The organism is Mycobacterium parascrofulaceum ATCC BAA-614, assembly GCF_000164135.1.
Taxonomy (GTDB): domain Bacteria; phylum Actinomycetota; class Actinomycetes; order Mycobacteriales; family Mycobacteriaceae; genus Mycobacterium; species Mycobacterium parascrofulaceum.
Genome location: NZ_GG770555.1, coordinates 1 through 57,671, shown reverse-complemented (window position 1 = coordinate 57,671; position 57,671 = coordinate 1). Strand labels below are relative to the sequence as shown.

Annotated in this window: 15 protein-coding genes and 1 riboswitch (1 of these 16 running past the window's edge); of the genes, 7 read left to right on the top strand and 8 right to left on the bottom strand. The window is 69.8% G+C overall.

Annotated elements, in window-relative coordinates:
- The 8 genes from ileS to HMPREF0591_RS15865 form a co-directional block, all read right to left on the bottom strand.
- A protein-coding gene (gene ileS / locus HMPREF0591_RS15900) for an isoleucine--tRNA ligase (RefSeq protein WP_040623202.1) crosses the window boundary here: on the bottom strand, positions 1 to 350 show its beginning. 2,836 nt of this gene lie to the left of the window's left edge; only the first 350 of its 3,186 coding nucleotides appear in the window; it begins with the start codon at positions 348 to 350; the stop codon falls past the left edge of the window.
- Between the two features lie 298 nt (positions 351 to 648).
- Complete coding sequence (locus HMPREF0591_RS15895; protein WP_007169622.1) at positions 649 to 888, bottom strand: Rv1535 family protein; 240 nt, start codon at positions 886 to 888, stop codon at positions 649 to 651.
- 290 nt (positions 889 to 1,178) lie between these two features.
- A riboswitch (M-box (ykoK) riboswitch) is annotated at positions 1,179 to 1,363 on the bottom strand.
- A 188-nt stretch (positions 1,364 to 1,551) separates the two neighbouring features.
- A complete protein-coding gene (locus tag HMPREF0591_RS15890; protein WP_007169621.1) occupies positions 1,552 to 2,673 on the bottom strand; it encodes an NAD(P)H-dependent flavin oxidoreductase in 1,122 nt (373 codons plus the stop codon).
- 32 nt (positions 2,674 to 2,705) lie between these two features.
- Positions 2,706 to 3,287 carry a carboxymuconolactone decarboxylase family protein gene (locus tag HMPREF0591_RS15885; protein ID WP_007169620.1) on the bottom strand — a complete coding sequence of 194 codons (582 nt, stop codon included), beginning with the start codon at positions 3,285 to 3,287 and terminating at the stop codon, positions 2,706 to 2,708.
- 117 nt (positions 3,288 to 3,404) lie between these two features.
- A complete protein-coding gene (locus tag HMPREF0591_RS15880) occupies positions 3,405 to 28,097 on the bottom strand; it encodes a non-ribosomal peptide synthase/polyketide synthase (protein ID WP_007169619.1) in 24,693 nt (8,230 codons plus the stop codon).
- A 422-nt stretch (positions 28,098 to 28,519) separates the two neighbouring features.
- Entirely contained in the window at positions 28,520 to 36,166 is a 7,647-nt protein-coding gene (locus HMPREF0591_RS15875) for an amino acid adenylation domain-containing protein (protein ID WP_007169618.1), read from the bottom strand.
- Complete coding sequence (locus HMPREF0591_RS15870) at positions 36,163 to 46,407, bottom strand: non-ribosomal peptide synthetase (RefSeq protein ID WP_040623200.1); 10,245 nt, start codon at positions 46,405 to 46,407, stop codon at positions 36,163 to 36,165. The genes HMPREF0591_RS15875 and HMPREF0591_RS15870 overlap by 4 nt, the downstream gene beginning before the upstream one ends.
- Before the next feature lie 40 nt (positions 46,408 to 46,447).
- Positions 46,448 to 46,678 (bottom strand): MbtH family protein, encoded by a 231-nt coding sequence (locus tag HMPREF0591_RS15865; protein ID WP_007169616.1) that lies wholly within the window; start codon positions 46,676 to 46,678, stop codon positions 46,448 to 46,450.
- Positions 46,679 to 47,628: 950 nt separating this feature from the next.
- On the opposite strand from HMPREF0591_RS15865, the gene HMPREF0591_RS15860 reads away from it, so the two are divergent.
- The 7 genes from HMPREF0591_RS15860 to HMPREF0591_RS15830 form a co-directional block, all read left to right on the top strand.
- Positions 47,629 to 48,033: an MmpS family transport accessory protein gene (locus tag HMPREF0591_RS15860; protein WP_050790074.1), complete on the top strand. Its 405-nt coding sequence runs from the start codon at positions 47,629 to 47,631 to the stop codon at positions 48,031 to 48,033.
- On the top strand, positions 48,030 to 50,930 hold the full coding sequence (locus HMPREF0591_RS15855) for an MMPL/RND family transporter (protein WP_007169614.1): 2,901 nt from the start codon (positions 48,030 to 48,032) through the stop codon (positions 50,928 to 50,930). The genes HMPREF0591_RS15860 and HMPREF0591_RS15855 overlap by 4 nt, the downstream gene beginning before the upstream one ends.
- A gap of 166 nt (positions 50,931 to 51,096) precedes the next feature.
- A complete protein-coding gene (locus tag HMPREF0591_RS15850) occupies positions 51,097 to 54,009 on the top strand; it encodes an MMPL/RND family transporter (RefSeq protein WP_007169613.1) in 2,913 nt (970 codons plus the stop codon).
- 204 nt (positions 54,010 to 54,213) lie between these two features.
- Positions 54,214 to 55,161, top strand: coding sequence for a daunorubicin resistance protein DrrA family ABC transporter ATP-binding protein (locus HMPREF0591_RS15845; RefSeq protein ID WP_007169612.1), 948 nt, complete (start codon positions 54,214 to 54,216; stop codon positions 55,159 to 55,161).
- Complete coding sequence (locus tag HMPREF0591_RS15840) at positions 55,158 to 55,898, top strand: ABC transporter permease (protein WP_007169611.1); 741 nt, start codon at positions 55,158 to 55,160, stop codon at positions 55,896 to 55,898. Before HMPREF0591_RS15845 ends, HMPREF0591_RS15840 begins: the two co-directional genes overlap by 4 nt.
- The gene (locus HMPREF0591_RS15835) at positions 55,898 to 56,689 is read left to right on the top strand and encodes an ABC transporter permease (protein WP_007169610.1); all 792 of its coding nucleotides are present in this window, start codon (positions 55,898 to 55,900) and stop codon (positions 56,687 to 56,689) included. The genes HMPREF0591_RS15840 and HMPREF0591_RS15835 overlap by 1 nt, the downstream gene beginning before the upstream one ends.
- Before the next feature lie 74 nt (positions 56,690 to 56,763).
- Positions 56,764 to 57,671: glycosyltransferase family 2 protein (locus HMPREF0591_RS15830; protein WP_007169609.1), on the top strand; the 908-nt coding region annotated here is incomplete at its 3' end.

The following is a 57,671-nucleotide window of genomic DNA, read 5'->3' as shown; positions in this document are numbered from 1 at the left end:
CCCAGCTGGCGTTCGACCTCGAGTTCGGCGGGCAATCCGTGGGTGTCCCAGCCGAATCGGCGCTCCACCTTGTAGCCGCGCATGGTGCGGTACCGCGGCACGATGTCCTTCACGTAGCCGGTGAGCAGGTGCCCGTAGTGCGGCAGCCCGTTGGCGAACGGCGGCCCGTCGTAGAAGACGTACTCTTTTGCGCCGTCGCGGCGGGCGATGCTGGCCCGGAAGGTGTCGTCGCGGGCCCAGTAGTCGAGGACCTCGAGTTCGAGGGCCGGGAAGTCGGGTGCTCCGCTCGCCTGCTTGGGATAGGCTCTGGCGTCAGCGTTTTCGGTCACGGTGTGCGTCGTCTCCTGCATGCCCATGGTCAGGCCGGGGACGACGACGCGCTGTCTGCGCGAGCGCCGCGGTACCACCCCGCTTGCCACGCTGCTGCGTGGCCGCTCGTCGGAGGCTGTGACGGGCCCACCCGTTCGGTTCTACTGGGCCGGTTTCGCTGCCGAAGCCGGCTGTTCTTCCGAAGGCTCCCCGGTGATGCCGGATCGATGCCAGTGGGTCGATTCTACTCAGGCGAAGCACCCCAAGGGGCTACCTGGTCACAGGTCACGCCTGCGGCCGGGTAGCCCCTTGGAGCCTGGATGGTCGCCGCCCATCGGATCAGGCCTGAATTTCGAGCACACCGACGCGCCACAGGGCCGCGTAGGCGTGCCGCAGCGGGATGCTCAGCAGGCGTGTCGCGCCGTCCACCAGCGGGTCACCGCCGAGCAGCAACTGGGTGGCGATGCGGCGGGGAACCTTCTTGGGAGCGGCGGCGGGAACGGTGTCGGTGTCACGCACCACCTTGAGCGTGCGGGTGGGCGCCACGGTCGTCACGTCGTCGTGCAGGGCTACGGTCATGGTCGTCTCCTCAACGGAATTCCAAATGGGGACTACTAGGGACTGACGTGTCGAAGTCCCGTCGCGGTTCCGATCCCAGAACGCTTGGCCGATAAGCCAGTGAACGTTTCGGCGCTCAGCCGAGGACGTCGTACCGGAGACCGGATCGGGACGAGACACGGCTCGGACTTCGGTCCGGACTGTCACTGGAACTCATGCGTCCCTCACCTCCTCGCGGTCACGACGTGTGCGGCCGTCCGCACACGATCTGCGCGCAGCATGAGGAGCAGAAACCCGACGACCGTCGGAGATCCGCACCCCTCTCGTCAGAGCTTCGGCACCACACGACGTGTCCTGGCCTGGAAAACAATCCGAGCCGGAAGCCACCTGGGCTCAACCCTTAAGCCGGGAGGAGCTGTCCTGACCCGGGGCGTCTTTCGACGTTCGGGGTCAGTGGCCTGTATTCGTGTAGACGCCTCACCTAACGAGGTGCATACCCGACCGATCATGCACGACGGGTCCGACCGGGTCAAACGCCTCGGGGCCACGTGTTGCGATCTTTACGGGTTTCCGGGGCGAGCCCACAGGATCTCCGCAGGCTTTGGCGCCGTGACCAGCGCGTACGACTCGGCCGGTCGGCACCGATTGTTCACCTCTTGTTCGCCGGCACCGGCCGGCCGGTCACTACTCGACGAGGCCCTCGAGCCGCCCGACCGTGTCGATGAACTCCTCGACCATGTCGAGCACCACCGTTCGGGTGGGGCGAACCCGGTCGAGCGAGCCCACCACCTGGCCGACGAAGTAGGTGGCCAGTTCGCGCGCCTTGGCGCCGGGGTGCGCGGCCGCGGAGTTGATGCGCACCTGGGGCTCGGTGACCAGCGCGGTCTGCAGCGGCATGCCCAGCGGGTCGGGCTTTTCCGGCCGCTCCCATTCGTCGGTCCAGGCCGTGCGCAGCATCCGCGCCGGTTTACCGGTCATCGACCGCGAGCGCACGGTGTCCGAGGAGGAGGCGGCCAGGAACTTGTCCTTGACCACCGGCGGCGTCTCGGCCTCCTCGGTGGTCAGCCACACCGAGCCACACCACACGCCTTCGGCGCCGAGGGCCAGGGCCGCCGCGATCTGGCGGCCGCGGGCGATGCCGCCCGCCGCGAGCACGGGGACCGGGGAGACGGCATCGACGACCTCGGGAACCAGGACCATGGTGGCGACCTCGCCGGTGTGCCCGCCGGCCTCGGTCCCCTGCGCGACGATCAGGTCGACGCCGGCGGCCGCGTGCCGCTGCGCGTGGCGCGTGGTGCCGGCCAGCGCGGCCACCAGCACGTCGCGGTCGTGGGCGCGTTCGACGAGGTCGGCCGGCGGCGGCCCGAGGGCGCTGGCGATCAGCTTGATGTCGTGGTCGAAGGCCACGTCCAGCAGCGGCCCGTAGCCCTTGGGCGAGATGTTCAGGCCGCCGGCGGAGGCCCGCGCCTCCTGCGCCGGCGCCGTGATCCCGTAGCGGGCGAGGATGTCGTCGACGAACGCGCGGTGCTCCTCGGGCAGCAGCGACCGCGCCTGCTTGGCGTCGATGCCCCCCTCGTCCGCGCCGACGTACTTGGGCGGCAGCAGCAGGTCCACCCCGAACGGCTTGCCGCCGGTCTGCTCGGAGATCCAGGTCAGTTCGCTGTCCAGCCGCTGGGGGCTGTGCGCCACCGCGCCGAGGACGCCGAACCCGCCCGCATTGGTCACCGCGGCCACCACGTCGCGGCAGTGGCTGAACGCGCAGATGGGAAACTCGACGCCGAGCATCTCGGCGACTCTGGTACGCATTGCCCGACGCTAGAGAGCCACCGATCGATATGTCAATCGATCACGGCCCCGGCGGGCGACCGGCCGTCCGGCGGCCAGCTGGACACGCCCTCTTCGAGCGGAACCCGCAGGCTGTGCAGGATCGACGCGACCATCCGCCACGCGCCGATCGCGGTGACGAGCTCGATGAGAACCGTTGTGTCGCAACCTAATTCACGCTCGCAGGCGGCCCAGCTGGCATCGCTCACGGCGCGGTCGCGCACCACGTCGTCGGTGGCGGCCAGCACGGCGCGCTCGCGCGCGCCGAACCCGTCGTGCGCCTGCCAGTCGCGCACCCCGAGCAGGTCGTCGGAGGCCACGCCCAGCCTCGAGGCGACCCGCCAGTGCTGCGTCCATTCGTAGTCGCATGCGGTGAGCCAGCCGATCCGCATGATCACCAGCTCGCGCAACCGGGGGTCGAGCGCGCCGTGCCAGAGCATGGTGGCGAGCAGATCGTTGATGGCGCGCGCCAGCGGCGGGTGGTTCAGCAGCACCTGGAAGATGCTCAGTTCCGCCATGTAGTTGGGGACGGCCGCTTCGTCGGCCGCGGCGGTGGCTTCGTCGAGCGGCAATGTGGGCACGCGGGCTGTTGTCATGTGAGCACTCCGTGTACTGGCGGGACACCGTCACGATCTCCGGCCATGGTAGCCACGAATCGCCGCGCCATTGCCCGAATGCCGCCCCCTCGCCGGAACTACCTGCGGGGCAACGGCTTACGCGTCGAGCAGGCCGAGCAACTGCAGGTCGGTGACGTACTTGACGATCACCGGCGGCGACACGCGCGGGATGTCGGGATCGTCGCCGTCCGGGCCGATCTTGGCCTCCCGCACCGCGGCCCGGAACCGGTCGGTCGACGCGAGCGCACCCCGTGCCGGCGCCCCGGGTTCGACCTGCCGGGTGCTCGGCAGCTGCAGCAGCGGGAGCACCGAGTGTTGCCGCTGGCGCTCCGGGAGTTCGCGCAGCGCGGCCTCGAACCGGCGCAGCCACTCCCCGAAGTCGTCGATCCGCTCGATCGGGTAGCCGGCCTCGATCAGCCAGTCGACGTACTCGTCGATGCCGATGCCGTCGTCGTGCGGGTTCATCACGTGATACGTCCCGAAGCCGGCGACCGCTTTGGCGCCCAGCGCGGTGACCGCCTCGGCGACGAATTCGACGGGCAGCGCGTCGAAATGCGAACGCTGCCGGTTGCCCTCGGCGTCGAGTCGGTAGAACGAGCGCGGCGCGACCCCGGTGGCCGCGATGCTCAGCACCATCCGGGTGAACATGTCCGACAGGTTGAGCTGGCCCGCGTAGCTGGTGTCGGCCAGGATCATGTCGCAGCGGAACACCGTCACCGGCAGCCCGCACAGGTCGTGCGCCTCGCGCAGCAGCACCTCGCCGGCCCACTTGCTGTTGCCGTAGCCGTTGGAGTAGCCGCCGTCGATGATGCGGGTGGGGCTGATCGCGCGGATGTCGGCGTCCTCGGTGAAGGCCGCCCGGTCGACGCCGTCCCCGACGTTTGCGGTCGAGACGAACGTGTAGGGCTTGAGTCTGGTGGTCAGCGCCAGCCGGATCAGCTCGGCGGTGCCCGCCACGTTGGGGCCGAACAGCTCGCGGTAGGGCAGGACGCCGTTGACGACGGCCGCGCAGTCGACGATCAGGTCGACGGTGTCGGCCAGCCGTTGCCACGTCCGCTCGTCGAGCCCGAGGTTCGTCGCGCCCTTGTCGCCGGCCAGGACCTCCAGGTGGTGGGCGGCCAGCCCCGCGAAGTGAGCCAGCAGGCGGGGGTCGCCGCTGTCGAAGGTCGTCTCCAGCCGCCGCCGCGCCTCCTCGTCGGAGCCGGCCCGCACCAGGCAGATCAGCGTCCCGTCGACCAGCTCCAGCTGCTCGAGCCACTGCAGCGCCAGGTAGCGCCCCAGGAAGCCCGTAGCACCGGTCAACAGGACCGTGCGCACCTGCGCGCCCGGGCCGGGCAGCGCCGGCGCGTTGCCCAGCGTCGCGGCGTCGACGAACTTGTCCAGCGTCAGGTCGCTGGCGTAGACCTCGGTGGCGTCGCGGCCGTGCACGGACGCGAAGGTGGCCCGCCCCGGCTGCGCGGCCTCCTCGGCGTGCCGGTCCAGCTGCTGAGCCAGGTTCCGCACCGACGGCGCGTCGAAGACGGCGCGCACCGGCAGGTGGACGCCCAGGGTCGACTGGATCGCGGCGACCAGGCGCATCGCCGACAGCGAATCCCCGCCCAGGTCGAAGAACGACTCCTGGACCCCGACCCGCTCCATCCCGAGCACCTGGGCGTAGATGTCGGCCAGGGTCTCCTCGACGGGCGTGGCCGGCGGGCGGTAGCCGTCGCCGTCGGTGTACGCCGGTGCCGGCAGGGCGCGGGTGTCGAGTTTGCCGTTGACGGTCAGCGGCAGGGCGTCCAGCACGACCACCGCCGCCGGCACCATGTAGGCGGGCAGCCGGTCGGCCAGCGCCACGCGCAACGCGGCCGCGTCGGCGGTCCCGGTGACGTACCCCACCAGCCGCTTGTCGCCGGGGCGGTCCTCGCGGGCGACCACCGCCGCCTGCTCGACCCCGCCCAAACCGGTTAGGGCCGTGCGGATTTCGCCGAGCTCGATGCGGTGGCCGCGAATCTTGACCTGGTCGTCCGCGCGGCCCAGGTACTGCAGTTGCCCGTCCGGGCCCCAACACGCCAGGTCCCCGGTGCGATACATCCGGGCCCCGGGCGCACCGAACGGGCAGGCCACGAACCGCGACGCGGTCAGCCCGGACCGGCGCACGTACCCGTAGGTCACCCCCGCGCCGGCCACGTACAGCTCCCCGACGACTCCGGTGGCCGCCGGGCGCAGCCAGCCGTCGAGCACGAACAGCGCGGCCCCCGGAACCGGCGCACCGATCGGCGGTGTTCTCGACTCGGGCGCCAGCGGCGCGCTGACCGCCACGCACATCGTCGTCTCGGTGGGTCCGTAGACGTTGAGCATCGTCCGCCCCGGCGCCCAGCGGTCCACCACCTCTTCCGGGCAGGCCTCACCCGCCACCACCAGGGCGGCCGAATCCAGGCCCTCGACCGGGAGCATGCCCGCCTCGGACGGCGTCTGGGTGAGCACGCTGACCCGTTCGGCGCTCAGCAGGGCGTGCAGTTCCCTCGGCGAGCGGGCCGTCGCGTCGGGCACCACCAGCACCCGCCCGCCGTGCAACAGCGCACCGAAGATCTCCCACACCGACACGTCGAAGACCAGCGAATGGCTGTGCGACCACGCTCCCGCCACGGGCAGGGGCGCGTCGAGGGGGGCGAACAGTTGCGTGACGTTGCGGTGGGTGACCGCAACGCCTTTGGGGGTTCCGGTGGTACCGGACGTGTAGATCAGGTAGGCGACGTCGTCGGCCGTCGGCGCCGCGGCGGGCGCGCCGTCGGGCCGGGTGTCCAGGGCCGGATCGTCGACGTCGACGACGGCGAGGTCGTACCCGTCCAGCCGTGATCGGAGGCCGGCCGTCGTCACCGCGGCGATCGGCGCGGCGTCGGTGAGGAGAAACTCGATGCGCGCGGGGGGCAGCCCCGGATCGATCGGCAGGTACGCCGCCCCCGTCTTGAGCACCGCGAGGATCGCCACGACCGCCTCCGCCGAGCGTTCAGCGAGCAGGCCCACACACTCGCCCGGCCCGGCGCCCTGGTCAATCAGCAAGTGCGCCAATCGGTTCGCGGCGCGGTCCAATTCCCGGTAGGTCATCGTGCGGTCACCGCAGCACAGCGCCGGGGCCTTCGGGGCCAGGTCCACCTGCGCGGTGAACGCCGCCACGATCGACGGACAGGTCACCGGCCGGCTGCACGCCGCACGGTTGCCCCATTCGTCGAGGCGGGCGCGCTCGCCGTCGTCGAGGAGGTCGATCGACGACAACGGCCGGTCGGCGTCCGCGGTGATGGCCACCAGCACCCGGTGCAGGCGTTTGACCAGCGTTTCGATGGTGCCGGCGTCGAACACGTCGGTGCGGAACTCGACCTGCCCGCCGATTCCCGCGGGTTCGCCGCCGGCGCCCCAGTGCTCGGCCAGCGAAAAGGTCAGGTCCATCCGGGCGGTGTGGGTGTCCACCGGCAGCGGGGTGACGTCCAGGTCGCCGAGGCGCAGGTCGGTGGCGTCGTTGCCCTGCCAGGCCAGCATCACCTGCACCAGCGGGTGGTGGCCGAGGCTGCGGGCGGGGTGCAGCCGTTCCACCAGCACCTCGAAGGGGACGTCCTGGTGTTCGTAGGCGGCCAGGCTGCGCCCGCGCACCTGCGCCAGCACCTGCGCGACCGTCGGGTCGCCGCCGAGATCCGTCCGCAGCACCAGGGTGTTGACGAAGAAGCCCACCACGTCGTCGAGCACCGGGTCGCGCCGCCCGGCGATCGGGAAGCCGACGGCCACCTCGCTGCTTCCGCTCAGCGTCGACAGCAGCACCGCCAGGGCGGCCTGCACCACCATGAAGCTGGTCGCGTTGTGCGCCCGCGCGACCTCGCGCACCCGTTGCTGCAACTCGGCCGGCCACTGCACGCTCACGGTGGCCCCGCGGTGGTCGGCCACCAGCGGGTAGGGCCGATCGGTGGGCAACACCAGCCGCTCGGGCATCCCGGCCAGGTTGTGTTCCCAGAACCGCAACTGCCCGGCGATCGGGCTGTCCGGGTCGTCCAGGTCGCCGAACTGGTCGCGTTGCCACAGCGTGTAGTCGGCGTACTGCACCGCCAGCGGCGCCCAGCCCGGGGGCTCGCCCGCGCACCGGCGGGCGTAGGCCACGCCGAGGTCGCGCACCAGCGGGGTGAGCGACAGGCCGTCGGCGGCGATGTGGTGCAGCACCGACACCAGCACGTGCTCGTCGCCGGCCGTTCGGAACAGCCAGGCGCGCAACGGGATTTCGGTTCCCAGGTCGAACGCGTAGTGGGCCACCGCCTCGACGGCCTCGGCCAGCCGGCCGGGCGGCCAGGCGGTGGCGTCGACCACGTCGTAGGCCACGTCGGCCTCTGCGGGCGGCACCACGATCTGTTGGGGTGTCCCCTCCGCCGCGACGAATACCGTGCGCAGGCTTTCGTGGCGGGCCACCACGTCGCCGAGCGCGGCGCCCAGCGCGCCAACGTCGAGGCTCCCCCGCAGGCGCAGCGCCGCCGCCATGTTGTACACCGCCGACGGGCCCTGCAACTGGTCCAGGAACCACAACCGGGACTGGGCGAAGGACAGCGGGATCACGGCGGGCCGCTCGATCGCCACCAGGGGTGTGCGCCCCGCCCCGTCCGCACCGAGGCGCGGCGCCAACAGGTGAATCGTGGGCGCCTCGAACAGGGAGCGCACCCCGAGGTGCGCGTTCAGGCCGGCGTTGACCGCCGCGATCAAGCGCATCGCCGCGAGCGAATCCCCGCCCAGGTCGAAGAACGAGTCGTCGACGCCGACGCGGTCGATGCCGAGGACCCGGGCGTAGATGCCGGCCAGGATTTCTTCCGTCGCGGTGGCCGGGGCGCGGTACGGCGCGGCGCCGCGGTAGTCGGGCGCCGGCAGGGCCCGGGTGTCGAGTTTGCCGTTGACCGTCAACGGGATCGCGTCGACGACGACGACCGCGGAGGGCACCATGTAGGCGGGCAACCGTTCCGCGAGCGCCGCGCGGATGGCGGCCGGATCGGCGCTGCCGGTCACGTAGCCCACCAGCCGCTTGTCGCCGGGGCGGTCCTCGCGGGCGATCACCGCCGCCCGCTTCACCCCGGCCAAACCTGTTAGGACCGTGTGAATTTCGCCGAGCTCGATGCGGTGGCCGCGGATCTTGACCTGGTCGTCGGCGCGGCCGAGGTAGCGCAGCTGCCCGTCGGCGCCCCAGCGCACCAGATCGCCGGTGCGATACATCCGCTGTCCGGGCGGCCCCGACGGGCACGCCACGAACCGCGACCCGGTCAGACCCGACCGGCCCACGTACCCGCACGCCAGGCCGCGGCCGGCCACGAACAGCTCGCCCACCACCCCGGCCGGCACCGGCCGCAACCAGCGGTCCAGCACGAAGAAGGCGAGGTGCGCCAGGGGCCCCCCGATGGGGCTGGCATCGCCGCCGACGTCCCCGGCGCCGAGCTCGCGGAACGAGGCGTGCACCGTGGTCTCGGTGGTGCCGTACATGTTGATCAGCCGCGGCAGTCCCGGGTGGTTGTCCAGCCACCTGCCCAGCCGCCGGGCTTCGAGCGCTTCGCCCCCGAACACCAGCGTCTGCAGCTTGAGCTGTTGGGCGAGGTCGGGTGCGAGCGCATCGGCGGTCTGCAGCGCGTCGAACGCCGACGGCGTCTGGCTCAGCACGCTGACCTGTTCGCGAACCAGCAAGGCGTACAGCTCTTCTGGTGAGCGGACCACCGCGTCGGACACCACCACCAGCCGCCCGCCCCGCAACAGCGCGCCGAAGATCTCCCACACGGAGAAGTCGAAGGCCAGCGAGTGGCACTGCGTCCACACCTGGCCCAGCTCGAGTTCGTCGTCCAGCGAGTCGAGCAATTGGGCGACGTTGCGGTGGGTGACCGCCACCCCCTTGGGGATTCCGGTCGTCCCGGACGTGTAGATGATGTAGGCGACGTCCTCCGGGCGCGGGGGCGGCAGCGCCGTGCCGGGCAACGTATCCACCACCGGGTCGTCGATCTCGAGGACCGGCAGGCCGCAGCCGTCCAGCCGTGACCGCAGCCCGCTCGTGGTGAGCACGGCCACCGGCGCGGAATCGCTCAGCATGAAGGCGATCCGCGCGGCCGGCAGCCCCGGGTCGATCGGCACATAGGCCGCACCGGATTTCAGGACGGCCAGCATCGCCGCGACGGCCCCGGCCGACCGGGGAATCAGCAGGGCGACCCGCTCCCCCGGGCCCGCGCCATGCTCGATGAGCAGGTGCGCCAACCGGTTTGCTGCGACGTCGAACTGCCCATAGGTCCAGGAACGATCTCCGCAGTTGATCGCCACCGCGTCCGGGCTGCGGTTCACGCTGGCGGTGAACAGCTGGGGAATGGACAGTCCGGCGGGCGTGGGCCGGCTCAGCGCGGCGTGGTTGCCGACGACCTCGAGGCGGGCATGCTCCGCCTCGTCGAGCACGTCGATCGACGACAGCCGGCGGCCGGGCTCTTCGGCCATGGCCGCCACCACCCGGCGCAGCCGCGCGACAAGCGTTGCGACGGTGGCGGTGTCGAACACGTCGGTGCGGAACTCCACCGCCCCGCCGATGCCGGCGGACCGGCCGTCGCCGGTCCAGCGTTCCGCCAGGGAGAACAACAGATCGGTGCGGGCGGTGCGGGTGTCCACCGGCAACGCGGTCACCTGCAGGTCGCCCAGGCTCAGATCGACGGGTTCGTTGTTCTGCCAGGCGAGCATCACCTGAACCAGCGGGTGGTGGCCCAGGCTGCGGGTGGGGTTTAGCCGTTCGACGAGCACCTCGAACGGCACGTCCTGGTGCTCGTAGGCGGCCAGGCTGCGCCGGCGCACCTGGGCGAGCACATCGGCGACCGTGGGGTTCCCGCCCAGGTCGACGCGCAACACCAGGGTGTTGACGAAGAAACCCACCACGTCGTCGAGCGCGGGATCGCGGCGCCCGGCGATCGGAAATCCCACGGCCACATCGGAACTCGCGCTCAGCTTGGCGAGCAGCACCGCCAGGACGGCCTGCACCACCATGAAGCTGGTCGCGTTGTGCGCCCGGGCGAGCTCGCGCACCCCGTCCTGCAGCTCGGCCGGCCACTCGACGGCCAGGGTGGCCCCGCGGTGGTCGGCCACCGCCGGGTAGGGGCGATCGGTGGGCAGCTCCAGGCGTTCGGGCATCCCGTCGAGCGCGTCCCGCCAGTAGCGCAGCTGCCCGGCGATCGGGCTGTCCGGGTCGTCGAGATCACCGAGCTGCTCGCGCTGCCACAGCGTGTAGTCGGCGTACTGCACCGCCAGCGGCGCCCAGCTCGGCGCCCGGCCCGCGCACCGGCCGGCGTAGGCCACGCCGAGATCGCGCACCAGCGGGGTGAGCGACCAGCCGTCGGCCGCGATGTGGTGCAGCACGGCCACCAGCAGGTGCTCGTCCTCGGCTACCCGGAAAAGCCTTGCCCGCAAGGGCATCTCGGCGCTCAGGTCGAACGGGTCCGCGGCGGCCGCCTCGACGGCCTCGCGCAACCGCTCGGCCGGCCACCCGGCGGCGTCGACGACGTCCCACCCGGCGGCGGCGCGCTCCGGCGGTACCACCACCTGCCGGGGGGTGCCCTCGACGGCGACGAACACCGTGCGCAGGGTCTCGTGCCGGGCCAGCACGTCGGTCAGCGCGGCGGCCAGCGCGTCGACGGCGAGGTGTCCGCGCAGCCGCAACGCCGCGGCCATGTTGTAGACCGGCGACGGCCCGTGCAGCTGGTCGATGAACCACAACCGGGACTGCGCGAACGACAGGGGCAGCACCGCCGGGCGCGGACCGGCCACCACTCGAGCCGGACCGTCGCCGCCCGCGCCGAGCAGCGGCGCCAGCCGGCGAACGGTGGGCGCCTCGAGCACGGTGCGCACCGAAAGTTGGGCGTCCAGGCCAGCGTTGACGGCGGCGGCCAGCCGCATGGCCGCCAGCGAGTCGCCACCCAGATCGAAGAACGACTCGTCGACCCCGACCCGGGCCAGTCCCAGTATCCGGGCGTAGATCTCGGCCAGGATTCCCTCGATCGGGTTCGCCGGGGCGCGGTAGGCATCGGCGTCGTGGTATTCCGGCGCCGGCAGGGCCCGGGCGTCCAGTTTTCCGTTGACCGTCAACGGGATAGCATCCACCTCGACGATCGCGGCGGGCACCATGTAGGCGGGCAGCCGCTCGGCGAGCGCGGCGCGGGCACCCGCCGGGTCGGCCGTTCCGGTGATGTAACCCACCAGCCGGCCGTCGCGGGCGATCACCGCCGCCCGCTCCACTCCCGCCAACGCGGTCAGGGCGGTGTGGATTTCGCCGAGCTCGACGCGGTGGCCGCGGATCTTGACCTGGTCGTCGGCGCGGCCCACGTACCGCAGCTGCCCGTCGGTGCCCCAGCGCACCAGGTCCCCGGTGCGGTACATGCGGGCGCCGGGCCCGCCGAACGGGCACGCGATGAACCGCGACGCCGTCAACCCGGACCGGCCCAGGTAGCCGCACGCCACGCCGCGCCCGGCGACGTACAGCTCGCCGACCACCCCGGCCGGGACCGGGCGCAACCACTTGTCCAACACGAGCAACGCGGCGCCGGAGACCGGAGACCCGATCGGCGCCCCCGCCCCCGCGGTCAGTGGGGCGCTGATCGCGGCGTCCACCGTCGTCTCGGTCGGGCCGTACGCGTTGACCATCACGCGGCCGGGTGCCCACCGATCCACCAGCTCGTCGGGGCAAGGCTCCCCGCCGATCACCAACGCGACGGCGTCCAGGCCTTCGGGCGACAAAGCCCCCGCCTCCGACGGCGTCTGGCTCAGCACGCTGACCCGTTCGCGAATGAGCAAGGCGCGCAAGTCTTCTGGCGAGTGCACCACCGGTTCGGGCACCACGACCAGCCGGCCCCCGTCCAGCAGGGCGCCGAAGATCTCCTGGACCGAGACGTCGAAGGCCGGCGAGTGACACTGCGACCAGACCCCGGCCGCCGGCAGCGGCGCGTGCAGCGACGCCATCAGCTGGGTCACGTTGTGGTGGGTGACAGCCACCCCCTTGGGTGCGCCCGTGGTGCCGGACGTGTAGATCAGGTAGGCGATGTCCTCCGGGGCGGGGGCGGGCGGCGCCGTGGCGGGCCGTGCGGTCACCGACGGGTCGTGGACGTCGATCACCGTCAGCGCGGAGCCGTCCAGCCGCGGTCGAAGCTCCGCCGTGGTCAGGGCGACGATCGGCGAGGCGTCGGCGATCATGAACCGGATCCGCGCGTCGGGCAGCCCCGGGTCGATCGGCAGGTAGGCCGCCCCGGACTTGAGCACCGCCAACATCGCGACGATCGCGTCGGCGGACCGCGAAAACAGCAGCGCCACAAAGGTCCCCGGGCCGGCGCCGCGCTCGGCCAGCAGGTGCGCCAGGCGGTTGGCGGCCTCGTCCAGCTCCCGGTACGTCAGGGAGCGGCCCTCGAAGCGCAGGGCCACCGCGTCCGGGCTGCGGGCGACCTGGACGGCGAACGCCTCGGGGATCGACGCCCCGGTCACCGGCTCGGTGAGGACCGCCCGGTTCCCCCACGCGCCCAGATGAACGTGCTCGGACTCGTCGAGCGCGTCGATCGTCGACAACGGGCGGGCGGGGTCGGCGGCCATGGCCTCCAGCACCCGGCGAAACCGTTCGATCATCGCCGCGATGCCGTCCGCGTCGAACACCTCGGTGTCGAATTCGACGCGCAGGCCCAGTTCGTCGCCCGGCACCGCTTGCACCGACAGCGGGTAGTGGTTGAACTCCCGGCTGGTGAAGTCGGTGACGGTGACTTCGTGGGCGCCCGCCAGCGCCGCCCTGTCGATCGGATAGTTCTCGTACACGAACAGGGTGTCGAACAACTGCTCGTGGCCGGTGGCCCGGTGGATTTCGGGCAGCGCCAGGTGTTGGTGCTCGAGTGTGTGGTTTTGCGCGCGGCGCAACTGCTCGAGCAGGCCGGCGACGGTGGTCGCCGCGGTGAGGGTGGCCCGCACCGGAACCGTGTTGATCAGCAGGCCGACCATCGATTCCGCCCCGCGCACGTCGGCCGGGCGGCCCGAGACGACGGCGCCGAAGACCACGTCGTCCTGGCCGGTCAGCCACGCCAGCACCTGCGCCCAGCCGGCCTGCAGGACCGTGCTGACCGTGGTGAGCGAGGAGCGGGCCAGGCCGCCGAGCGCCCGCGTGGTGACCGCCGGCACGCTGAACGTGGCGACCCCCCGCCGCCCCACCCGGCCCGGTGGGCGCACCAGCGTCGGGGTGTCGAACCCGTCAAGCACCTGCTGCCACGCCGCCCGCGCGGCCGGCACGTCCCGGTCCGCCAGCCAGGTGAGGTAGCGGCGATACGGCGCCGCCGCCGGCATCCGCTCCCGGAAATAGCCGGCGAAGATCTCCTGGAGCACGATCGGCAGCGACCACCCGTCCATCACGATGTGATGCACGGTCAGCACGAAGCGGTGCCGCGCTTCCCCGGTGCGGATCAGCGCCGCCCGGAACGCCGGGCCGGCGGCCAGGTCGCACACCGCTGCGCGTTCGGCGGCGCTCAGCTGACCGATCCGCCCGTCCGGGTCGGTGTCGTCGGCGTCGAGCTGGAGGTAGCGCCACGCCATGGCCGGTTCGGGCGGGATGATCTGCACCGGTTCGTCGAAGTCGTCGCAGAATCGGGCGATCAGGTTGGGGTGCCGGTGGAGCACGGTGTGGACCGCCTCGCGCAGGCGCTGCGGATCGAGCGGTCCGCACACGGTGATGTCCAGCTGGACCGCGTACACGTCGTCGCCGGGGTCCCGCCCGGTGTTGGCGTGGAACAGCAGTCCCTGTTGCAGGGGGGTCAGGGGCAGCACGTCGGCGGTCGGGTGGCGGCGGCACAGCTCGTCGATCTGCTGCTGGCTCAACCGGGCGGGGGCGATGTCCGACGGGGTCAGCCCGCCCCCGCCGTTGCGCACGCGCGCGCAGATGCCGGCCAGGGCGTCACACCACAATCGGCTGAGCCGGCGGACCTGGCCGCGCTGCAGCGCCGAGGGCGCCCAGGTCCAGTTGGCCTGCAGGACCGGCCCATTCGCGGTCTCCATGGTGCCGGCGTTCAGTTCCAGCGCGTGCCCCAGCGGGATGGGCAGCGCCGCGGTCGCGGCGGTCAGCGGCAGGCTGTCCTCGTCGAGGCGCCACAATGCGTCCGACAGCTCGGCCGTCCCGCCGAGCCGGCCCAGATAGTTGAAGCCGATGACCGGGTCCGGGTCATCCAGGCCCGCTTCGGGATTCAGGTAGCGCAGGAGCCCGTAGGTGAGGCCGTCCGGCAGCGCGCGCAGCTGCTCTTTGGCGTCCTTGACGAGCGTCCCGAGTTCGGCCTCGCCGGAGACGATTTTCGCCCACTGCGGTTTACCGAACCGAAGCGCGACGGGGTATTTGGCGGTGAACCACCCCACCGTGCGCGACAGGTCGACGCGCGGACCCACGTCTTCGTCGCGGCCGTGGCCCTCGACGTCGATACAAAGCGGCGCGCCGGTGCCCAGGAATTCGTTGATCGCCAACCCGAAGGCGACCACCAAAATATCCTGGACACCGGCGTGATACGCCGCCGGCACTACCCCCAGCAACATGCGAGTGATTTCGGGATCGAGGGACACCGACAAATGTTCGGCCGTCTCGTAGGTGTCGGTTGTCGACCGTGGGGCCGGCAACGGCGGCGGGGTCGCGGCCACCCGTCGCCACGCCTCGGCCTGCGCGACGACCTCGGGTCGCCGGGCGCGCTCCGCCAGCAGCGCGGACCAGCGGGCGAAGGACGTCCCGCCCGCCGGCAGTGTCACCGGGCGACCGCTCTGCTGTTGGGCCCAGGCGATGTTCAAGTCTTCCAACAGGATTCGCCACGACACCCCGTCGACGGCCAGGTGGTGGACGATCAACGCCAGCCGTCCGGTGGGCTCGGCCCAGACCGCGCGCAGCATCACGCCCGCCGCCGGGTTCAACCGCGACCGCTCCGCCACCAGCGCCTCGCGCGTCAACGCCTCCACGGCGTGTACGCACCCGCCCGCTTGGATCGCGCCGGGCTCGGCCGCGTGCAGCGTCCAGCCGCCGGCACCGTCGTCGTCGACGCACAGCCGCAGCATGGGGTGCCGATCGATCAGGGCCTGCAGCAGAGCCACCACGTCGTCGTGGGTGACGCCGTCGGGCGCCCGCACGATCATGGTCTGGTTGAACTCCTCGACCGGGCCGTCGACGCTGTGCAGCCAGCGCATGATCGGGGTCGCGGCCACCGGGCCGACGCCCTCGTCGACGGCGCGGTCGTCGATGGCCACCCCGGCCACCCGGGCCAGCCGCGCCACCGTCTGCTCGACGAAGACGTCGCGTGGGCGGAACACCACGCCGGCTGCCCGGGCGCGCGCCACCACCTGCATCGACAGGATGCTGTCGCCACCGAGGTCGAAGAACGAGTCGTCCACCCCGACCCGCTCCACGCCCAACACCTGGGCGTAGATGCCGGCCAGGATCTCCTCGACGGCGTCCCCGGGAGCGCGGTAATGCTCCGCGCTCTCGAAGTCCGGTGCGGGCAGGGCGCGGATGTCGAGTTTGCCGTTGAGGGTCAGTGGGATGTCGTCCAGCGCGACGATGGCCGCGGGGACCATGTAGTTGGGCAGCCGATCGGCCAGCCGGCCGCGGAGGTGGGCGGGGTCGGCGGTTCCGGTGACGTAGGCGACGAGTCGCTTGTAGCCGGGGCGGTCCTCGCGAACGATCACCACCGCCTGTCCGACGCCGCGCAAACCCGTTAGCGCGGCGCGAATTTCGCCGAGTTCGATGCGGTAGCCGCGGATCTTGACCTGATCGTCCATCCGCCCGAGGTAATGCAGTTGCCCATCGCTATCCCAGCGCGCCAGGTCGCCGGTGCGGTACATGCGTTGGCCGGGCGCGTCGGGCCCGCCGAACGGGCAGGCCACGAACCGCGACGCCGTCAGACCGGGCCGACCCGGATAACCGCGCGCCACGCCGCGGCCGGCCACGTACAGCTCACCCACCACGCCTTCGGGCACCGGCCGCAGCCACCGGTCCAAGACGAACAACGCCGCGCCGGGTACGGGCGACCCGATCGGCGGCGTTCCGGCTCCCGCGGTCAGCGGAGCGGTCATCGCCGCGTACATCGTGGTCTCGGTCGGGCCGTACTGGTTGACCATCACCCGGCCGGGCGCCCACCGGTCCACCACCTCCGGTGGACACGGCTCCCCGCCCATCACGAGCGTGGCCACGGAATCGAGGCCCTGCGGCGCCAGCCCGGCGACCGCGGAGGGGGTGTAGCTCAGTACCGTGACCCGTTCGCGAACGAGCATGGCGTGCAGGTCTTCCGGTGAGCGGACGACGTCGTCGGGGACGATGACCAGCCGGGCGCCGCGCAGCAGCGCGCCGAAGATCTCCCACACCGAGAAGTCGAAGGCCAACGAGTGACACTGCGACCACACCCGGCCCAGTTCGAGCTCCCGATCCACCGACTCCAACAATTGCGTGACGTTGTGGTGGGTGACCGCCACCCCCTTGGGGACCCCGGTCGTGCCCGAGGTGTAGATCACGTACGCGACGTTCTCCGCGTCCGGCGGCGGGGGCGGGCCGCCGGGTTGAGTAGCCAGCTCGGGATCGTCGAAATCGAGGACCGCCAGGTCGGAGCCGTCGAGCCGCGAGCGGACTCCCGCCGTGGTGACCGCGGCGATCGGAATGGCATCGGCGAGCATGAACTCGATCCGCGCCGTGGGCAGGCCGGGGTCGATGGGCAGGTAGGCCGCCCCGGTCTTGAGCACCGCCAGCATCGCGGCGACGGCCTGCGCCGAACGCTCGGCCAGCAGCGCCACGCACTCCCCCGGCCCGGCACCATACTCGATGAGCAAGTGCGCCAACCGATTCGAGGCTTCGTCCAGCTCACCATAGGTCCACGAACGCTGCGCACAGGTGATCGCCACCGCATCGGGGGCGCGGTCCACCTGCGCGGCGAACAACTCCGGGATCGACACCCCCGCGCGCGACGGGCCGTGCAACACAGCCCGGTTGCCGACGACCGCGAGGCGGGCGTGCTCGGCCTCGTCGAGCACATCGATCGACGACACCCGCCGCGACGGGTCGGCGGTGATTGCGACCAAGACGTGGTGCAGCCGCTCGATCAGGGCTTCGATGCGGGCGGTGTCGAACACGTCGGTGCGGAATTCCACCGCCCCGCCGATGCCGGCGGGCCGGCCGTCCTCGGTCCAGCGCTCGGCCAACGAGAACACCAGATCCATGCGGGCGCTGCGGGTTTCCGTCGGCAGCGGCGTGACCTCCAGGTCGCCCAGGTTCAGGTCGGCGAACTCCACGTTCTGCCAGGCGAGGACGACCTGGATCAGGGGGTGGTGGGTGAGGCTGCGGGTGGGGTGCAGCCGTTCGACGAGGACCTCGAAGGGCACGTCCTGGTGCTCGTATGCGGCCAGGCTGCGCTGCTGCACCTGCGCCAGCAGCTCGGCGACCGTGGGATTCCCGCCCAGATCGGTGCGCAGCACCAGGGTGTTGACGAAGAAGCCGACCAGGTCGTCGAGGGCGGGGTCGCGGCGCCCGGCGATCGGGAAGCCCACGGCCACATCGGAAGTCGCGCCGACCTTGGAGAGCAGCACGGCCAGGGCGGCCTGCACCACCATGAAGCTGGTCGCGTTGTGCTCACCGGCGAGCTCGCGGACCAGGACCTGCAACTCCGGCGGCCACTCCACGGCCACCCGCGCCCCCCGGTAATCGGCGACCGGCGGATAGGGCCGATCCGTCGGCAACTCCAGACGCTCCGGCATCCCGGCCAGCGCATCCTGCCAATAGGCCAGCTGCGCGGCGATGGCGCTGTGCGGGTCGTCCAGGTCACCGAACTGGGCCCGTTGCCACAGCGTGTAATCCACGTACTGGACGGGCAATTCGGCCCATCCCGGCGCCTCCCCCGCGCACCTGCTGGCGTAGGCGACGCCGAGGTCGGCGGCCAGCGGCCGCAGCGACCAGCCGTCGGCGGCGATGTGGTGAGCCACCGCCACCAGCACGTGCTCACCGGCGCCCACGCGGAACAGCGTCGCCCGCAGTGGAATCTCGGCCGCCAGATCGAACGGATAGCTCGCCGCGGCCTCGATGGCCTCCTCCAGCCGGCTCGACGACCAACCGTCCGTCTTCACCACGTCCCACCTGACACTGGCCCGCGCCGGGGGCAGCACGACTTGCTGCGGGGTTCCGTCGGGTGCGGCGAAGACGGTGCGCAGGCTTTCGTGGCGGGCGACGACGTCGGCCAGCGCCGCGCGCAGCGCGGCGGTGTCCAGCCGGCCGCGCAGCCGCAGCGCCGCCGCCATGTTGTAGACGGGTGACGGCCCGTTCAGCTGGTCGATGAACCACAACCGGGACTGCGCGAACGACAACGGCACGACCACCGGGCGCTCGCCTGCGACCAGCGCCGCGAGGCCACCCCCGCTGCCGCCGATGCGGGGGGCCAGCTGCGCCACCGTGGGCGCCTCGAACAGCGCCCGCACCGAAAGGGCCCTGTCCAGGCCGCTATTGATCGCCGCGACCGCCCGCATGGCCGACAGCGAGTCGCCGCCGAGGTCGAAGAAGGATTGGTCGATGCCGACGCGGTCGACGCCGAGGACTTGGGCGTAGATGCCGGCCAGGATTTCTTCGGTGGGTGTGCTCGGGGCGCGATATCCCGAGGCGTGGTATTCCGGTGCCGGCAGCGCGCGGGTGTCGAGTTTGCCGTTGACCGTCATCGGCAGTTCGGGCAGCGCCACCAGCGCCGCGGGGACCATGTAGCCCGGCAGCCGCTCGGCCAGCGCGGTGCGCAGCGCGGCCGGCTCCGCCGTGCCGGTCAGGTAGCCGACCAGGCGCTTGTCGCCGGGGCGGTCCTCACGCACCACCACCACCGCCTGCTCGACCCCATCCAAAGCCGCCAGCGCCGACTGGATCTCGCCGATCTCGATGCGATACCCGCGGATCTTGACCTGCGCATCCGCACGCCCCACATACCGCAGCTGCCCATCAGCCCCCCAGCACACCAAATCCCCGGTGCGATACATCCGGGCCCCCGGCGCCCCGAACGGGCACGCCACAAACCGCGACCCGGTCAACCCCGCCCGGCGCACATAACCCAGGCCGACCCCGCGCCCGGCCACATACAACTCCCCGACCACCCCGACCGGGGTCGGCCGCAACCAGCCATCGAGCACAAACAACGCCGCCCCGGGCACCGCCGACCCGATCGGCGGCGCCCCACCCTTGGCCACCAACGCGGCACTGGCCGTGGCGAAAATCGTGGTCTCGGTCGGCCCGTACACATTGACCATCACCCGCCCCGGCGCCCACCGGTCCACCACCTCGGCCGGCACCGGCTCGGCGCCGATCACCAACGCCGTGCCCTCCAACCCCTGCGGCGAGAGCATCCGCACCGCCGCCGGGGTCTGACTCAACACCGTGACCCCCTCGGCCACCAACAACGCATGAAAGTCCTTGGGCGAGCGGGCCACCGCCTCGGGCACCACCACCAGCCGCCCCCCATGCAGCAACGCCCCCCAGATCTCCCACACCGAGAAATCAAACGCATACGAATGGAACTGGCTCCACACCTGACCCGACCCCAACACCACCCCCACCTCAGGGGCGTCGAACAACCGGGTCACATTGGCGTGGCTGACCGCCACCCCCTTGGGCACCCCCGTGGTGCCCGACGTGTAAATGATGTGCGCCACATCCTCGGGCTCGGGCCCCGGCGCCGGCGCCGTGGCCGGCTGCCCGGCCAGCGCCGGACTGTGCACATCGACCATCGGCAACACATACCCGGCCAGCTTCTCAGCCAGCGCCGCCGTACTCACCGCGGCCACCGGCGCGGTGTCGGAAAGCATGAACTCGATCCGCGCCGCCGGTAGCGCCGGATCGATCGGCAGATACGCCGCCCCGGTCTTGAGGACCGCCAAGATCGCCACGATCGCCTCCGTCGACCGCGACAACACCACCGCCACCGACGCACCGCGACCCGCACCCCGCTCGATCAGCACATGCGCCAACCGATTCGCCGACTCCTCCAACTCCCCATACGTCAACGACGCACCCGCACAACTCACCGCCACCGCATCCGGGGTCCGCGTCGCCTGCGCGGCGAACAACCCCGGAATCGACACCGGCACCCACGACCGGGCCAAAACCGCGCGGTTCCCCATCTCCTCCAGCAGACGATGCTCGGCGGCGTCCAGCGCGTCCGTCGCCGAGAGCGGTCGGCCGGGGTCGGTGGTCATGGCGTCCAGCACCCGCCGCAGCCGGTCGATCAGCGTCGTGATCGTGTCGGCGTCGAACACGTCGGTGCGGAACTCCACCGCCCCGCCGATGCCGGCCGGTTGCCCGCCGTCGGTCCAGCGTTCCGCGAGGGAGAACACCAGATCCATGCGCGCCGTGCGGGTGCTCACCGGCAGCGGGGTGACCTGCAGCTCGCCCAGGCTCAGCTCGGCGGGGCCGTTGTTCTGCCAGGTCAGCATCACCTGTACCAGCGGGTGATGGGCCAGGCTGCGGCTGGGGTTGAGGCGTTCCACGAGCGCCTCGAAGGGCACGTCCTGATGCTCGTAGGCGGCCAGGCTGCGCTGCCGCACCTGGGCCAGCACCTCGGCGAGGGTGGGGTTCCCGGCGAGGTCGACCCGAAGCACCAGGGTGTTGACGAAGAAGCCCACCAGCTCGTCGAGCGCCGGATCCGGCCGCCCGGCAATCGGAAAGCCAACCGCCACATCGGAAGTCGCGCTGACCTTGGCCAGCAGCACCGCCAGGCCGGCCTGGATCACCATGAAGCTCGTCGCGTTGTGGGCGCGGGCAGCCTCGCGCACGCGTTGTTGCACCTCGGCCGGCCAGTCCACGCTCACGCTCGCCCCGCGGTGGTCGGCCACCGCCGGATAGGGCCGATCGGTGGGTAGCGCGAGGCGCTCGGGCAGGCCGGCCAAGGCGTGTTGCCAATACCGTAGTTGGCCGGCGATGGGGCTGCCCGGATCGTCCAGGTCGCCCAGCCGGGCCTGCTGCCACAGCGTGTAATCGATGTACTGCACGGGCAGCGGCGCCCACGGCGGCGCGTGGCCGGCGCACCGGCTGGCATAGGCCAGCCCGAGGTCGGCCACCAGCGGCTTCAGCGAGGACCCGTCGGCGGCGATGTGGTGCGCGACCGCCACCAACACATGCCGGTTCGCGTCGACCCTGAAAAGCTTTGCGCGCAGGGGCACTTCGTTGGCCAGATCGAACGGGTGGTGCGCCGCGGCCTCGATGGCCTCGTCGAGTCGGCTCGCAGGCCAGCCCAGGGCGTCGACCACCCGCCAGCCGAAGTCGGCCCGCTCGGCGGGGACGACCACCTGTTGGGGTGTTCCCTTCCGTGCCATGAACACCGTGCGCAGGCTTTCGTGCCGCGCCACCACGTCGCCCAACGCGGCGCGCAGCGCCTCGACGTCCACGCGCCCGTCCAGCCGCATCGCCGCGGCCATGTTGTAAACCGGTGAGGGGCCCTGCAATTGGCCGGTGAACCACAGCCGGCTCTGGGCGAACGACAACGGCACCACGGCCGGCCGCGCGCCGGCCACCACTCGGGCGGCCCGGCCCCCGCCCGCGCCGAGGCGGGGCGCCAACTGGCGAATCGTGGGCGCCTCGAACAGGGTTCGCACTTCCAGGCGCGCGTCCAGGCCGGTTGCGGCCGCCGCCACCAGGCGCATGGCCGACAACGAATCCCCGCCCAGGTCGAAGAAGGATTCCTCGACGCCGACGCGCTCCAGCCCCAGCACCCGCGCGTAGATGCCGGCCAGGATCTCCTCCACCGGCGTGGCCGGGGCGCGGTATTCGCCACCTTCCTGGTAGTCGGGGGCGGGCAGGGCCCGGGTGTCGAGTTTGCCGTTGAGGGTCAGCGGGATGGCATCCACCGCGACGACGGCCGCGGGGACCATGTAGCCGGGCAGGCGGTCGGCCAGCCGGGCGCGGACGTGGGCCGGGTCGGCGGTTCCGGTGACGTAGGCGACGAGCCGCTTGTCACCCGGGCGGTCCTCACGCGCGACCACCGCCGCCTGTTCGACCTCGTCGAAAGCCGTGAGCGCGGCGCGGATTTCGCCGAGCTCGATGCGGTAGCCGCGGATCTTGACCTGCTCGTCGGCCCGCCCCAGGTATTGCAGCCGGCCGTCGGCGCCCCAGCGCACCAGGTCGCCGGTGCGGTACATGCGGGATCCGAACGCCCCGAACGGGCACGCCACGAACCGCGACGCCGTCAGACCGGCCCGGCCCCCGTACCCGCATGCCACGCCGCCGCCGGCCACGTACAGCTCACCCGTCACGCCGGCGGGCACCGGGTGCAGCCATTCGTCGAGCACGAAGAAGCCGAGGTGGGCAAGCGGCGCCCCGATGGGGCTGGTGGTGTCGCCGACGTCGGCCTCGGTGATCTCCCGGAACGAGGCGTGCACCGTGGTCTCGGTGATGCCGTACATGTTGATCAGGCGCGGCAGCTTCGGGCGGTTGTGCAGCCACCTACCCAGCCGCGGGGGTTCCAGCGCCTCGCCGCCGAACACCACGGTTTGCAGCTTCAGCTCGCTCGGCTCGGGCGACAGGGCGTAGAACGCCGACGGCGTCTGACTGAGCACGCTGACCCGTTCGCGAACGAGCATGGCGTGCAGGTCTTCCGGTGAGCGGACGACGTCGTCGGGGACGATGACCAGCCGGGCGCCGCGCAGCAGCGCGCCGAAGATCTCCCACACCGAGAAGTCGAAGGCCAACGAGTGACACTGCGACCACACCCGGCCCAGTTCGAACTCTCGGTCCACCGACTCCAACAATTGCGTGACGTTGTGGTGGGTGACCGCCACCCCCTTGGGGACCCCGGTCGTGCCCGAGGTGTAGATCACGTACGCGACGTTCTCCGCGTCCGGCGGGGACAGGCCGTCGGTGCTTTGGGTCGCGACGGCGGGGTCGTCGACATCGAGGGCCGTCAGGTCGGAGCCGTCGAGCCGCGACCGCATGCCGGGGGTGACGATCGCGGCGATCGGGGCGGCGTCGCCCAGCAGGAACTCGATCCGCGCCGCGGGCAGGCCGGGGTCGATGGGCAGGTAGGCCGCCCCGGTCTTGAGCACCGCCAGCATCGCGGCGACGGCCTGCGCCGAACGCTCGGCCAGCAGCGCCACGCACTCCCCCGGCCCGGCACCATACTCGATGAGCAAGTGCGCCAACCGATTCGAGGTTTCGTCCAGCTCACCATAGGTCCACGAACGCTGCGCACAGGTGATCGCCACCGCATCGGGGGCGCGGTCCACCTGCGCGGCGAACAACTCCGGGATCGACACCCCCGCGCGCGACGGGCCGTGCAACACAGCCCGGTTGCCGACGACGGCGAGGCGGGCGTGCTCGGCCTCGTCGAGCACATCGATCGAGGAGATCCGTTTCGTGGGGTCGGCCGTGACCGCTACCAGCACCCGCCGGAACTGCTCGACCAGCGCCTCGACGCTGGCGGTGTCGAACACGTCGGTGCGGAACTCCGCCGCCCCGCCGATGCCGGCGGGCCGGCCGTCCTCGGTCCAGCGCTCGGCCAACGAGAACACCAGATCCATCCGGGCGACCTGGGTGTCCACCGGTTCCGGGGTCACCCGCACGTCGCCCAGGGCCAGCCCGGCCGCCGGACCGTCGTGCTGCCAGGGCAAGTTCTGCCAGGCGAGGACGACCTGGATCAGGGGGTGGTGGGTGAGGCTGCGGGTGGGGTGCAGCCGTTCGACGAGGACCTCGAAGGGCACGTCCTGGTGCTCGTATGCGGCCAGGCTGCGCTGCTGTACCTGGGCCAAGACCTCAGCCACGGTCGGATTTCCACCCAGATCGGTGCGCAGAACAAGTGTATTGACGAAAAATCCGACCAACTCATCAAGCGCAGGATCGCGGCGCCCGGCGATCGGAAAACCCACCGCCACATCCGAAGTCGCGCCCAGCTTGGCCAATAGGAGAGCCAACGCCGTCTGTACCACCATGAAACTGGTTGCATTGTGTTCACCGGCCACCTCACTCACTCGCTGCTGCAACTCCGGGGGCCACTCCACGGCCACCCGCGCCCCCCGGTAATCAGCCACCGACGGATAGGGCCGATCCGTCGGCATCTCCAGACGCTCCGGCATCCCGGCCAGGGCGTCGAGCCAATACGCCAGCTGCGCGGTGATCGCGCTGTGCGGGTCTTCCAGGTCACCGAACTGGGCCCGTTGCCACAGCGTGTAATCCACGTACTGCACCGGCAATTCGGCCCACCCCGGCGGCGCACCCGCACACCGGCTGGCATAAGCGATCCCCAAATCACGCACCAACGGCGTGATCGACCAGCCATCTGCGGCGATGTGGTGAGCCACCGCCACCAACACGTGCTCACCGGCGCCCACCCGAAACAGCTTCGCCCGCAAGGGAATCTCGGTGGTCAGGTCGAATGGCTGGTGCGCGACCGCGTCGATCGCCTCGGCCAGCCGGGCGCCCGGCCACCCGCCGGCGTCGACGACCTGCCAACCGAAGTCCGCGTGCGCGGCGGGGACGACGACTTGCCGCGGGGTTCCCTCGGGCGCGACGAAGACGGTGCGCAGACTCTCGTGCCGGGCCACCACGTCGGCGAACGCCGTCCCCAGCACGTCGGCATCCAGCCGGCCGCGCAGCCGCAGCGCCACCGCCATGTTGTGAACCGGCGAGCAGCCGTGCAACTGGTCGAGGAACCACAACCGGGACTGCGCGAACGACAACGGCACCACCTCGGGGCGCGCCCCGGCCACCACCCGCGCGAGCCGGGCCCCGCCCCCGTCGAGGCGCGGCGCCAGCCGGCGAATCGTGGGCGCCTCGAACAGCGCCCGCACGGAAAGGGCCACATCCAGGCGGGCGTTCACCGCGGCGACCAGCCGCATCGCCGACAGGGAATCGCCACCCAGGTCGAAGAAGGAGTCGTCGACGCCGACGCGCTCGAGCCCCAGCACCTGCGAGTAGATGCCCGCGAGGACCTCCTCGGTGAAGGTTGCCGGGGCGCGATATCCGCGACCGAGGTATTCGGGTGCGGGCAGCGCGCGGGTGTCGAGTTTGCCGTTGAGGGTGACGGGCAGTTCGGGCAACGCCACGATCGCCGCGGGGACCATGTAGCCCGGCAGCCGCTCGCCCAACCGCGCCCGGACCTCGGCCGGGTCGGCCGTCCCGGTGATGTATCCCACGAGCCGCCTGTCGCCGGGGCGGTCCTCCCGGGCGACCACCGCCGCCTGCTCCACGCCCGCCAAACCCATTAGGGCCGAATGTATTTCGCCGAGTTCGATGCGATACCCGCGAATCTTGACCTGCTCGTCGGCGCGCCCCACATAGCGCAGCTGCCCATCCGGGTCCCACCACACCAGGTCCCCCGTGCGGTACATCCGCGTCCCGGCCCCACCGAACGGGCACGCCACGAACCGCGAACCCGTCAACCCCGCGCGGCCCAGATAGCCCACGCCGACGCCGGACCCGGCCACATACAGCTCACCGACCACACCCGGCGGCACCGGCCGCAACCACGCGTCGAGCACGAACAGCGCCGCCCCGTCCACCGGCGAGCCGATGCCCGGCGGCCCGGAGCCGGCCGCCAGCGGCGCGCTCTTGGCGACCCACATCGTGGTCTCGGTCGGCCCGTACACGTTCACCATCGCCCGGCCCGGCGCCCACCGGTCCACCACCTGCGCCGGACATGCCTCGGCGCCCACCACCAACGCCGCCCCCACGCCATCCGGCGACAACGCCCCCAGCGACGACGGCGTCTGGGTCAGCACAGACACCCGCTGCCCAACCAGCAACGCCCGCAGCTCGTCGGCGCGGCGCGTCAGCGCGTCGGGGACCACCACCAGGTGACCCCCGTGCAGCAGCGCACCCCAGATCTCCCACACCGAGAAGTCGAATGCCAGCGAGTGGCACTGGCTCCACACCTGCCCCGCCGACAACAACCCGTCGCCGGCCAGCGCCTCGAACAACTGCGTCACGTTGCGATGCGTGACCGCCACCCCCTTGGGCACGCCCGTCGTGCCCGAGGTGTAGATCACGTGCGCGACGTCGTCGGCGCTCGGCCCGGCCACGCCCGCAGCCGGCTGCTGCCGAATCACGGGATCGTCGACGTCGGCCACCACGCCGGCGAACTCACCCAACCGCGGCCGCAGTCCCGCGGACACGATCACGGCCGCCGGCGCGGCGTCGGCGAGCATGAATTCGACCCGCCCCGCCGGCAAGCCCGGATCCATCGGGACGTAGGCGGCGCCGGCCTTCAGCACGCCCAGCACCGCGATCACCGCCTCGGCCGACCGCTCCATCAGCAGACCCACCCGCGCCCTCCGGCCGACGCCCCGCCCGATCAGCCAGCGCGCCAACCGGTTCGAGGCCTCGTCGACCTCCCGATACGACCACCGGCGCCCTTCGCACGAGATCGCCACCGCCGACGGCGACCGGCCGGCCTGCACGCCGAACCACTCCGGAATCGTCCGTCCCGCGGGCGCGGCCCGACCCATGACCGCCCAATTCCCCCAGCCGGCCAGGCGCACGCGATCGGCCTCGTCGAGCACGTCGATGGACAGCAACCGCCGGGTGGTGTCCGCGGTCAAGGCGACCAGCAGCCGCTCCAAGCGCCCGGCCAGGTCGGCGGCGTCGAAGCCGGAGAAGGGCTCCCAGACGCCCGCCGTGCTGAGGAACAGCCGGTCGCCGTCGGAGGAGAAGATCAGACCGAGGCCAGTCACCTGACCCGAGTTGGTGTACGAGGCCGAGGCGGTGACCCCGCCGAAGGGCAGGGTGAAGGCCGCGGGGACGAAGTTGACGCTGACCCGCTCGGCGGGCCCCGCCGCGCCGCGGGCTTTGCGCTCCAGCGCCTGCACGGGAAAGCGTTGGTGCTCCAACGCCTCCCGAACCCGCGTGTCGACCTGCCGGCAGAACTCGGCGACCGTGAGCTCCGGGGACAGCCGCAGGACCAGCGGCACCACGCCGGCAAGCATGCCCGGGAGGGTTTTCGCCTCGGGGCGCACGCGCCGGTTGACCGGGAAGTCGAGGACCACCTCCGGGCCGTCGCCGCTCCAGCCGCGCACCAGCAGCGCGCACGCCGCGGTGATGACCGATGTCTGGGAAACGCCCCACACCCGGGACAGCTTGTCGACCCGACGCAGGACCCCAGAGTCCAACGCGACCGGCGCCGACGGCCATGGGTCGCGGTCCCCGGCGGCGCGCGGCGCCCGGTGCGGGACTCCGTCGTCCGCGGGCAGGTGCCGAATCCAGTAGGCCTCGTCCCTCCGGTAGTCGGCGGACGCTTCGTAGCGGGATTCGTAATCCACCAGGTCCCGCAGCGAGCCGAAGACGGGCGCGGGGATGGGTGCGGCGGAGACGATGGCCGAATAGATCGAGGCGATCCGGTGGCCGACGAGCGCGACGCCGGTGCCGTCGAGGATGATGTGGTGGCAGCAGGCGAACAGGTGAAATTGGTCGGCGCGGGTCCTGAACAGGGCGAATCTGAACAGCGGGCCCGCGAACGGCATGGGCGTGCGTTGGATCGACAACGCGATCCGCCGGGCTTCCTCGACGGCGTCGGGCGAGCCGCTCAGGTCATGGAAGGCCAGTTCGACGTCCGGGTAGTCGACCGCCCGCTGAAAGACCTGGCCGTCCGCCTCGGCGAACGAGGCCCGGGCCGGTTCGGCTTCTTGCAACGCCTGGCGGATCGCCCATTTCAGGGCGTCACGCTGGACTCCGCCGTCGATCGTGACGAAGAGGCCGATCTGCCACTGGGTGCCGGAGTGACCGGTCTCCTGCGACAGCCAGATGTCTAGTTGTCCGCAAGTAAGCGGAAGTGCCTGATCTCCAAGCTCCATCCAACTTCCCAACCATAGGGTTCACCCTGTACAACCCCCGGTTGACGACAGCCGCTCGACCGAACTCCTCCGCAATGCCCGTTCGGTTTCGCTTGAGGTGGCGCAGAAACGCAGCGCAGTCCGCGTCGGAATCCTCGCCGCTGTCGCCGCTCGTCGCCGACTAAGAAGGCGGAATTGCTGATGTCGTCATCGAACGGGCCGACGCGCACAGTATCTCCGTCAAGTTAGTCAACATGAGTGCAACAGTTCGCAAGGTTAACGGATGGACACGAAAGCGCGCTAGAGGTTTCGAAAAAGTCCCAGGTTCATATCAGGACTCCTGCAGATCGCGTCAAAAGATACGCAAAGGATGTTTCAGTTGCTTAAACAGAGCAAACGGTTCGGGACGGCCCCAGGGAGACCGTCCCGAACCGTGCGTGTGCTTAGAGCAGTCCGACCAACTGCAGGTCGGTGACGTATTTGACGATCACCGGCGGGGAGACGTGCGGGATGTCGTTGTCGGCGCCGATCTTGGCTTCCTGCACCGCGGCGCGGAAACGGTCGGTCGGGGCGAACGACCCGGTGGCCGGCTCCGGCGCCTGCAGCTGGTTGTAACCCGGCACCTGCAACATCTGCAGCACCGAGTGTTTGCGCTGCCGCTCCGGCAGCTCGCGCAGCGCGGCCTCGAACCGGCGCAGCCACTCCCCGAAGTCGTCGATCCGCTCGATCGGGTAGCCGGCCTCGATCAGCCAGTCGACGTACTCGTCGATGCCGATCCCGTCGTCGTGCGGGTTCATCACGTGATACGTCTCGAACCCTTCCACCACCTGGGCGCCCAGCGTGGTGACGGCCTCGGCGACGAACTCCACCGGCAGCGCGTCGAAGTGCGAACGCTGCCGGTTGCCCTCGGCGTCCAGCTGGTAGAACGACCGCGGCGCGATGCCGGTCGCCACCAGGCTCAACACCATCCGGGTGAACATGTCCGACAGGTTGAACTGGCCGGCGTAGCTGGTGTCGGACAGGATCATGTCGGACCGGAACACCGAGACCGGCAGGCCGCACAGGTCGTGGGCCTCGCGCAGCAGCACCTCGCCGGCCCATTTGCTGTTGCCGTAGCCGTTGGCGTAGCTGCCGTCGACCTTGCGAATGGGGCTGATCTCCCGGATGTCGGCGTCCTCGGTGAACGCCGCGGGGTCGATCTGGCGGCCCACATCGGAGGTTGACACGTAGGCGTACGGCTTCAGCTTCGTGGTCAGCGCCACCCGGATCAGCTCCGCGGTGCCCGCGACGTTCGGGCCGAACAGTTCGCTGTAGGGCAGGACGCCGTTGACCAGGGCCGCCGAGTCGACGATCAGGTCGACGGTGTCGGCCAGCCGTTGCCAGGTCGGCTCGTCCAGCCCGAGGTTGGCCGCGCCCTTGTCCCCCGCGACGACCTCGAGGTGGTCGGCGGCCAGCTCCTGGAAGTACCGCAGCAGCTTCGGGTCGCCCGTGTCGAACGTCTTCTCCAGCCGCTGCCGCGCCTCCTCGTCGGAGCCGGCCCGCACCAGGCAGATCAGCTTCCCATCGACCAGCTCCAGCTGCTCGAGCCACTGCAGCGCCAGGTAGCGCCCCAAAAAGCCCGTCGCACCCGTCAACAGGACCGTGCGGACCTCTGAACTCGGGCCCGGCAGCGCCGGGGCGTTGCCCAGCGTCGCGGCGTCGATGAACTTGTCCAGCGTCAGGTCGCTCGCGAAGACCTGGGTCGCGTCACGCCCGTGCACCGAGGCGAAGCTCGGACCGCCGGCCTCGAGCTCGTCCGCGCCCCCGGCATCGCGCTCCGCCCGCTGGCCGAGGCGGCGAACCGTCGGCGCCTCGAACAGGGTGCGCACCGAGAGGTTGGCGTCGAGCGCCGTGTTCACCTCAGCGATCACCCGCATCGCGGAGAGCGAATCGCCGCCCACGTCGAAGAAGGAATCCTCGACCGAGACACGCTGCAAGCCGAGGACGCCGGCGAAGATGTCGGCCAGCGTCTCTTCCACCGCGGTGGCCGGTCCGCGGTATTCGCCGCCGGCCTTCTTGAACTCCGGGGCCGGCAGGGCGCGCTTGTCGAGCTTGCCGTTGACGGTCAACGGCAGGGCGTCCAGCACCACGACCGCGACCGGCACCATGTAGGCCGGCAGCCGCTCGCCCAGCTGCGCCCGGACCTCGGCCGGGTCGGCCGTGCCGGTGATGTACCCCACCAGCCGCTTGTCGCCGGGGCGGTCCTCGCGGGCGATCACGGCCGCCTGCTCGACCCCGTCCAAACCGGCCAGGGCCGCCTGGATCTCGCCGAGTTCGATGCGGTAGCCGCGGATCTTCACCTGCTCGTCGACGCGGCCCAGGTATTGCAGCTGGCCGTCGGCACCCCAGCGCACCAGGTCACCGGTGCGGTACATCCGGGAGCCGGGCGCCCCGAACGGGCACGCCACGAACCGCGAGGCCGTCAGGCCCGAGCGGCGCGCATAGCCGCACGCCACACCGCGGCCGGCGATGTACAGCTCACCGACCACACCCTCGGGCGCCGGCCGCAGCCACTTGTCGAGCACGAACAGCGCCGCCCCGGGCACCGGGGAGCCGATCGGTGCCCCCGCGTCAGCGTTCAGCGGCGCGCTCATCGCCGCGTAGACCGTGCCCTCGGTCGGGCCGTAGGCGTTGATCATCACCCGGCCCGGCGCCCACCGCTCCACCACCTCGGGCGGGCAGGCCTCGCCGGCGACCACCAGGGCCGTCGACTCCAGGCCCTCCGGCGAGAGCATGCCCACCGCCGACGGGGTCTGGCTGAGCACGGTCACGTTCTCGGCGACCAGCAGGGCGTGCAGGTCCTTGGGTGAACCGGCCACGGATTCGGGCACCACGACCAGCCGGCCGCCGTGCAACAGCGCGCCGAAGATCTCGTGCACCGAGACGTCGAAGACCAGGGAATGCCACTGCGCCCACACGCCCGGGTCCGGCAGGTCGGCGTGCAGCTTCTCCAGCAGCTGGGTGGCGTTGTGGTGGGTGACCGCGACGCCCTTGGGGACGCCCGTGGTGCCGGACGTGTAGATCACGTACGCGATGTCCTCGGGCGACGGCGCCGGCAGCGCCGTGGCGGGCCGGGTGTCGGCCGGCGCGGCGTCGACGTCGACGACCACCAGGTCGAATCCGTCCAACCGGGGGCGCAGGTCGGCGGTCGTGACCGCGGCGACCGGCGCGGCGTCGGACAGCACGAACTCGATCCGCGCGCTTGGGACGGCCGGGTCGATCGGCAGGTAGGCCGCCCCGGTCTTGAGCACCGCCAGGATCGACACGATCGCCTCGGCCGACCGGGAGAACAGCAGCGCGACGCTCTCGCCCGGGCGCGCGCCGTGCTCGGCGAGCAGGTGGGCCAGCCGGTTCGCGGCCTCGTCGAGTTCGCGGTAGGTCAGCGAGCGGCCCTCGAACGTCAGCGCCACCGCGTCGGGGACGCGGGCCACCTGCTTGGCGAACAGCGCCGGGATGGACGCCGCGGCACGCACCGGCGCGGTCAGCACCGCCCGGTTGCCCCACTCGTCCAGGCGGGCGCGCTCGCCGAGGTCCAACACGTCCATCGCGGACAGCCGCTGGCTGGAGTCGGCGGTCATCGCCCCCAACACCCGCTCGAACCGCTCGATCATCGATTCGATGCCGGCGGTGTCGAAGACGCTGGTGTCGAACTCGACGCGCAGCCCCAGCTCCCGGCCCGGGAGCGCCATCACCGCGAGCGGGTAGTGGTTGTACTCGCGGTTGGTGACGTCGGTGATCGCCAACTCGTGGAAGCCCAGCGGGACGCTGGTGTCGATCGGGTAGTTCTCGTACAAGAACAGCGTGTCGAACAGCAGGTCGTGGCCGGTGACGCGGTGGATCTCGTTCAGGGCCAGGTGCTCGTGCTCCAGCGTGTTGTTGTGGGCGTTCTGCAGCTGCTGCAGCAGTTCGGCCACGGTGGTCGCCGCGGTGATGTGGGCGCGCACCGGCACCGTGTTGATCAGCAGGCCCACCATCGATTCCGCGCCGGCCAGGTCGGCCGGGCGACCGGACACCGCGGTGCCGAAGGCCACGTCGTACTGGCCGGTCACCCGCATCAGCAGCTGCGCCCAGGCCGCCTGCAGCACGGTGTTGATCGTGGTGTGGCAGGACCGGGCGAGCTCGCCCAGGGCGCGCGTGGTCTCGGCGGGCAGCCGGTAGGACTCGACGCCACGCCGTCCGACGCTCAGCCGGGCCGGAGGCCCGACCAGCGTGGGCGTGTCGAAGCCGGCGAGCACCTCGCCCCAGGCCGCCCGGGCGGCCGTGCGGTCCTGGGCCGCCAGCCACGTCAGGTAGCTGCGGTAGGACGCGGGGGCGGGCAACCGCTCCCCGTAGTAGCTGGTGAGGATCTCGCGCAGCAGGATCGGCAGCGACCACCCGTCCATCACGATGTGGTGGTTGGTCAGCACGAACCGGTGGCGGTTGTCGGCGGTGCGGATCAGCGCGGCGCGGAAGGCGGGCCGGTTGGCGAGGTCGCTGACCGCGGCGCGTTCGGCGGCGCAGAGCTGCTCGATCTTCTCGTCGGGGTCCAGGTCTTCGGCGCCGAGCTGGATGTACCGCCACGCCATCGCCGGGTCGGCCGGGATGACCTGCACCGGCTGGCCGAACTGCGGGCAGAACCGGGCCGCCAGGTTGGGGTGCCGGTTGACGACGGCGTGGACGGCCTCCCGCAACCGGTGCGGGTCGAGGTCGCCGGTGACCGTGATGCCGAGCTGCACCGCGTAGACGTCGTCGCCGGGGTCGTTCGCGAAGCTGGCGTGGAAGAGCAGGCCCTGCTGCAGCGGGGTCAACGGCAACACGTCGGCGACCGCGTACTGCTGGCAGAGGTCGTCGAGCTGCTGCTGGTCCAGCTGGGCGGGGGCGATGTCCGAAGGGGTCAGCCCGCCGCCGCCGCTGCGGACGTGCGCGCAGATCCCGGCCAGGGCCTCGAACCACAGCTGGCTCAACCGGCTGACCTGCTCGTGGTCCAGCGCCGACGGCGCCCACGTCCAGTTGGCCTGTAGGTGCGGGCCGGCCTCGGTGTCCATGGTCCCGGCGTTGAGGTCGACGGTGTGCATCAGCGGCATGGGCAGCGCCGCGCTCGCGGCGCCGGTGAACGACAGGCTGTCCTGGCTGATCCGCCACATCTCGCCGGGCAGGTCGGCCGCGGCGCCCAGGCGTCCCAGGTAGTTGAACCCGATCACCGGGTCCGACCCGTCCAGGTCGACCTCGGCGTTCATGTACCGCAGCAGCCCGTAGGTCAGCGGGTCGGGAAGCGCGCGCAGCTGCTCCTTGGCCTTCTTGACCAGCACGCCGAGCGACCGGTCGCCGGCCATCACCTGCGCCCAGTCCAGCTCGCCGACGGCCAGCGCGACGGGGTACTTGGTGGTGAACCATCCCACGGTGCGGGACAGGTCGACGTGCGGGCCCAGCTCCTCGTGCCGGCCGTGGCCCTCCACGTCGATGCCGATCGGCGCGCCGGTGCCCACGAACCGCGCCCAGGCCAGCCCGAACGCGATCAACAGGATGTCCTGCACCCCCGCGTGGAACGCCGCGGGCACCTCGCCCAGCAGCATCCGCGTGGTGTCGACGTCCAGCGACACCGACAACTGCTTGGCCGTCTCGTAGGTGTCGACGTCGGGGCGCACCGCGGGCAACAGCGCCGGCGTCGCGGCGACCTCCCGCCACGCCTCGGCCTGCGCGACGACCTCGGGCCGCTGGGCGTACTCCTCCAGCATCGCCGACCACCGCGCGAACGACGTCCCGCCGGTCGGCAGCGCCACCGGCTGCCCACTGTGGTGCTGGGCCCAGGCAATGTTCAAGTCTTCCAACAGGATTCGCCACGACACCCCGTCCACGGCCAGGTGGTGGATCATCAACGCCAGCTGGGCCGTGGATTCCGCCCACACCGCGCGGAGCATGGTCCCGGCGGCGGGGTTCAGCTGCGAACGCGCCGCGACCAGCGATGCGTCGGACAACGCGTCGACGGTGTGCAGGCACGCGGCGGCCTCGACCGCGCCGGCCTCGGGCACCTGCATCGACCAGCCGCCGGCGCCGTCGTCGTCGACCCGCATCCGCAGCGTGGCGTGCCGGTCAAGCAACGACTGCAGCACCACCAGCACGTCGTCGCCCGTGACGCCCGCGGGCGCCTGCACCACCATGGTCTGGTTGAACTGGTCGGTCGGGCCGTCGACCTGCTGCAGCCAGCGCATGATCGGGGTCGCGACCACCGGGCCGATGCCCTCGTCGACGACGTCTTCGTCGGAGGCCACGCCGGCCACCCGGGCCAGCCGCGCCACCGTCTGCTCGACGAAGACGTCGCGCGGGCGGCACACCACGCCGGCCGCGCGGGCGCGCGCCACCACCTGCATCGACAGGATGCTGTCGCCACCGAGGTCGAAGAACGAGTCGTCGACCCCGACCCGCTCCACGCCGAGCACCTGGGCGTAGATGGCGGTGAGGGTTTCTTCGACGGCCGTGGTCGGCGCGCGGTATTCGCCGTTCGTCTTCTGGTACTCGGGGGCGGGCAGGGCCCGCTTGTCGAGCTTGCCGTTGACCGTCAGCGGCAGCGCGTCCAGCACCACCACCGCGGCGGGCACCATGTAGCCGGGCAGCCGCCGGCCGAGCTGCGTGCGGATCTCGGCGGGGTCCGCGGTCCCGGTGATGTAACCGACCAGGCGCTTGTCGCCGGGGCGGTCCTCGCGGGCGATCACCACCGCCTGCTCCACGCCGTCGAGCGCGGCGAGCGCCGTCTGGATCTCGCCGAGCTCGATGCGGTAGCCGCGGATCTTGACCTGCTCGTCGGCGCGGCCGAGGTACTGCAGCTGGCCGTCGACGCCCCAGCGCACCAGGTCGCCGGTGCGGTACATCCGGGTCCCGGGCGCCCCAAACGGGCACGCGATGAAGCGGGAGGCCGTCAGGCCCGGGCGGCGCACGTAGCCAGAGGCCACACCGCGGCCCGCGATGTACAGCTCACCGACAACGCCCTCCGGCGCCGGGCGCAACCACTTGTCGAGCACGAACAGCGCGGCACCGGGCACGGGCGAGCCGATCGGCGGCGCCCCCGACTCGGCCTTCAGCGCCGAGCTCATCGAGGCGTAGACGGTGCCCTCGGTCGGGCCGTAGGCGTTGATCATCACCCGACCGGGCGCCCAGCGGTCCACCACCTCGGACGGGCAGGCCTCGCCCGCGACGATCAGCGCCGTCGCGTCCAGCCCGTCCGGCGAGAGCATCCCCACCGCCGACGGGGTCTGGCACAACACGGTGACCTTCTCGGCGATCAGCAGCGCGTGCAGCTCGTCCGGGGAGCCGGCCACCGACTCGGGCACCACCACCAGGCGACCGCCGTGCAGCAGCGGGCCCCAGATCTCCCACACCGACACGTCGAAGACCAACGAGTGCCACTGCGACCAGACACCCGCCTTCGGCAGGTCGGCGGGCAGCTTCTTGAGCAGCTGGGTGACGTTCTGGTGGGTGACCGCCACGCCCTTCGGGGTTCCGGTGGTGCCCGAGGTGTAGATCATGTACGCGATGTCCTCGGGGGCCGGCCCCGGCAGGGCCGAGCTGGGCTGGTCGGCCACCGCGGGGTCGTCGACGTCGACGACCAGCAGGTCGAACCCGTCCAGCCGCGCCCGCAGTTCGGCCGTCGTGACCGCGGCGACCGGCGCCGCGTCGCCGAGCATGAACTCCATCCGCGCGGCCGGCACGGCGGGGTCGATCGGCAGGTAGGCGGCCCCGGTCTTGAGCACCGCCAGGATCGACACGATCGCCTCGGCCGACCGCGACAGCAGCAGCGCCACGCACTCGCCAGGGCGCGCGCCGTGGTCGGCCAGCAGGTGCGCGAGGCGGTTGGCGGCCTCGTCGAGCTCTTGATAGGTCAGCGAGCGGCCCTCGAACGTCAGTGCCGGAGCCTCCGGAACACGGGCGACCTGCTTGGCGAACAACGCCGGAATCGAGACAGCCCCCGTCGCCGGCGCGGTCAGCACCGCCCGGTTACCCCATTCGTCGAGGCGGTCGTGTTCGCCGCCATCGAGCAAGTCGATCGACAACAATCGCCGCCCCGCGCCGACGGTCATGCCTGCTCCTCCACATCTGCGGTCATGGCTTCCAGCACGCGCCGGAACCGCTCGACCAACCTCTCGATTCTGCCCTGGTCGAAGACTTCTGTATCGAATTCGACCCGAAGACCCAGTTCGTGACCCGGCACGGCCTGGACCGAGAGCGGGTAATGGTTGAATTCGCGGTTGGTGAAGCCATCAATGGCCAGCTCATCGGCGGCCGACAGCGCGGCGGTGTCGATCGGATAGTTCTCGTACACGAACATGGTGTCGAATAATTGGTCGTGTCCCGTTACACGATGGATATCGTTCAGCGCTAAATGCTGGTGCTCGAGCGTGTCGTTGTAGGCGCTCTGCAGCTGGTTGAGCAGGTCGGCGATCGTGGTTTCGGCGTCGATCGTGGCCCGCACCGGGACGGTGTTGATGAGCAGGCCCACCATCTGGTCGGAGCCGGCCAGCTCGGTCGGCCGCCCGGAGACCGCCGTCCCGAATGTCACATCGTGCTGACCGGTCAGCCACATCAGCAGCTGCGCCCACGCGGCCTGCAGCACGGTGCTGACGGTCGTGCGGCACGACCGCGCCAGCTCGCCCAGCGCCCGGGTGGTTTCGGCCGACATCTGGAAGGAGGAGACGCTCCGCGGCCCGAGGCTCATCCGGCCGGCCGGGCCGACCAGCGTGGGGGTGTCGAACCCGGCCAGCACCCGGCGCCACGCCGCCTGGGCGGCGCCGCGGTCCTGCGCGGCCAGCCAGGCGACGAACTTGCGGTAGGGCACCGGGGCCGGTAGCTGCACCCCGTAGTAGGCGGCGAAGATCTCCTGCAGCAGGATCGGCTTCGACCAGCCGTCGAGCACGATGTGGTGGTTGGTCAGCACGAACCGGTGCCGGTTGTCGGCGGTGCGGATCAGCGCGGCCCGGAACGGCGGCCGTTCCGCCAGGTCGCACACCGCGGCGCGTTCGCCGGCGCAGAGCTGCTGAATCTGCTCCTCCGGTTCGGCGTCGTCGGCGTCCAGTTCGACGTAATGCCACGACAGCGGCGGTTCGGCCGAGAGGACCTGCACGGGCTCGCCGAAGTCCTCGACGAAGTGCGCCACCACATTGGGGTGCCGCTTGAGCATGGTGTGCACCGCGTCGCGCAACCGGTGCGGGTCGAGGGCACCGCTCACGCTGATGTCGAGCTGCACCGCGTAGAGGTCGTCGCTGCCGTGCGCGGTTCCGGTGTGGAACAGCAGGCCCTGCTGCAGCGGGGTCAACGGCAGCACGTCGGCGATCGGGTAGCGCTGGCACAGCTCGTCGATGTCGCGCTGGGTCAGCCGGGCGGGCGCGAGGTCCGACGGCGTCAGCCCGCCCCCGCCGCTGCGGACGTGGCTGCAGATGCCGCTGAGCGCGTCGAACCACAGTTCGCTCAGCCGGGCCACCTGTCCCTCGTCCAGCGCCGAGCGCGCCCAGGTCCAGTTGGCCTGCAGGAGGGGGCCGGTGGCGGTGTCCAGGGTGCCGGCGTTGAGCTCGACGGTGTGGGGCAGCGGCAGGGGCACCGCGGTCGCGGCTCCGGCCGACGCCAGGCTGTCCTGGTCGAGCCGCCACAGTTCGCTGGACAGGTCGCCCGCGCCGCCCAGCCGCCCGAGGTAGTTGAACCCGATCACCGGATCGGACGCGTCCAGGTCGACGTCGCCGTTCAGGTAGCGCAGCAGGCCGTAAGTCAGCGTGTCCGGGAGGGCGCGCAGCTGTTCCTTGGCGTCCTTAACCAGCGCGCCCAGCTCGGCCTCACCGGTGACGACGTGTCCCCAGGACAGCCCGCCGACCTGCAGCGCGACGGGGTACTTGGTGGTGAACCAGCCGACCGTGCGGGACAGGTCCACGTGCGGGCCGAGTTCCTCATGGCGGCCGTGACCCTCGACGTCGATGCCGATCGGCGCGCCGGTGCCGACGAACTGCGCCCAGGCCAGCCCGAACGCGATCAGCAGGATGTCCTGGACCCCGGCGTGGAAGGCGGCGGGCACCTCGCCCAGCAACATCCGGGTGGTGTCGGCGTCCAGCGCCACCGACAGCTGCCCGGCGCTGACGTAGGTGTCGATGTCGGGCGACACGGCCGGCAGCGGCGCGGGCGTCGACGAGATCTGCCGCCACGCCTCGGCGGTGTCGACGACCTCGGGCCGGCGCGCGTGCTCGGCGAGCAGCGACGACCACCGGGCGAACGACATCCCGCCCACCGGCAACGCCACCGGCTGCCCGCTGTGATGCTGGGCCCACGCGATATTGAAGTCTTCCAACAGGATTCGCCACGACACCCCGTCGACGGCGAGGTGGTGAATGATCAGCGCGAGCTGGCCCGTTGACGGCACCCACACCGCGCGCAGCATCGCGCCGCTGGCCGGGTTCAGCTGCGAGACCGCCGCCGCCAGTGCCGCGTCGGACAGCGTCTCGACGGTGTGTACGCACCCGGCGGCGTCCACCACGCCGGTCTCGGGGACCCGCAGCGCCCAGCCGCCGGCGCCGTCGTCGTCGACCCGCAACCGCAGCATGGCATGCCGATCCAGCAAAGCCTGCAGGACCGCGACGACGTCGGTTTCGTTCGCCCCCGCCGGGGCCTGCACCACCATGGTCTGGTTGAACTGCTCGACCGGGCCGTCGACGCTGTGCAGCCAGCGCATGATCGGGGTGGCCACCACCGGGCCGATGCCCTCGTCGACGACGTCGTCGTCGGTGGCCAGCCCGGCCACCCGGGCCAGCCGGGACACGGTCTGCTCGACGAAGATGTCGCGCGGGCGGCAGACCACGCCGGCGGCGCGGGCGCGGGCGACCACCTGCATCGACAGGATGCTGTCGCCGCCCAGGTCGAAGAACGAGTCGTCGACGCCGACCCGCTCCACGCCCAGCACCTGGGCGTAGATGCCGGCCAGGATCTCCTCGACGGCGGTGCTCGGCGCGCGGTAGTGGTCGGCGTCGGAGTATTCGGGCGCCGGCAGCGCGCGGGTGTCGAGTTTGCCGTTGACCGTCAGCGGCAGCGCCTCGAGCACCACCACCGCGGTGGGCACCATGTAGGTGGGCAGCCGCTCGCCGAGCTGGTTGCGGATCGCGGCCGGGTCGGCGGTGCCGGTCACGTACCCCACCAGCCGCTTGTCGCCGGGGCGGTCCTCGCGGGCGATCACCGCCGCCTCGTTGACCCCGTCCAGCGCGGCCAGGGCCGCGTGCACCTCGCCGAGCTCGATGCGGTAGCCGCGGATCTTGACCTGCTCGTCGGCCCGCCCCATGTACTGCAGCTGGCCGTCGGCGCCCCAGCGAACCAGGTCGCCGGTGCGGTACATGCGCGCCCCGGACCCGCCGAACGGGCAGGCCACGAACCGCGTCGCGGACAGGCCCGACCGGCCCACGTATCCGTAGGCCAGGCCCCGCCCGGCCACGTACAGCTCACCGACCACGCCCTCGGGCACCGGCCGCAGCCAGCCGTCCAGGACGAAGAAGCCCAGGTGGGCCAGCGGCACGCCGATGGGGCTGGCGCTGTTGTCGACGTCGCCGTCGACGATCTCCCGGAACGAGGCGTGCACCGTGGTCTCGGTGATGCCGTACATGTTGATCAGGCGGGGCAGGCCCGGGTGGTTGTGCAACCACTTGCCCAGCCGGTGCGGTTCGAGCGCCTCGCCGCCGAACACCACGGTCTGCAGCTTCAGCTGCTGCCCCAGCTCGGGCTGCAAGGAGTCCGCGGTCTGCAGCGCGTAGAACGCCGACGGCGTCTGGCTCAGCACGCTGACCTGTTCGCGGACCAGCATGGCGTGCAGCTCTTCGGGCGAGCGGACGACGTTGTCGGGCACGATCACCAGCCGGCCGCCGTACAGCAGCGACCCGAAGATCTCCCACACCGAGAAGTCGAACGCCAGCGAGTGGCACTGCGTCCACACCTGGCCCAGCGCCAGCTGCGCGTCCAGGGACTCCAGCAGCTGGGTGACGTTGCGGTGCGGCACGGCCACGCCCTTGGGGGTGCCGGTCGTGCCGGACGTGTAGATGATGTAGGCGATGTTCTCCGGGGACGGCGCGGGCAGCCCGTCGCCGGGCTGGTTCGCGACGGCGGGGTCGTCGAACTCGATGACGTCCAGGTCCTGCCCGTCGAGCCGCGAGCGCACGTCCGCGGTGGTGACCGCCGCGATCGGGGCGGCGTCGCCGAGCACGAACTCGATCCGCGCCGCCGGCACCGTCGGGTCGACGGGCAGGTAGGCCGCGCCGGTCTTGAGCACCGCCAGGATCGCCACGACGGCCTCGGCCGTCCTGGGGAACAGCACCGCGACCCGCTCCCCCGGTCCGGCGCCGCGGCTCACCAGCAGGTGCGCCAGCCGGTTGGCGGACTCCTCCACCTCGCCGTAGGTCCACGAGCGGTCGCCGTCGGTGATGGCCACCGCCTCGGGGGCGCGGGCGGCCTGCGCGGCGAACAGCTCCGCGATCGAGACCGGCTTGGGCGCCGACTCGGCGAGCACCCCCCGGTTGCCCCAGTCGTCGAGCCGGTCGTGCTCGGCGGCGTCGAGCAGGTCGATCGAGGACAGGCGCCGGGCGGGGTCGGCCGTCATGGCCACCATCACCTGCTGCAGCCGATCGATCAGCGTGTCGACGGCGGCCCGGTCGAACACCTCGGTGTCGAACTCGACGCGCATGCTCAGCTCGTGACCCGGCGACACCACCACCGACAGCGGGTAGTGGTTGTACTCCCGGCTGCTGAAGTCGGTGACGGCCAGCTCGTGCACGCCCAGCAGCGCGCCCGCGTCGATCGGGTAGTTCTCGTAGAGGAAAAGGGTGTCGAACAACTGGTCGTGGCCGGTGGCGCGGTGGATGTCCGGCAGCGCCAGGTGCTCGTAGTCGACGGTGTCGTTGTGCAGGCGCTGCAGTTGCTCCAGCAGGTCGGCGACCGTGGTGGTCGCGGTGATCCTCGCCCGCACCGGCACCGTGTTGATCAGCAGGCCGACCATCGCGTCCGCGCCGGCCAGTTCGGTGGGCCGGCCCGAGACCGCGGTGCCGAAGGCGACGTCGTGCTGGCCGGTCAGCCACGTCAGCAGCTGCGTCCACGCGCCCTGCAACACGGTGCTGAGGGTGGTGCGGCACGAGCGCGCCAGCTCACCCAGCGCCTTGGTGGTGTCGGCGGGCACGTGGAAGGCCGCGACGCCGCGCCGCCCGATCTGCCCGAGCGGCCCGACCAGGGTGGGGGTCTCGAAACCGGCCAGCGCCTGCGCCCACGCCGCCTGCGCGGCGGCGCGGTCCTGATTGGTCAGCCAGGTGACGAAGCTGCGGTAGGACGGGGCGGCGGGCAGGCGCTCGCCGTAGTAGCTGGCGAACACCTCCTGCAGCAGGATCGGCAGCGACCAGCCGTCGACTACGATGTGGTGGATGGTCAGCACGAAGCGGTGCCGGTCGGGCGCCGTGCGGATCAGGGCGGCCCGGAACGACGGCTTGCCGGCCAGGTCGCACACCGCGGCGCGTTCGTCGGCGCACAGCCGGTCGACCTGCCCGTCGACGTCGCCGCCGTCCAGCTCGACGTACCGCCACGCCATCTGGGGATCGGCGGGGATGACCTGGACCGGTTCGCCGAAGTCTTCGGAGAACCGGGCGACGAGGTTGGGGTGCCGCTTGACCGCGGTGTGGACCGCCTCGCGCAGGCGCGCCGCGTCGAGGGCCCCGCTGACCGTGATGCCCAGCTGCACCGCGTACAGGTCGTCCATGTCCTGCGCGAAGGCGGTGTGGAACAGCAGCCCCTGCTGCACCGGGGTCAGCGGCAGCACGTCGGCGACGCCGCCCTGCCGGCACAGGGCGTCGATCTGTTGCTGGCTGAGGTGAGCGGGAGCGATGTCCGACGGGGTGAGCCCGCCGCCGCCGGCCTTGACGTGCGCGCAGATGCCGGCCAGCGCCTCGAACCACAACTGGCTCAACCGGTCCACGCGGTCGTGGTCCAGCGCCGAGGGGGCCCAGCTCCAGTTGGCCTGCAGGTGCGGGCCGGCCTCGGTGTCCAGGGTGCCGGCGTTGAGCTCGACCGTGTGCGCCAGCGGCATGGCCACCGCGCTCGCCACGGCCGCCACCGCAAGGCTGTCGTGGCTGACCCGCCACAGCTCGTCGGACAGGTCGGCGCCCGCGCCCAGCCGCCCCAGGTAGTTGAACCCGATCACCGGGTCGGAGCCGTCGAGGTCCACGTCGGGATTCAGGTAGCGCAGCAGGCCGTAGGTCAGGCCGTCGGGCAGGGCGCGCAGCTGTTCCTTGGCCGCCTTGATCACCGGGCCCAGCGCCGCGTCGCCGGCGACCACCTGCGACCAGCTCAGCCGGCCCGGCGTCAACGCGACCGGGTACTTGGTGGTGAACCAGCCCACGGTGCGCGAGAGATCCACCCGCGGGAACAGTTCTTCCTGCCGCCCGTGGCCCTCCACGTCGATGCCGATCGGCGCCGCGCCGGTGCCCAGGAATTCGGCGAACGCCAGGCCAAAGGCGATCAGCAGGATGTCGCCCACGCCGGCGTGGAACGCGGCCGGCACCTCGCCGAGCAGCAGCCGCGTGGTCTCGACGTCAAGCGAGGCCGACAGCTGGCCGGCGCTCACGTAGGTGTCGGCGTCGGGTTGCACCGCCGGCAACGCCGCCGGGGTCGCCGCCACCTGCCGCCACTCGTCGGCCCGCGCCACCACGTCGGGGCGTTGCGCGTACTCCTGCAGCAACGTCGACCAGCGGGCGAACGACGTCCCGGGCGCCAGCAGGGCGACGGGCTGCCCGTTGTGATGCTGCGCCCAGGCGATGTTGAAGTCTTCCAACAGGATTCGCCACGAGACCCCGTCGACGGCCAGGTGGTGGATGATCAACGCCAGCTGACCCGTGGACTGCGCCCACGCGGCGCTGACCAGCACGCCGGCGGCCGGGTTCAGCCGCGACCGCGCCTCGGCCAGCGCCTCCCCGGACAGGCTTTCGACGGCGTGCACGCAGCCGCGCGCGTCCACCGCGCCGGGCTCGGGCACCTGCAGCGACCAGCCACCCGCACCGTCGTCGTCGGCGCGCAGCCGCAGCGCGGCGTGGCGATCCAGCAGGGCCTGCAGCACCGCGACCACGTCCGCCTCGGTCGCGCCCGCCGGCGCCTGCACCACCATGGTCTGGTTGAACTGCTCGATCGGGCCCTCGATGCTCTGCAGCCAGCGCATGATCGGGGTGGCCACCACCGGCCCGACGCCGTCGTCGCCAGCGCCGCCCGCGCCGTCGGCCGCCACCTCGGCCACCCGGGCCAGCCGGGCCACCGATTGCTCGACGAACACGTCACGCGGCCGGAACAGGATGCCGGCCGCGCGGGCGCGCGCGACGACCTGCATCGACAGGATGCTGTCGCCACCCAGGTCGAAGAACGACGCGTCGACGCCGACCCGCTCCAGGCCCAGCACCTGGGCGTAGATGTCGGCCAGGATCTCCTCGACCGGGTCCTCGGGGGCGCGGTACTCGGCGGTGGCGTACTCGGGCGCGGGCAGGGCGCGCTTGTCGAGCTTGCCGTTGCCGGTCAGGGGCAGCGCCTCGAGCACCACCACCGCGGCCGGCACCATGTACGGCGGCAGGCGGTCGGCCAGCGCCGCCCGGATCGCGGCCGGGTCGGCCGTGCCGGTGATGTATCCCACCAGCCGCTTGTCCCCGGGGCGGTCCTCGCGCGCGACCACGGCCGCCTGGTCCACCCCGTCGAGGCCCTTGAGCACCGACTGGATCTCACCGAGCTCGATGCGATAGCCGCGGATCTTGACCTGCTCGTCGGAGCGGCCGAAGTACTGCAGCTGCCCGTCCTCGCCCCAGCAGACCAGGTCGCCGGTGCGGTACATGCGTGCGCCCGGGCCGCCGAACGGGTTCGCCACGAACCGCGAGGCCGTCAGCCCGGACCGGCGCACGTATCCGATCCCGACGCCGCGGCCCGCCAGGTACAGCTCGCCGACCACCCCGGCCGGCACCGGCTGCAGCCACTTGTCGAGCACGAACATCGCCGCGCCGGCGATCGGTGAACCGATCGGCACCACGCCGGACCCGGGGATCAGCGGCTTGCTGATCGACGCGCACACCGTGGTTTCCGTCGGGCCGTAGGCGTCGAGCATCACCCGGCCGGGCGCCGCCCAGCGGTCCACCACGTCGGTCGGGCAGGCCTCGCCCGCCACCACCAGGGCGGTGGACTCCAGGCCGTCCGCGGGCAGCATCGCCACCGACGACGGGGTCTGGGTGAGCACGCTGACCTTTTCCGCGACCAGCAGGTCGTGGAGCTCTTCCGGCGAGCTCGCCACCGACTCGGGGACGACCAGCAGCCGCCTGCCCCGCAGCACGGCGCCGAAGATCTCCCACACGGAGAAGTCGAACGCCGAGGAATGGCATTGCGTCCACACCTGCCCCTTGGGCAGGCCCGCGTCCAGCGACTCGATCAGCCACGTGACGTTGAGGTGAGGAATGGCAACGCCCTTGGGGGTCCCGGTGGTCCCGGAGGTGTAGATGATGTAGGCGATGTTCTCCGGGGCCGGCCCCGGCAGCGCGGTGCTCGGCTGCTCGCCGACGGCCGGGTCGTGCACGTCGACCACCAGCAGGTCGCGCCCGTCCAGCCGCGAACGCAGGTCCGCCGTGGTGATCACCGCGCTCGGCGCCGCGTCGGAGAGCACGAACTCCATGCGCGCCGCGGAGTGCGCCGGGTCGATCGGCACGTAGGCCGCCCCGGTCTTGAGCACCGCGAGCATGGCCACGATCGCGTCGGCGCAGCGGGGGAACATGACCGCCACGCAGCCACCCGGGCCCACCCCGTGGCCGGCCAGCAGGTGCGCCAGCCGGTTGGAGGCCTCGTCGAGTTCGGCGTACGTCAACGACTTGGCGGAGCAGGTCACCGCCGGGGCGTCGGGCGAGCGATGCACGTGTTCGGCGAACGCCACCGGGATGGACACCGGCGCCGGAACCGGCTCGGTCAGGGCCGCCCGGTTGCTCCACTCGTCGATCTGAGCCGGCTCGTCGGCGGCCAGCAGGTCGATCGAGGACAGCCACCGCTCGGGGTCGGCGGTCATCTCCTCCAGCACCTGCTGCATGCGCGCGGCCAGATCGGCGACGCCGAAGTCGGCGAAGGGTTGGCCCGGGCCCGCGGTGCTCAGGAAGAGCTGGTCACCCGCGCCCAGGAAGAACAGGCTGAAGTGCCCGACGGGGCCGTGGTTGGTGTACGTCGCCGTCGCCGGGGAACCGGCGAGGTCGAGCGTCAGTCGCATGGGGATGAAGTTGATGCCGACCCGATTCGCGGCCTGGCGCAGGCCGTCGCTCTCCAGGGTGTGCACGGGGAACCGCTGATGCTGCAGCAGCTCCCGGATTTTGATGTCGACGTGTTTGCAAAAGTCGGCGACCGAGGCCGTCGGCGAGGTGTTCAGCACCAGCGGCACCACCCCGGCGAACATCCCGGGAAGCGTCTTCGACTCCTGCCGCACCCGCCGGCTCACCGGGAAGTCGAGCGCCACCTCGTAGCCACTGCCGGACCACGCGCGCACCAGCAGCGCACACGCCGCGGTGGTGACGGAGAACCGGCGGATGCCCAATTTCTTGGACAGCTCCTTGATCCGGGTGGTGACGGACGGGTCCAACTGGACGGACGCGGACGGCGAGTAGTGGTCTTTGCCGCTCGTGCCGTCGGCCGGCCGGTCAACCCATGCGGTCTCCGGTGGGAGGTTGTTGCTCCAGTACGCCTTGTCGTCTTGGTAGTCGGGGGACGCCTCGTATTCCGACTCCAGGTCGACCAGATCCTGCGCCGAGCCGAAATACGCATCGGGAATGGGCTTTCCGGCCATCATGGCCGAATAAATCGTGGCAACGCGACGGGCCACCAGCGCCATACCCAATCCGTCGATTGCTATGTGGTGGCAGCAACCGAACAAATAAAACTCGTCAACCCCCGTTTGGAACAACACGAATTGGAACAGCTGCCCGTTCAATGCCATGGGCGTCCGCTGAATCGACGACGCCATCGCGCGGGCTTCCTGCACGGGGTCGGGCAGCGATGTCAGGTCGTGGAAGGCAAGCTCGACGTCCGGGTAGTCGATCGGCTGCTGGACCACCTGGCCGTCGACCTCGAAGAACGAGACGCGGGCGGCCTCGGCCTCCGCGACGGTCTGGGTGAGGGCGCGTCCCAGGGCGTCGCGGTCGACCGGACCGTCGATCCTGATCAAAAGGCCGAGCTGCCACTCCGTGCCGACGAAGCCCGTTTCCTGCGAAAGCCAGATGTCGAGCTGTCCGCGCGTCAGCGGAAGTGTGTGATCACCAACTCCCATCGACTCCCCCAAAGCTCCACCCGCCCCATACCCCGACTCGTTACTGGTCAAAACCCCGACCCGTTGAGAGCTTGTCGCGCAGACTCTTTGGCCGAATGTCGGGCCAGTTCTGTTCGATGTACTCCAAGCACGCAGCGCGGTCGGACTCCCCGTACACCACTCGCCAGCCGGCTGGAACGTCCGCGAAGGCCGGCCACAGGCTGTGCTGCTCCTCGTCGTTCACCAAGACGAAAAAACTGCCGTTGTCGTCGTCGAACGGATTGATGCTCACAGTTCTCCAAAATGCCTAGTTGACATGAGTGGAACGGTTCCAAACCCTACTGGAGGCACCAGCGCGCGTCCGAGGTTTGGACAAAGTTCCCGGGGTGACCTGTCAGGCTCTTAACGCAGCCTAAGAATTGGGCTGGTGCGGGCTGCGCAGCTGCCGCCGTTGGCTGCTGTGACCTGCCGCAATCGCTCACCGGGGCGGCGCGCGATGGGGCACGGTCGGCCTTCATGGACGATGAAATTTTGGGTGGTTGTCACCGCCCAGGATACCGACCCGCGAGCCGCCGCGAAAATCACCGCGGGGCCACCAGCGGCGGCGGTTCCGGAACCCGCCGCCTGGCCGCGTCGATCGGGCCGCCGCGGAAGTGCCTCGGCGCAGCCCATTGACTACGGACGGCGATCGTCGTTAGCTGACTACGGCTGCTGACCGTCAGCAGACCTCGGCCGTCGGACGGGACCGCGGGGTGGGCGTCTTCCGTTCCGGATCGGGCGAACTCAAAGTGCCGTTACGCACGCGGTATGCATTACGATCCCGTATCTCGATGTCAAAGGACTGATACGGAGTCCACTGGCGTGGTTTACTCATGAAGACTCGGTCGCGCTCCCCGGGGGGCGGGGCTCGTATGAGGTGCCGAAGCACGACTAGTCTGCGGCGTACACCCCATTCGGAGTGCCCCCACCGGCGTATCGGGACCAATGTGTAACGGGTTGCCCGGGCCGGCGGAATAACAAGAGACGCAGAAATGGGTAGAAGGGGGTGCGGTGACCGAACCGGATGTGCGGGCCCGGCCCGATATCGCTACGGAAGGCCGCAACATTAGCCAGACTCCCACCGGGCGACGTGGCCTCATGCGCTTTGGTCGTCGATCCTCGACCGCACCTCAGCGGCCAGTCGGGCGGAATCATACCCATCCCCGTGGAACGGGAGTTCTCGCCGCGCTCAAGCGGCTCTGGATCCCTCTGCTTATCGTCGCCGTGGTCCTCGCGGGAGGTTTGACGGTTTCACGTTTGCACGGCATCTTCGGCTCGGAGAAGCGCGAGTCCTACGCGGACACCAGGATCAAAGACACCAAACCCTTTAATCCCAAGCACATCAGGTACGAGATCTTCGGGCCGCCGGGGACGACGGCCGACATCAGCTACTTCGACGTCGACGGAAACCCGGTGCACGTCAACGGGCAACCGGTGCCGTGGTCTTTCGACATCTCGACCACGTTGCCGTCGATATTGGGAAACGTTGTGGCACAAGGGAATGGCGACATGCTGGGCTGCCGCATCGTGGTTGACGGAGTGGTCAAGGCGGAGAGGGTTTCGCACGAATTGAACGCGTTCACGTACTGCATGCTGACGGCCACATGAGCGACGTGCAGAGTGACCCGAATGCGGCGACCGAGCGCGCGAAGCCACCGCTGATCGCGCGGATGCTCCATCGCCTAGCGATACCCGTCATTTTGGGGTGGCTGGGGATCGCCGTCATCATCGCGTTGGGCGTTCCCCCACTGGAACAGGTCGAGGCGGAGAACGCGGTCTCACTGAGTCCCGTTGCCGCACCGTCGTTTAGGGCGATGGAGCATCTGGGTCAGGACTTCAAGGAGACCAACTCCGGCGCCTTGGCGATGATCGTGCTGGAGAGCCAGCAACCCCTGGGCGACGCGGCGCACAAGTACTACAACCAGTTGATCCGCGAACTGCGCGCCGATAAGCACGTGCAGAACGTCCAGGACTTCTGGGGCGATCCGGTCACGTCGAAAGCCGCGGAGAGCTCCGACGGGAAGGCCGTCTATGTGCAAGTCCAGCTCGCCGGTAGCCAGGGCGGGGCGTCGGGGGACGAATCGGTAGCGGCGGTTCGGCAGATTGTTGCGAAGACGCCCGCGCCGGAGGGTCTGAAGGCCTACGTTACCGGCCCCGCGCCGACAGTCGCGGACATGAACATCGCCGGTCAGAAGACGGTCATGCTGGTCACCGTGACCAGCCTCGCGGTCATCTTCATCACCCTGCTCATCGTCTACCGGTCGATCACGACCGTGATCCTGTTGTTGCTGATGGTCGGGCTGCAGTTGCAGGTGGCGCGAGGAATTGTGGCATTCCTTGGCCATCTTCAACTGCTTGGCCTCACCACCTTCGCCGTCAACCTGCTGGTCGCCGCCGTCATCGCGACGGGAACCGACTACGGCATCTTCTTCGTCGGGCGATATCAGGAAGCGCGACAGGCCGGCGAGAGCCGGGAAATGGCCTTCTACACCACGTTTGGCAGTGTGGCCAAGGTCGTGTTGGCGTCCGGTTTGACGATCGCCGGGGCCGTTTTCTGCCTCAACTTCACCCGGTTGCCCTATTTCCAGCCACTGGGCATCCCCTGCGCCATCGGCATCACCGTCGCGGTTCTCGTTGCCCTCACGCTGGCGCCGGCACTGCTGGTGGTCGGGGGCCGTTTCGGCCTGTTCGATCCGAGACGGGTGATCACGACGCATCGGTGGCGGCGGATCGGCACCGCGATCGTGCGGTGGCCGGCACCCATTCTGATCACGACGCTGGCGGTTGCGCTCATCGGCCTGATAACGCTGCCGAATTACAACCCCAGCTATGACGACCAGAAATTCATCCCCAGCGACATTCCCGCGAGTGTGGGAAATGCCGCCGCCCAGCGACACTTCCCGCAGTCGCGAACGATGATGCCCGAGATTCTGCTGCTGGAGAGCGATCACGATTTGCGCAATCCGGCTGACATGATCGTGTTGAACAAGGTGGCCAAGGGGGTCCTGGCTGTCCCGGGCGTTTCCACCGTGCAGTCGGTGACCCGTCCTGAGGGCATCCCACTCGAGCACACGACGATCCCGTGGATCGTGAGCATGTCGCAGTCAAGCCAGCAGATAAACATGGCGTTCCAGAAGGACCGCATGGACGACATGCTCAAGCAGGCTGAAGAGTTGGCGCGGATGATCCAGATCATGCAGCACATGTACGGCCTGATGAAGGAACTCGTCGCCACCACCCACCACATGGTCGGCAAAACGCATGAGATGCAGGAGATCACCAACGAATTGCGGGACAAGATCTCCGATTTCGAGGATTTCTTCAGGCCGCTTCGCAGCTATTTCTATTGGGAACGGCACTGCTACGACATTCCCATCTGCTTTTCGTTGCGATCCATATTCGACGCACTGGACGGCGTGGACGAGATCACCGACAAGCTGAAGGAGCTGGTGGCGGACCTGGATCAGCTGGACACGCTGCTGCCGCAAATGGTTGTGCTGCTGCCGCCGATGATCGAATCCATGCAGAGCATGCGGACCATGATGCTGACGATGCACAGCACCATGTCCGGCGTCATGGGCCAGATGGAATCGCAGGGCAACAACTCGGCCGCGATGGGCCAGGCGTTCGACCAGTCCCGAAACGAGGATTCCTTCTACCTGCCGCCGGGAATCATCAACGACTCGGAGGCCTTCAAGCGGGTCGAGAAGATCTTCATGTCGCCGGACGGAAAAGACGTCCGCATGTTGATTTCACAGAAGGGCGATCCCGCCACGCCGGAAGGGCTTTCGCGCGTCGAGCCCATCAAGACGGCGGCCGAAGAGGCGCTCAAGGGCACTCCTCTCGAGGATGCCAAGGTCTACCTCACCGGCACCGCGGCGATCACGAAAGACATCGTCGACGGCTCCAAATGGGATCTCTTGATCGCCGGGGTCGCCGCGATCTGCCTCATTTTCATCATCATGCTGATCATGACGCGCAGCTTCATTGCCGCGCTGGTGATCGTCGGCACGGTGTTGTTGTCGATGGGTGCGTCCTATGGGCTGTCCGTGCTCGTCTGGCAGTACCTCCTCGGGCTGCAACTGCACTGGACGGTGCTGTCGACGTCCGTGATTGTCCTTCTGGCGGTGGGATCGGACTACAACCTGCTGCTGGTCTCCCGAATGCAGGAGGAATTGGCCGCCGGCATCAACACCGGCATCATCCGGGCGATGGCCGGCACGGGCAAGGTCGTGACCAACGCGGGCCTGGTGTTCGCCTTCACGATGGCGTCGATGGGGGTCAGCGATCTGCGCAGCGTCGCGCAGACGGGCACGACGATCGGGTTGGGCCTGCTGTTCGACACGCTGGTGGTGCGCGCGTTCATGACGCCGTCGGTCGCCGCGCTGCTGGGACGCTGGTTCTGGTGGCCGCAACGCGTGCGTCAGCGGCCCGCGAGCTCGATGCTCCGGCCGTCGGGACCCCGGCCGCTGGTGCGCTCGCTGCTGTTAAAACAGCCTTTGTAACGGCCGGACTTCCACTTCCAGCAACAGGCATCGCGACCGTGGGGAACATCGTGACACAGGACAACAGGGACGGCATTCGCCGCTGCGCGGCCCTGGGCGGAGCGGTAAAAGCCATGAGCTTCCCGCGCCGACGGCGGGCCGCTATCCGTTGGCCGTCGGGGGCCGCATGACCACCGAGCACGCTCGACCCCCTTTCTTCGCCCGGAGCATCCGCCGGCTTTCGGTGCTCATCGTGCTGGCGTGGGTGGCGCTGACGCTGCTGGTGACATTCTGTGTTCCCTGGTTGGAGACGGTCGGACGCGAGCATTCCGTGCCGCTGGCCCCGCAGGACGCACCGGCGGTCCAGGCCATGCAACGCATGGGCAGGGACTTCAAAGAGTCCGATTCGGACAGCATCGCGATGATCGTGTTCGAGGGACAGCAGCGCCTCGGGGACGACGCCCACAATTACTACGACAAACTGATGCGCGCGCTGAAGGCCGACCAGAAGCACGTCGAGCACGTGCAGGATCTGTGGGGCGACCGGCTGACGGCGGCGGGTGCGCAAAGCGACGACGGCAAGGCCGTCTATGTGCAACTCAACCTGGCGGGCAACCAGGGCACCACCCTGGGCCAGGACTCGATTGCCTCGGTCCGCGACATCATTGCGCGGAATCCCCCACCCCCGGGACTCAAAGTTTATGTCACCGGCCCGTCGGCGCTGTTATCCGATATGCAGCAGGCCGGGGACCGGTCCATCCTGAAAATGACCGCGGTGGGCGCGCTGATCATCTTTGTGGTGCTGCTGTTCGTCTACCGGTCTATCCTCACCGTGATTCTGTTGTTGGTCACCGTGGGGATCGAGGTTCTTGCGGCCCGGGGAATCGTTGCGTTCCTCGGCGATCACAGTCTGGTCGCGCTTTCCACTTTCGCCGTCAACCTGTTGGTGGCTCTCGCGATGGCGGCCGGAACCGACTACGCGATCTTCTTCTTCGGCCGATATCAAGAGGCGCGCCAGGCCGGCGAGGACCGGGAAACCGCCTTCTACACCACCTACCGCGCGGTCGCTCCCGTCGTCTTGGGTTCGGGGCTGACCATCGCCGGGGCGATGTTGTGCCTGGGCTTCACCCGCATGCCCATCTTCCAGACCATGGGCATGCCGTGCGCCGTGGGCATGCTGGCGGCGGTCCTCATCGCGCTCACGTTGGTCCCGGCGGTTCTGACCATTGGAAGCGGGTTCGGGCTATTCGACCCCAAGCGGGTTCTCGCGTTCGGTCGCTGGCGGCGGATTGGCACCGCGATTGTCCGCTGGCCTGTGCCCATCCTCGCCGCGACCATAGCGGTGGCCGTGGTCGGTCTGGTGACGTTGCCCGGCTATCAGACAAGCTACAACAACCGGTTCTACATGCCCAACGACATTCCCGCGAACGTCGGATACGCGGCCGCCGACCGTCACTTCTCTCAAGCGCGAATGATGCCGGAAATCGTGATGATCGAATCCAATCACGACATGCGCAACCCGGCGGACTTCCTGGTCTTGCACAGGCTCGCGAAGGCGATATTCAAGGTTCACGGCATCTCGCGGGTGCAGGGCATAACCCGGCCCGAGGGCACGCCGATTCAGCACACGTCAATACCTTTCCTGCTGCAAATGCAGTATTCGGTGATGCAGCAGGACCAGCATTACATGAAGGCCCGCACGCAAGACATGCTCCATCAAGCGGACGTCCTGTCGTACCAAATCGCGACGATGAAGCGCATGTACGCACTGCAAAAGCAGATCACGACCATTACGCACGACTCGATCGCCAAGACCAAACAAATGCGGGACGTAATATCGGACATCCGAGGTCACATGTCCGATTTCGAGGATTTCTTCCGGCCGCTTCGAAGCTATTTCTACTGGGAACGGCATTGCTACGACATCCCGATCTGCTGGTCCCTGAGAAATATCTTCGAGACGCTCGACGGCGTCGACACGCTGAGCGACAAACTCGACGAACTCATCGTCGATCTGGACAAGATGGACGCGTTGCTGCCGCAACTGCTGGAAATCTTCCCTCCGTCGATCGCGATCGCCGAGGAAGCCCGGGACATGCTGCTGACGAGCTACAGCACCATGAACGGAACGCTGGGCCAGATGGAAAACCAGAAAGAGAACGCCACCGCCATGGGGGCCACCTTCGACGCCGCCAGGGACGACGATTCCTTCTATCTGCCGCCCGACATCTTCCAAAACGAAGACTTCAAAAAGGCGATGAGTCAGTTCCTTTCCCCGGACGGCAAAGCGGCGCGCTTCATCATCTCGCATAAAGGCGACCCCGCCTCGCCCGCGGGCCTCGCGCGCATCGACAAGATCAGGACGGCGGCCGAGGAGGCACTCAAGACCACTCCCCTGGAGTCCTCGAAGATCTATATCGCGGGCACCGCGTCCACATTCAAGGACTTCCGCGACGGCTCCACCTACGACCTGTTCATCGCCGGAGTCGGCGCGCTCTGCCTCATCTTCATCATCATGCTCATCATCACCCGAGGTTTCGTGGCGTCGCTCGTCATCGTCGGCACCGTAGCGCTGTCACTCGGCTCGTCGTTCGGACTGTCCGTACTGATCTGGCAATACATCCTGGGCATCAACCTGTACTGGATGGTGCTGCCGATGTCGGTGATCGTTCTGCTGGCGGTGGGGTCGGACTACAACCTGCTGCTGGTGTCCCGGATGAGAGAGGAACTAGCCGGCGGCATCAACACCGGCATCGTTCGCGCGATGGGGGGTACAGGGAAGGTCGTGACGAACGCGGGCTTGGTGTTCGCATTCACGATGGCCGCAATGGTGGCCAGCGACTTGCGGATCATCGGTCAGGTCGGTACCACCATCGGCCTGGGTCTGCTGTTCGACACGTTGATCGTGCGTTCCTTCATGACGCCGTCCATCGCCGCGCTGCTTGGACGCTGGTTCTGGTGGCCGCAGATCGTTCGTCCCCGGCCCGCGAGCCAGATGCTCCGGTCGGAGGGGCCGCGTCCGGTGGTGCGTTCCCTGCTGCTGCACCGCGAGCTGGAAGACGACATGCCGACCGCGGAGATTCCGAGGCAGTCCCTCTGAGTTGGTTCCTTGCTTCCCGTTGCCCGGGATCCGCGGCGTCGAGCGCCCTCCACGAAGAACTGGCGACGACAAAGATTGGAAGCCAATGAAGTTGCTCGGGCCCCTCGGAGCGATCGCGCCGCAAAGAGATTCGGCTTGCAGCGGTCATATCGCGATCCATCTATACCGCCAACGCCGCGGCTCACTTCGTGAAATACTTTCATCGTGAGCCCCTTGGCGATCGAGGTTGTCGGCCTCACAAAGACATTCGGACGCGATACGGTCGCGCTGAATGGCGTGGACTTTTCGGTGCCGGCCGGGACGGTTTGCGGGCTACTGGGCCACAATGGTGCCGGCAAGACAACGACGATCAACATTTTGTCGACGCTCATTCGCCCCAGTTCAGGCCATGCCAGCGTCGCCGGGCACGACATCGCCCGGCAGCCCGCCGAAGTTCGCGCCAGCATCGGGATGGCCGGGCAGTTCGCCGGGATGGACCCCATGCTCACGGGTCGGGAGAATTTGGTCTTGTTCGGCAGGCTGCGCGGGTTGAGTCGCCGCCGCGCGAAGGCTCGCGCGGACGAACTGCTCGAACAGTTCGACCTCGCCGCCGCCGCCGACCGGAGGCTCTCGACCTACTCAGGGGGCATGTTCCGGCGCGTCGACGTGGCCAGCGCGCTGGTTGTGCCGCCGCAGGTGCTCTTCCTCGACGAGCCGACGACCGGGCTCGACCCGCGCAGCCGCCGAGACGTATGGGCGCTGGTGAGTTCGCTTACGGTGCAGGGCATCACGGTGCTGCTGACCACGCAGTATCTGGAAGAGGCCGACGTACTGAGCGACTCGATCGTCGTCATCGACCACGGGCAGGTGATCGCCAGCGGCACCTCCGAGGAGTTGAAGCGCGCCGTGGGGACCAGCTATTGCCAGGTGACTCCGGCCAATCCAGCCAATCTTCCCCAGGTCGCGGCCGCGCTGAAAGGACTTGAAGGGGTCGACATCCACGGCGAGACGGGCTCGGTGTCGGTGTTCGCGCCCGACGGCGTGGCGACGCTTGTCGAGGTCTTCCGCAGGGTCGACGCACTCGGACTCGAACTCGCCGACATCTCGCTGCGCAAACCTTCGCTCGACGAGGCCTTTCTGCACCTCACCGAACGGACCGTCGCCCGGTCATGAGCGCCCTTTCCGCCCTCACCGAGCGCTCGCTGATGTCGGCTGCACGCGACGGTGAAATGATCTTCGAAATCCTCTCGCCTGCAGCGTATTTGGCCGGATTCAGCGTTGCGCTGCACGGCCTTGTCGACACTGGGCCCATCAGCTACACGCAGTACTTCCTACCCGCGGTAGTCGCCCAATCGATGATCTTCGTCGGTCTGCTCACCGCGGACCGCGCCGCCCGCGACCACTTATCCGGCTTCGGCGAGCGGATGCGTACGCTACCGGTCGCCGCGGTGGCCCCCGTGACCGCTCGCACAGTCGCCACCCTGATGCGCGCCGCGCTAACTCTCGTGGTGGCGCTGATCGCCGGCTACGCCTTCGGTTTCCGCATCGACGGCGGAGTGGGGTACGCGACGGCATTCCTGCTCATCTCCTTGCTGCTGTGCCTGGCTGTGGCGCTGGGCGCCGACGCGCTGGGTTCGAGCGCGAAGAGTGTCCAGGGGGCCGCCCACTTCTTATTCGTCCCCCAGCTGCTGTTATTCATGCTGTCCACCGGAATCGCGCCCGAAAAGACCTTCCCCGCCTGGTTACGCCCGTACGTCCGCAACCAGCCGGTGTCACAGTTCGCCGAAACCCTTCGCGGCCTTGCGTCCGGCCACGTGGTGCTCAGTAATTTGGCGGCGACCCTGGCCTGGTGTCTCGGCATGGTGCTGGTGTTCGGCGCGATTACGTTGCGGATGCAAAGGCGCGGCTAGTGACTCATCGCTCCGTGCCGGACGGCTCCCTACTCACCCAAAGCCAGACGCAAGCCGGCCGACTCCTGCTTCGTTGGAGGCGCGACCAAGCCGTGCTAATAGGGTCGCTGATGCTTCCCATCTGCCTGCTGTTGGTCTACCAAATAGTGCTGGGCGAGCAGGTACACCGGGTTACCGGAGTCGACAGCGTTTACGGCGTGGTCCCGATGTGCGCTGTGCTATCCGCGCTATTCGGGTCGCTGGGAAACTCGGTCGGCATCACCACGGACCGCGAGTCGCACTTGCTCAGCCGGATGTGGGTGCTGCCGATTCATCGAGCGAGCACGGTCGTCGGATGGGTATTCGCCGAAGTCGTACGTAGTTTCATCGGCACCGTCATTATCACCGCCATCGGAGTTACGATGGGGCTGCGGTTCCACCAAGGTTGGCCCGCCGCAATTCTTTTCCTTTTGATCCCATCGGTCGTCGTCACTGGCTTCACCGCACTGGTGATGGCGATGGCCATCCGCAACAACGGCCGTACCGCGATGACCTGGCTGCTCGGCGCGACCTTTGCGCTCGCGTTCGTCAATCCCGGCGCTACGCCGATTAAAATGTTCCCGGATTGGGCTCAACCACTGATCCGCCTCCAACCCATCTCGCCACCTATCGAGACGATGCGCGGGCTGGCCCACGGCGGCCCGGTTGTCGGGCCACTTGTGGCGACTTCAGTCTGGGCGATCGTGTTGCTTGCTGTCTTCATTCCCTTCGCCATGCGCGGCTACCGGCTGGCTGCCGAGGCGAACGCGTGACCGCAGCCGAGCGTCCCCGACCGGGTTGGTTTGACGACGCGCAAGCCAAGCCACTCATTTCTGTGTGCGTCCCGATGTACAACAACGGTGCCACCATCGAACGTTGCCTGCGCAGCGTCCTGGATCAGGATGGCGCCGAGTTCGAGATCGTCATCGTCGACGACCAGTCAACTGACGAAGGGCGGGCGATCGCCGCATCTTTGCTCAGGGTCGGAGACCGCCTGATAAGCAACGAATCTCGCCTCGGCCTTAACGGGAATCACAATAAGTGTTTGGAAGTCGCCCGCGGCGACTATATCCAGTTCCTACACGGCGACGACTGGTTGCTTCCGGGGGCCCTGCAGACCCTTGCTGGGTGCTTCGACGACCCTGAGGTCGGACTCGCCTTCGCACCCCGGCAGGTCCAGACCGACGACCTTCCCTGGAGCGAGCGGCGACGCGCACCGAGCAAGCTCCACGTCTACTTCGCGAAACTTGGCGAACGTAATCGCGGATCGTCCTTAGTTCTGCAGATAGTCGCCTTATGGGGCGCGAGCGCCAACTTGATCGGCGAACCGAGCTGTGTGATGTTCCGGCGGCAACTGGCACTGGACGCAGGGGGCTTACGCGACGACGTCTATCAGACGGTCGATTTGGACTTCTGGTTGCGCCTCATGCTCCGGTCAGCGGTTTGCTTTGTGCCGAGGGAACTTTCGGTACGGCATCACACCGCCAGCACGGAGTCAGCGAATATCACCAAGGCTCAGCGACACTGGCTCGATCAGCTGCGCATTCTCACATGGATGATCGTGGATCCCGCGTCGACACCTCTCATCCGCGCAACCGCGTCGCTGTGGTGGTCAATGGCATGGCTTGGGCTGCTCTGCAAGGTAACCGTCATTGGGCCTCAGCGATCCTCTCGTCTGAAAACGCTGCTGACGGCACCCGTTAATGAGTTCCTTCGCGCGAGGCGGTTCCGCGCCGAACTCCAATTCGCATCGCA

Bases quoted from the DNA above. Each gene is read 5' to 3' on its own strand.
- HMPREF0591_RS15895 (WP_007169622.1), bottom strand. From the start codon at position 888: ATGACCGTAGCCCTGCACGACGACGTGACGACCGTGGCGCCCACCCGC.
- HMPREF0591_RS15890 (WP_007169621.1), bottom strand. From the start codon at position 2,673: ATGCGTACCAGAGTCGCCGAGATGCTCGGCGTCGAGTTTCCCATCTGC.
- HMPREF0591_RS15885 (WP_007169620.1), bottom strand. From the start codon at position 3,287: ATGACAACAGCCCGCGTGCCCACATTGCCGCTCGACGAAGCCACCGCC.
- HMPREF0591_RS15880 (WP_007169619.1), bottom strand. From the start codon at position 28,097: ATGGAGCTTGGAGATCAGGCACTTCCGCTTACTTGCGGACAACTAGAC.
- HMPREF0591_RS15875 (WP_007169618.1), bottom strand. From the start codon at position 36,166: ATGACCGTCGGCGCGGGGCGGCGATTGTTGTCGATCGACTTGCTCGAT.
- HMPREF0591_RS15870 (WP_040623200.1), bottom strand. From the start codon at position 46,407: ATGGGAGTTGGTGATCACACACTTCCGCTGACGCGCGGACAGCTCGAC.
- HMPREF0591_RS15855 (WP_007169614.1), top strand. From the start codon at position 48,030: ATGAGCGACGTGCAGAGTGACCCGAATGCGGCGACCGAGCGCGCGAAG.
- HMPREF0591_RS15850 (WP_007169613.1), top strand. From the start codon at position 51,097: ATGACCACCGAGCACGCTCGACCCCCTTTCTTCGCCCGGAGCATCCGC.
- HMPREF0591_RS15840 (WP_007169611.1), top strand. From the start codon at position 55,158: ATGAGCGCCCTTTCCGCCCTCACCGAGCGCTCGCTGATGTCGGCTGCA.